The organism is Stenotrophomonas sp. RS-48 (assembly GCF_030053245.1).
In the GTDB taxonomy this organism is placed as follows: Bacteria; Pseudomonadota; Gammaproteobacteria; order Xanthomonadales; family Xanthomonadaceae; genus Stenotrophomonas; species Stenotrophomonas maltophilia_P.
The window spans coordinates 1-52705 of sequence record NZ_JASGBV010000006.1; the positions used below are offsets into that span (position 1 = coordinate 1).

The 52705-nt window shown below is 66.3% G+C and carries 59 protein-coding genes, 3 tRNA genes and 1 riboswitch; of the genes, 45 read left to right on the forward strand and 17 right to left on the reverse strand.

Annotation, left to right across the window (positions count from 1 at the left end; all coding sequences use genetic code 11):
* Positions 1–137: 137 nt before the first annotated feature.
* Positions 138–211: transfer RNA gene (locus tag QMZ25_RS01335), tRNA-Cys, on the forward strand.
* A 189-nt stretch (positions 212–400) separates the two neighbouring features.
* A complete protein-coding gene (locus QMZ25_RS01340) occupies positions 401–670 on the forward strand; it encodes a hypothetical protein (protein ID WP_053520307.1) in 270 nt (89 codons plus the stop codon).
* Here the strand turns inward: QMZ25_RS01340 and QMZ25_RS01345 are convergent.
* Together QMZ25_RS01345 and QMZ25_RS01350 are read right to left on the reverse strand one after the other, a co-directional pair.
* Positions 667–1746 carry a hypothetical protein gene (locus QMZ25_RS01345; RefSeq protein ID WP_283219008.1) on the reverse strand — a complete coding sequence of 360 codons (1080 nt, stop codon included), beginning with the start codon at positions 1744–1746 and terminating at the stop codon, positions 667–669. The two genes, QMZ25_RS01340 and QMZ25_RS01345, sit on opposite strands and share 4 nt — an antisense overlap.
* Positions 1747–1819: 73 nt before the next feature.
* Positions 1820–2314, reverse strand: a complete 495-nt coding sequence (locus tag QMZ25_RS01350) for a DUF6265 family protein (protein WP_193395548.1) — start codon at positions 2312–2314, stop codon at positions 1820–1822.
* A gap of 133 nt (positions 2315–2447) precedes the next feature.
* Here QMZ25_RS01350 and QMZ25_RS01355 point away from each other — a divergent pair, with 133 nt between their 5' ends.
* A complete protein-coding gene (locus QMZ25_RS01355; RefSeq protein ID WP_283219009.1) occupies positions 2448–3281 on the forward strand; it encodes an AraC family transcriptional regulator in 834 nt (277 codons plus the stop codon).
* 4 nt (positions 3282–3285) lie between these two features.
* Here QMZ25_RS01355 and crcB read toward each other — a convergent pair whose 3' ends face one another.
* Both crcB and QMZ25_RS01365 read right to left on the reverse strand, forming a co-directional pair.
* A complete protein-coding gene (gene crcB / locus QMZ25_RS01360; RefSeq protein ID WP_053520303.1) occupies positions 3286–3678 on the reverse strand; it encodes a fluoride efflux transporter CrcB in 393 nt (130 codons plus the stop codon).
* Positions 3679–3759: 81 nt separating this feature from the next.
* Positions 3760–3823: riboswitch (Fluoride riboswitch) on the reverse strand.
* A 22-nt stretch (positions 3824–3845) separates the two neighbouring features.
* Complete coding sequence (locus QMZ25_RS01365) at positions 3846–4247, reverse strand: hypothetical protein (RefSeq protein ID WP_053520302.1); 402 nt, start codon at positions 4245–4247, stop codon at positions 3846–3848.
* Between the two features lie 111 nt (positions 4248–4358).
* On the opposite strand from QMZ25_RS01365, the gene QMZ25_RS01370 reads away from it, so the two are divergent.
* Positions 4359–4568, forward strand: coding sequence for a hypothetical protein (locus QMZ25_RS01370; protein ID WP_053520301.1), 210 nt, complete (start codon positions 4359–4361; stop codon positions 4566–4568).
* A 349-nt stretch (positions 4569–4917) separates the two neighbouring features.
* A complete protein-coding gene (locus QMZ25_RS01375; RefSeq protein ID WP_019337197.1) occupies positions 4918–5154 on the forward strand; it encodes a hypothetical protein in 237 nt (78 codons plus the stop codon).
* A gap of 1 nt (position 5155) precedes the next feature.
* Here QMZ25_RS01375 and QMZ25_RS01380 read toward each other — a convergent pair whose 3' ends face one another.
* Complete coding sequence (locus tag QMZ25_RS01380) at positions 5156–6202, reverse strand: 4Fe-4S dicluster domain-containing protein (protein ID WP_263177901.1); 1047 nt, start codon at positions 6200–6202, stop codon at positions 5156–5158.
* On the reverse strand, positions 6199–6486 hold the full coding sequence (locus tag QMZ25_RS01385) for a hypothetical protein (protein ID WP_053520310.1): 288 nt from the start codon (positions 6484–6486) through the stop codon (positions 6199–6201). Before QMZ25_RS01385 ends, QMZ25_RS01380 begins: the two co-directional genes overlap by 4 nt.
* A gap of 180 nt (positions 6487–6666) precedes the next feature.
* Between QMZ25_RS01385 and QMZ25_RS01390 the strand changes: the two genes are divergently transcribed.
* Both QMZ25_RS01390 and hemN read left to right on the forward strand, forming a co-directional pair.
* Positions 6667–7107, forward strand: coding sequence for a group III truncated hemoglobin (locus QMZ25_RS01390; protein ID WP_065175929.1), 441 nt, complete (start codon positions 6667–6669; stop codon positions 7105–7107).
* A 44-nt stretch (positions 7108–7151) separates the two neighbouring features.
* Entirely contained in the window at positions 7152–8561 is a 1410-nt protein-coding gene (gene hemN, locus QMZ25_RS01395; RefSeq protein ID WP_283219010.1) for an oxygen-independent coproporphyrinogen III oxidase, read from the forward strand.
* A 50-nt stretch (positions 8562–8611) separates the two neighbouring features.
* Here hemN and QMZ25_RS01400 read toward each other — a convergent pair.
* Positions 8612–8698: transfer RNA gene (locus tag QMZ25_RS01400), tRNA-Leu, on the reverse strand.
* 131 nt (positions 8699–8829) lie between these two features.
* Between QMZ25_RS01400 and QMZ25_RS01405 the strand changes: the two genes are divergently transcribed.
* The 4 genes from QMZ25_RS01405 (at position 8830) to QMZ25_RS01420 (ending at position 12848) form a co-directional block, all read left to right on the forward strand.
* Positions 8830–9264, forward strand: coding sequence for a BLUF domain-containing protein (locus QMZ25_RS01405; protein WP_053519798.1), 435 nt, complete (start codon positions 8830–8832; stop codon positions 9262–9264).
* A gap of 135 nt (positions 9265–9399) precedes the next feature.
* The gene (locus QMZ25_RS01410) at positions 9400–10686 is read left to right on the forward strand and encodes a nucleotide sugar dehydrogenase (protein WP_283219024.1); all 1287 of its coding nucleotides are present in this window, start codon (positions 9400–9402) and stop codon (positions 10684–10686) included.
* A gap of 55 nt (positions 10687–10741) precedes the next feature.
* Positions 10742–12364: an FMN-binding glutamate synthase family protein gene (locus QMZ25_RS01415; protein ID WP_053519800.1), complete on the forward strand. Its 1623-nt coding sequence runs from the start codon at positions 10742–10744 to the stop codon at positions 12362–12364.
* Positions 12365–12386: 22 nt separating this feature from the next.
* Positions 12387–12848, forward strand: coding sequence for a GNAT family N-acetyltransferase (locus QMZ25_RS01420; protein WP_283219011.1), 462 nt, complete (start codon positions 12387–12389; stop codon positions 12846–12848).
* 55 nt (positions 12849–12903) lie between these two features.
* Here QMZ25_RS01420 and QMZ25_RS01425 read toward each other — a convergent pair whose 3' ends face one another.
* Together QMZ25_RS01425 and QMZ25_RS01430 are read right to left on the reverse strand one after the other, a co-directional pair.
* Positions 12904–14151 carry a TIGR03862 family flavoprotein gene (locus QMZ25_RS01425; protein WP_283219012.1) on the reverse strand — a complete coding sequence of 416 codons (1248 nt, stop codon included), beginning with the start codon at positions 14149–14151 and terminating at the stop codon, positions 12904–12906.
* Entirely contained in the window at positions 14138–14572 is a 435-nt protein-coding gene (locus tag QMZ25_RS01430) for an FKBP-type peptidyl-prolyl cis-trans isomerase (protein ID WP_053519803.1), read from the reverse strand. Before QMZ25_RS01430 ends, QMZ25_RS01425 begins: the two co-directional genes overlap by 14 nt.
* Before the next feature lie 69 nt (positions 14573–14641).
* Here QMZ25_RS01430 and QMZ25_RS01435 point away from each other — a divergent pair, with 69 nt between their 5' ends.
* The 4 genes from QMZ25_RS01435 to QMZ25_RS01450 all read left to right on the forward strand — a co-directional run bounded on the left by QMZ25_RS01435 (position 14642) and on the right by QMZ25_RS01450 (position 17553).
* Positions 14642–15007: a DUF6164 family protein gene (locus QMZ25_RS01435; protein ID WP_053519804.1), complete on the forward strand. Its 366-nt coding sequence runs from the start codon at positions 14642–14644 to the stop codon at positions 15005–15007.
* A 68-nt stretch (positions 15008–15075) separates the two neighbouring features.
* Positions 15076–15843 carry a sulfurtransferase gene (locus QMZ25_RS01440; RefSeq protein WP_053519805.1) on the forward strand — a complete coding sequence of 256 codons (768 nt, stop codon included), beginning with the start codon at positions 15076–15078 and terminating at the stop codon, positions 15841–15843.
* Positions 15844–15991: 148 nt separating this feature from the next.
* Entirely contained in the window at positions 15992–16987 is a 996-nt protein-coding gene (locus QMZ25_RS01445; RefSeq protein ID WP_065181249.1) for an LLM class flavin-dependent oxidoreductase, read from the forward strand.
* A gap of 68 nt (positions 16988–17055) precedes the next feature.
* Positions 17056–17553 carry a pyridoxamine 5'-phosphate oxidase family protein gene (locus tag QMZ25_RS01450; RefSeq protein WP_283219013.1) on the forward strand — a complete coding sequence of 166 codons (498 nt, stop codon included), beginning with the start codon at positions 17056–17058 and terminating at the stop codon, positions 17551–17553.
* A gap of 10 nt (positions 17554–17563) precedes the next feature.
* Here QMZ25_RS01450 and QMZ25_RS01455 read toward each other — a convergent pair whose 3' ends face one another.
* Positions 17564–18217 (reverse strand): exopolysaccharide biosynthesis protein, encoded by a 654-nt coding sequence (locus QMZ25_RS01455; protein WP_283219014.1) that lies wholly within the window; start codon positions 18215–18217, stop codon positions 17564–17566.
* A complete protein-coding gene (locus tag QMZ25_RS01460; RefSeq protein ID WP_065174920.1) occupies positions 18201–19505 on the reverse strand; it encodes a hemolysin family protein in 1305 nt (434 codons plus the stop codon). Before QMZ25_RS01460 ends, QMZ25_RS01455 begins: the two co-directional genes overlap by 17 nt.
* Before the next feature lie 292 nt (positions 19506–19797).
* On the opposite strand from QMZ25_RS01460, the gene QMZ25_RS01465 reads away from it, so the two are divergent.
* Together QMZ25_RS01465 and QMZ25_RS01470 are read left to right on the forward strand one after the other, a co-directional pair.
* Positions 19798–20424 (forward strand): DUF47 family protein, encoded by a 627-nt coding sequence (locus tag QMZ25_RS01465; protein ID WP_004152833.1) that lies wholly within the window; start codon positions 19798–19800, stop codon positions 20422–20424.
* 13 nt (positions 20425–20437) lie between these two features.
* The gene (locus tag QMZ25_RS01470) at positions 20438–21559 is read left to right on the forward strand and encodes an inorganic phosphate transporter (protein ID WP_053519810.1); all 1122 of its coding nucleotides are present in this window, start codon (positions 20438–20440) and stop codon (positions 21557–21559) included.
* A 239-nt stretch (positions 21560–21798) separates the two neighbouring features.
* Here the strand turns inward: QMZ25_RS01470 and QMZ25_RS01475 are convergent, their stop codons facing one another.
* The 3 genes from QMZ25_RS01475 to parE all read right to left on the reverse strand — a co-directional run bounded on the left by QMZ25_RS01475 (position 21799) and on the right by parE (position 26025).
* Positions 21799–23295 (reverse strand): S10 family peptidase, encoded by a 1497-nt coding sequence (locus tag QMZ25_RS01475; protein WP_283219015.1) that lies wholly within the window; start codon positions 23293–23295, stop codon positions 21799–21801.
* A gap of 110 nt (positions 23296–23405) precedes the next feature.
* Positions 23406–23984 (reverse strand): GNAT family N-acetyltransferase, encoded by a 579-nt coding sequence (locus tag QMZ25_RS01480; protein WP_283219016.1) that lies wholly within the window; start codon positions 23982–23984, stop codon positions 23406–23408.
* 151 nt (positions 23985–24135) lie between these two features.
* Positions 24136–26025, reverse strand: a complete 1890-nt coding sequence (parE, locus tag QMZ25_RS01485) for a DNA topoisomerase IV subunit B (RefSeq protein ID WP_053519719.1) — start codon at positions 26023–26025, stop codon at positions 24136–24138.
* Between the two features lie 160 nt (positions 26026–26185).
* On the opposite strand from parE, the gene QMZ25_RS01490 reads away from it, so the two are divergent.
* The 8 genes from QMZ25_RS01490 (at position 26186) to truD (ending at position 32922) form a co-directional block, all read left to right on the forward strand.
* Positions 26186–26419: a hypothetical protein gene (locus QMZ25_RS01490; RefSeq protein WP_053519720.1), complete on the forward strand. Its 234-nt coding sequence runs from the start codon at positions 26186–26188 to the stop codon at positions 26417–26419.
* A 413-nt stretch (positions 26420–26832) separates the two neighbouring features.
* Complete coding sequence (locus QMZ25_RS01495; protein ID WP_065174923.1) at positions 26833–28497, forward strand: CTP synthase; 1665 nt, start codon at positions 26833–26835, stop codon at positions 28495–28497.
* An 85-nt stretch (positions 28498–28582) separates the two neighbouring features.
* Positions 28583–28963, forward strand: coding sequence for a hypothetical protein (locus QMZ25_RS01500; protein WP_283219017.1), 381 nt, complete (start codon positions 28583–28585; stop codon positions 28961–28963).
* Between the two features lie 53 nt (positions 28964–29016).
* Positions 29017–30309, forward strand: coding sequence for a phosphopyruvate hydratase (eno, locus tag QMZ25_RS01505; protein WP_053519724.1), 1293 nt, complete (start codon positions 29017–29019; stop codon positions 30307–30309).
* A gap of 4 nt (positions 30310–30313) precedes the next feature.
* Positions 30314–30667: a cell division protein FtsB gene (gene ftsB, locus QMZ25_RS01510; RefSeq protein WP_283219018.1), complete on the forward strand. Its 354-nt coding sequence runs from the start codon at positions 30314–30316 to the stop codon at positions 30665–30667.
* The gene (gene ispD / locus QMZ25_RS01515) at positions 30664–31362 is read left to right on the forward strand and encodes a 2-C-methyl-D-erythritol 4-phosphate cytidylyltransferase (protein ID WP_053519726.1); all 699 of its coding nucleotides are present in this window, start codon (positions 30664–30666) and stop codon (positions 31360–31362) included. The genes ftsB and ispD overlap by 4 nt, the downstream gene beginning before the upstream one ends.
* Positions 31363–31396: 34 nt before the next feature.
* Positions 31397–31894, forward strand: coding sequence for a 2-C-methyl-D-erythritol 2,4-cyclodiphosphate synthase (gene ispF, locus QMZ25_RS01520; RefSeq protein ID WP_164152231.1), 498 nt, complete (start codon positions 31397–31399; stop codon positions 31892–31894).
* Positions 31891–32922, forward strand: a complete 1032-nt coding sequence (truD, locus tag QMZ25_RS01525; protein ID WP_283219019.1) for a tRNA pseudouridine(13) synthase TruD — start codon at positions 31891–31893, stop codon at positions 32920–32922. The genes ispF and truD overlap by 4 nt, the downstream gene beginning before the upstream one ends.
* A gap of 10 nt (positions 32923–32932) precedes the next feature.
* Here the strand turns inward: truD and QMZ25_RS01530 are convergent, their stop codons facing one another.
* Entirely contained in the window at positions 32933–33472 is a 540-nt protein-coding gene (locus tag QMZ25_RS01530) for a Smr/MutS family protein (RefSeq protein WP_065181254.1), read from the reverse strand.
* A 209-nt stretch (positions 33473–33681) separates the two neighbouring features.
* On the opposite strand from QMZ25_RS01530, the gene surE reads away from it, so the two are divergent.
* From surE to QMZ25_RS01550, 4 genes are read left to right on the forward strand one after another with little or no spacing between them, the layout of a single operon-like run.
* Entirely contained in the window at positions 33682–34461 is a 780-nt protein-coding gene (surE, locus tag QMZ25_RS01535) for a 5'/3'-nucleotidase SurE (RefSeq protein ID WP_053519730.1), read from the forward strand.
* Positions 34458–35135 (forward strand): protein-L-isoaspartate(D-aspartate) O-methyltransferase, encoded by a 678-nt coding sequence (locus QMZ25_RS01540; protein WP_053519731.1) that lies wholly within the window; start codon positions 34458–34460, stop codon positions 35133–35135. Before surE ends, QMZ25_RS01540 begins: the two co-directional genes overlap by 4 nt.
* 19 nt (positions 35136–35154) lie before the next feature.
* Entirely contained in the window at positions 35155–35769 is a 615-nt protein-coding gene (locus tag QMZ25_RS01545) for a YqaA family protein (protein WP_053519732.1), read from the forward strand.
* Positions 35766–36539: a peptidoglycan DD-metalloendopeptidase family protein gene (locus QMZ25_RS01550; RefSeq protein WP_053519733.1), complete on the forward strand. Its 774-nt coding sequence runs from the start codon at positions 35766–35768 to the stop codon at positions 36537–36539. Before QMZ25_RS01545 ends, QMZ25_RS01550 begins: the two co-directional genes overlap by 4 nt.
* A gap of 44 nt (positions 36540–36583) precedes the next feature.
* Here the strand turns inward: QMZ25_RS01550 and QMZ25_RS01555 are convergent, their stop codons facing one another.
* Together QMZ25_RS01555 and yhbY are read right to left on the reverse strand one after the other, a co-directional pair.
* A complete protein-coding gene (locus QMZ25_RS01555; protein WP_053519734.1) occupies positions 36584–36958 on the reverse strand; it encodes an Mth938-like domain-containing protein in 375 nt (124 codons plus the stop codon).
* A gap of 13 nt (positions 36959–36971) precedes the next feature.
* On the reverse strand, positions 36972–37277 hold the full coding sequence (gene yhbY, locus QMZ25_RS01560) for a ribosome assembly RNA-binding protein YhbY (protein WP_053519735.1): 306 nt from the start codon (positions 37275–37277) through the stop codon (positions 36972–36974).
* A gap of 65 nt (positions 37278–37342) precedes the next feature.
* On the opposite strand from yhbY, the gene rlmE reads away from it, so the two are divergent.
* The 16 genes from rlmE to QMZ25_RS01640 all read left to right on the forward strand — a co-directional run bounded on the left by rlmE (position 37343) and on the right by QMZ25_RS01640 (position 52626).
* Positions 37343–37975 carry a 23S rRNA (uridine(2552)-2'-O)-methyltransferase RlmE gene (rlmE, locus tag QMZ25_RS01565; RefSeq protein ID WP_053519736.1) on the forward strand — a complete coding sequence of 211 codons (633 nt, stop codon included), beginning with the start codon at positions 37343–37345 and terminating at the stop codon, positions 37973–37975.
* A gap of 66 nt (positions 37976–38041) precedes the next feature.
* The gene (gene ftsH / locus QMZ25_RS01570) at positions 38042–39979 is read left to right on the forward strand and encodes an ATP-dependent zinc metalloprotease FtsH (RefSeq protein ID WP_053519737.1); all 1938 of its coding nucleotides are present in this window, start codon (positions 38042–38044) and stop codon (positions 39977–39979) included.
* A 103-nt stretch (positions 39980–40082) separates the two neighbouring features.
* Positions 40083–40268: a hypothetical protein gene (locus QMZ25_RS01575; RefSeq protein ID WP_283219020.1), complete on the forward strand. Its 186-nt coding sequence runs from the start codon at positions 40083–40085 to the stop codon at positions 40266–40268.
* Between the two features lie 159 nt (positions 40269–40427).
* A complete protein-coding gene (gene folP, locus QMZ25_RS01580) occupies positions 40428–41324 on the forward strand; it encodes a dihydropteroate synthase (protein WP_283219021.1) in 897 nt (298 codons plus the stop codon).
* Positions 41324–42277, forward strand: coding sequence for a tRNA (adenosine(37)-N6)-dimethylallyltransferase MiaA (gene miaA, locus QMZ25_RS01585; RefSeq protein ID WP_065174931.1), 954 nt, complete (start codon positions 41324–41326; stop codon positions 42275–42277). Before folP ends, miaA begins: the two co-directional genes overlap by 1 nt.
* Positions 42278–42373: 96 nt before the next feature.
* Positions 42374–42649: an RNA chaperone Hfq gene (hfq, locus tag QMZ25_RS01590; protein WP_004152891.1), complete on the forward strand. Its 276-nt coding sequence runs from the start codon at positions 42374–42376 to the stop codon at positions 42647–42649.
* A gap of 14 nt (positions 42650–42663) precedes the next feature.
* Positions 42664–43974, forward strand: a complete 1311-nt coding sequence (gene hflX, locus QMZ25_RS01595; protein WP_065174932.1) for a ribosome rescue GTPase HflX — start codon at positions 42664–42666, stop codon at positions 43972–43974.
* A 120-nt stretch (positions 43975–44094) separates the two neighbouring features.
* Positions 44095–44589, forward strand: coding sequence for a CinA family protein (locus QMZ25_RS01600; protein ID WP_053520002.1), 495 nt, complete (start codon positions 44095–44097; stop codon positions 44587–44589).
* Positions 44590–44623: 34 nt separating this feature from the next.
* Entirely contained in the window at positions 44624–46306 is a 1683-nt protein-coding gene (ubiB, locus tag QMZ25_RS01605) for a 2-polyprenylphenol 6-hydroxylase (protein ID WP_065181390.1), read from the forward strand.
* Positions 46307–46395: 89 nt separating this feature from the next.
* Entirely contained in the window at positions 46396–47031 is a 636-nt protein-coding gene (lexA, locus tag QMZ25_RS01610) for a transcriptional repressor LexA (RefSeq protein WP_074901220.1), read from the forward strand.
* A 204-nt stretch (positions 47032–47235) separates the two neighbouring features.
* The gene (gene recA, locus QMZ25_RS01615; protein WP_074901222.1) at positions 47236–48273 is read left to right on the forward strand and encodes a recombinase RecA; all 1038 of its coding nucleotides are present in this window, start codon (positions 47236–47238) and stop codon (positions 48271–48273) included.
* Between the two features lie 110 nt (positions 48274–48383).
* Positions 48384–48878, forward strand: a complete 495-nt coding sequence (gene recX / locus QMZ25_RS01620; RefSeq protein ID WP_111186069.1) for a recombination regulator RecX — start codon at positions 48384–48386, stop codon at positions 48876–48878.
* A gap of 109 nt (positions 48879–48987) precedes the next feature.
* Entirely contained in the window at positions 48988–51636 is a 2649-nt protein-coding gene (gene alaS / locus QMZ25_RS01625; RefSeq protein WP_283219022.1) for an alanine--tRNA ligase, read from the forward strand.
* A gap of 147 nt (positions 51637–51783) precedes the next feature.
* The gene (gene csrA / locus QMZ25_RS01630) at positions 51784–51987 is read left to right on the forward strand and encodes a carbon storage regulator CsrA (protein ID WP_053520007.1); all 204 of its coding nucleotides are present in this window, start codon (positions 51784–51786) and stop codon (positions 51985–51987) included.
* Positions 51988–52064: 77 nt separating this feature from the next.
* Positions 52065–52157 (forward strand) — tRNA-Ser (locus tag QMZ25_RS01635).
* 283 nt (positions 52158–52440) lie between these two features.
* On the forward strand, positions 52441–52626 hold the full coding sequence (locus QMZ25_RS01640; protein WP_146256229.1) for a hypothetical protein: 186 nt from the start codon (positions 52441–52443) through the stop codon (positions 52624–52626).
* Positions 52627–52705: the final 79 nt, after the last annotated feature.

The following is a 52705-nucleotide window of genomic DNA, read 5'->3' on the forward strand; positions in this document are numbered from 1 at the left end:
ATAGCTCAGTTGGTAGAGCGCAACCTTGCCAAGGTTGAGGTCGCGAGTTCGAGTCTCGTTTCCCGCTCCATGTTCCGACAGGCCCCATCGCGGGGTTTTGTCATGTCAGGGGCTCCATTCCTGGCGCGCAGTACGTTGGCCTCATGGCAGAGTGGCTATGCACCGGATTGCAAATCCGTTTACAGCGGTTCGATTCCGCTTGAGGCCTCCAATTGAAAAGCCCTGACTTCGGTCAGGGCTTTTTTTTTGCGCCGTCATCCTGCGCTGCCAAACGTGCCTGACGTCCCAGTCTCAGCCGCCTACGACATGGGAAGGGGGTATGGTCAGTGCAGAGGCCTTCGGGCGCGGCAATGGCAGGCAGGGAGACTATGGCGCGTGGCGGACAGGCGGTGGATCGGCAATGAGCAAACCCACAACGGAAGTACGCTGGCTGACATTCCGGCTGATGAACGGACAATCGATCGGACCGGAGCGCCTGCGCGATGGCTGGAGCACCGCTTCGGAAACCCGCCACTGCGGGGTCCGGCGCGAGGCCATCGAGGGGGCAGGTGTGGTCTACGCGCTGTACGGGCCTGCCAACCTGGCATCGCCGCGTCGTGCCGAGATGCGCATGCGTGAGTTCCTGATGAGCAGCGGCTACACCTTCACCATGGGCACGCTGGGCGGCTAGCGCATCGCGGCGGCCTTCAGGGCCGCGACCACCTGTTCTCCGGAGAAGCCACAGTGGCCCGTGCCTGCTGCGGGCAGTACGCGCGGCAACGGCGTCGCACCCGCGTGCGCGGCCAGTTGCGGGTAGCGCTCCTGCATGCGCGGTGCGATGGTGGGATCGTCGTTGTTGAACTGGATCACCAGCGGCCGCTTCAGCGCCCCGGTCAATCCGAGTGTTTCGCGCACACGCGCGTGTGCTGCGGGAACGGCAGCGATGCGCTGCACCCCTGCATTGAACGCGACGTCATCGCCGAATCCACGATAGACGACGCCGATGTTGCCGACTGGCATGCCTCCACTGCGCGTGGCCAGTTCGTGCAGGACCAGCGCGTGCAGGCTGATCGTTCCGGGCAGCGCATCGGATGCGACCTGCAGTTGTGCGGCCAGCAGTGCAGCGGAGTGCGGCGCGCGTTGCAGGGCGTTGACGATGCCTTGGTACAGCTCGCCCTGTTGTACCGAAGCGGCTTCGCTGGATGCCAGGCCTGCAGCAGGCAGTCCTTCGGCATGCGGGAAGAAGTAGTCGAACGCGACCACGGTGGTGAGCAGGTCGCCTGCCAGCTGCTCGCCTGACAGGTTGGCGCCGCATAGCGAAACACCACCGGCGTAGTGGGCCGGATGCCGTTCGAGACTGGCCACGGTCACCGCACCGCCCATCGAAAAACCGAGCAGCCAGGTATTGCGCACGCCCTTCAAACCGGCCAGCGTGTGCTCACGCAGGCGTTCCACATCGTTGATGGCATCGGCCACCGCCCACCCCTGGCTCGCGTAGGCGCTCTGTGCGACCGCGTAGCCGGCCGCCAGCAGAGGTGCGGTTGCCTCGTTGGCGGCCATCGGCGATTCGCGTGGCGTGCCCACCGGCTCGTAACCGTGCGCCAGCATCACCAGATCGCCGTTCCAGTCCGCAGGGATGTCCAGGCGCCACGGCGCACCCTGCAGCTCGCCACTGAGCATGCGTGGCGGGGCGGGCGGCGCCGCCAGCAGCGGAACGGAAGGCAACGCCAGGGCCAGTGCCAGGGCCAGTCGGAGAAGGGCGCGCATCGTGTTCATCCGGGCAGGTGATACGCCGAGCATAGAACCGGCCGCGGTGCCGTGCCCGCTGCAATGCGTCAGGTCAGGGGGCCATCACCGGCCCGCCGCAGGCGACGCGGTGCATCGGAAAATCCATGGCCTGTGCCGGATCGTCCTGTGCGATCTCGATACGTGCGTGCAGGCGCTGCCCAGTGACGCGGCGATAGGTGATCCGTTGCGGGAAATCATTGGCCGGATTCTCGAAGACGACCTCGTCGGCCTCCACCCGGACGGCACTGAAATCAGTAGCGTTGCGACCGGAGGGCAGCGCGGTGAACACCAGCCGCCCATCGTCGTGCTGGCGCAGCTGCATGAACTCGAAACCCACGGTGCGCCCGTCGCGCAGGCTGCGGCTGCTGCCGAACATCGTTCCGCCGGCCACGGTGGACCACTGCTCACCGGCTCCAGGTGGCTGCCCGTCCAGCTGCCAGCAGCCGGAGAGCCAGCCGAGCTGTTCAATGTCTGCGGTTGCAGCGGCGTGCGCATGGGCGGCGAAAAGCAGCAGAGGCAAAACGGCGCGGGCGATCCGGTTCGACATCGTGGGCTCCATGCGCGGGACGGTGGCCCCTGTATAGCGCCGCGCAGCGCCGGCGGCCAGCGCCGCACGCAATGACGTCGAATTCGATACGATCTGCGGGTTCCTCCCCCTTCTGCTTGCCCTGGAGTCCGACATGGTGGATCGCCTCGCCGTCCTGCTTGAGCGTTTCGCGGTCACTGCGTCGGTCTTCCACGCCGGTGCACTGTGCGGCATCAACAGCCTGGAAGGGGAGGACGAAGCCGGCCAGCTGCATCTGGTACGGCGTGGACCGGTGCAGGTCAGCCATGCACAACAGACCGTGCAGGTCGAGGTGCCCAGCCTGCTGCTGTACCCGAGGCCGATGCCCCACCGTTTCCAGACCGACCCGCACCTCGGCGCCGACATGGCCTGCGCCAACCTGCATTTCGAAGGCGGCCGGCTCAATCCGATCAGTGCCGCATTGCCTGATTTCATCTGCCTGCCACTGGCGGACCTGCACGGCAGCGATGCGGTGCTGGAATTGCTGTTCGAGGAGGCGTTCGAGCAGCGTTGTGGCCGTGCGGCAATGGTCAATCGTCTGTTCGAGGTGGTGATGATCCAGGTGCTGCGGCAGCTGATGGAAGGCGGTGAGATGCGCGGCGGTCTGTTTGCTGGCCTCGGTCATCCGCGCCTGCGTCTGGCATTGGTCGCGATGCACGAGGCGCCGTCGCAGGCATGGACGCTGGAAGACCTTGCCGACGTCGCAGGAATGTCGCGCAGCGTATTCGCGGCGAGCTTCCGTGAGGCGATGGGCACCACCCCCGGCCAGTACCTGCAGGGCTGGCGCGTAGGCCTGGCGCAGCAGGCCCTGCGCCAGGGCCGACCGCTGAAGCGGATTGCCGACGAGGTGGGCTACGGCAGTGAAGCGGCGCTTTCGCGTGCGTTCAAGGCGCACACCGGGCAATCGCCCCGGCAGTGGCGGGGGCAGGTGCGGACCTCCGCGGCCTGAGCGTTCAGCCCAGCGCGAGGCGGGCCAGCTTCATGCCCACGAACAGGCCGGCCAGTCCCAGTGCGATCGATCCCCCTGCATACAGCGCGGCCAGTCCGTGCTGCCCCCGTTGCAGCAGCAGGCCGATCTCCAGCGAATAGGTGGAGAAGGTGGTGTAGCCGCCCAGGATGCCCGTGGTCAGCAGCAGCCGCAGCTGCGGCGATGCGCCGTTGCGCAGGGCGAAGGCCTCGACGACCGCCCCCATCAGCAGGGCGCCGCTGATGTTGACCAGGAAGGTGGACCAGGGCCATGGACTGCCGACGGCGAACCGCGTGCCGATCAGGTTGCAGGCATGACGCAGGCAGGCGCCGGCGCCGCCTCCCAGGAAGACCAGGACGTAATTGTTCAGTGCTTGCATGGCGGGCCTCGAGTACGTGTTCGCAGATGCGGAGGCGAACGCGATGGCGGGCACGGCCTGCCATCGACGAACGCCCGGTTCGTCACAGCAGGAGCCATCAGCCATGCCTGGCGGTTATCGGGGGAGCCCCATCCCCATCGGTCCCCATGCTACCAGCGCCGACCCGGTCAGGGCAGGGAGGTCATCACCACGCGCGCCACCCTGCTGCGGCTGACGCCATCCATCAACAGTTCGAATGCCAGCAGATCCAGTGCCGCGTGGCGCCGGTGGTCGATCTCCAGGCCCTTCTCGGCGACCAGCACGCTCACCAGTTCATAGGCATCCTGCCAGACATCCAGGTGTGCTTCGCTGGGCATGTAATAGCTGGTGCGTTCGCCGACGCCCCGCCCATGGATGCCGTACAGCAGTTCGCGTGCATCCAGCTTGGCTGCGTCGGCGATCCGGAACAGCTGTTCGGCCTTCACATGTGAGGGGCTGACGTGGTCGTTGAGCCAGTTGCTGATGGTCGCCGTCGTTGAAGCGGCGGCGCGGGCCAGATCGGCCGGGCGTGGGTGCCCGGCTTTCTTCATGGCAATGGCGAGTCGTTGGCCGAGAGTATTCATCTATGCAAGCCAGCTTAACGCGTGGAAGCGAAAGAATCCTTGCCGCAAGAATAAGTCTGGTTAACGACAGGACCGACCATGACCGATTTCTGGAGCAAACGGCAGGTGCGCACGCGCCTGGGATTCCAGACCGACGCCGAGCTGGCGCAGTTCTTTGGCATAACGCGATCCGCTGTGTCGCAATGGCCCCAGGAAGCGCCCATTCCTCCATTGCGACAGTTCATCCTCCACCAGCGCCATCCCGACCTGTTCCCTTGGGCTGAGGCCTCTGAAGACGAATCAAGCTAGGTTGCGTCTGTAAATGTCGTATTTAGCATGCTTTGCGGTATGTGTTAAGCATGCTTATCAATATAGGGAAAATTGATCGAAACCCGCGTTGCGATTGATCGCGCCACGAAGCTGCCCTGGCGACGGAGGCACCACGGCGTCGGGATCGGCCCCTTCTTTTGCCTGTGCCGATCACAGACCGTTATGTGAACGATTAATAATTTCAATCGAAAAAGTCGCCGCATGTAATTGACCTGTCGTGAAATCTGTGACTAATTGAGGTCAACCGGTCGTGAAGCCCGGGAGTCTTTCAGCACGCAAGTGAGTCGGTAGACCGTCAACGATGCAGGACAAGTCCAACGGAGGTCGTATGGAATACGGCATGCATGGCTTGGCTGAACGGGTACGCCGCGAACTGGAAGCCAGCTATCACAAACACGGATGCGGCCCTGCCTTCTGGGACACGTACCAGCAGGTGCTGGACCGGCTTGTCCCGCAGGGGACCGAGCGCACGGAAGTGACCAATGAAATGGCGCTGATCATCGAGCAGCTCGGAATCGTACGGCGTGCCCAGCTGGTGCCTCCGCACGCCAACGGGTCGCGCTGATTCAGAGCAGGTGCCAGGCGCCAGCGCTCAGCAGCACCAGCAGCAACGATGCCAGAACCACGGTCCGCGGTCGCCACCCGCGCCGCGGCTGCCCTGCCATCGTCTGCGGGCTGCAGTAGCGGATCAGTCCCGGACCGAAACCGGCCCGGGACTGTTGCTGCTCGCAGGCATCCAGGCAGGCGCCGCAGGCCAGGCAGTCGGCCTGCGGGCCCTGGCGGATGTCGAGCTGCATCGGGCAGGCGTGGAGACAGGCCGCGCAATCGGTGCAGTCGCCGAGGCGGTCGGCGCTGAAGGTGGGCATGGGACCGGCCAGCCATGGGTGCGCGGCGCGGAACACGTAGTCCTGCGCGGAGGTCGGATCGAGCAGGCCGCGACCGCGGCCGATCACGCCGCCAAGGCCAGCGGGCCGGGGCCCGCGGGGTTCGCCGCGGCGCGCGTCATACAGCATCCGGGGGGTCTGGGGGTCGACCAGCAATGGCTGCGCGCGCGCGAAGGGGCACAGCGAACGGCAGACCTGCTCCCGCAGGAAGCCGGCGTTGCCCCATGTGGCTGCCGCGTAGAACAGCACCCAGAAGGTTTCCCAGCCACTCCAGCCGCCCTGGACACTGGCGGTGACGAGGCCGGTGATCGGGCTGAACAATCCCACGAAGGTGATGCCGGTCCATAGCGACAGCAGTAACCATGCGGCCTGCGTGGCAGGACGCGCCAGGGCGCGTGGCAGGCGTTGGGCAAGAAAGCTGTCGATCAGGCTGAAGGCGTAGCTCCACACCGTCTGCGGGCAGGCATGGCCACACCAGATGCGGCCGGCGAGGTGGGTCAACAGCGCCAGTGCCATCGCCAGCGCCAGCAGCAGGCCCAGCAGCAGGCCAACGTCGTCGGGCCACAGGGTCCAGCCGAACAGGTCGAAGCGACGTGCGTCCAGGTCCAGCAGCAGCGCCTGGCGGCCGTCCCAGCGCAACCAGGGCAGCCCAAGGAAGCCAACCAGCACACCGAGCCGCAGTGCGCCACGCCATCGCCACGGTGGGGAAGGGGGCCGTAGTGCGTTCATCCCAGAGGCAGCTCATCATCTGCGTCTGCCGGCATCGGCCGCAGCAGATATCCGGTGATCGCGCTGGACAGCGCCGTCACCGCCCAGAACATGAAGAAGCCGACCGTGTAGCCGAGTTCGCGACTGATCGCCGTGCCCGGAAAACTGATGGCCTGAAGGCGCAACGGGTCGACGAAAGCGAAGAACACCACGCTGGCCAGCCCGGCGGCGATGAAACTGGGCCAGAGGATGGCGCCCCAATGCTGGATCAGGCGCTGACGCGGGGACGAAGTGGGTGTATTCATGCGGTCGCGGGTCGGGAAGGGGGCGGCGCGTATACTCCGCCATGGCTGGCGCAGCATCCGCAGGGCATGTTTCCTGCAGGCATGTCAGCCTAGGCGCGCCCACGCGCGCCGACATTGATCTGGATCAACGGCGGTGCCGGCCGGTTGGCGCACCCTGCCGGCAATCGCCTGGTGCCTCTGATGAACGCTACGCCATCACTCGTCCCTCCTGTCGCCTCGCCCGCGCTGTGTACCGAAGAGGACGTGACCCGTCTGGTCCACGACTTCTATGCACGCGTGCGTGAGGAGGAGCGTCTGGGCCCCGTGTTCGACGCGCATGTGCACGATTGGCCCGGGCATCTGGCGCAACTGGTGGATTTCTGGTCCGCAATGCTCAGGGGAACGCGTCGCTTCAAGGGATCGCCCATGTCCAAGCACATGGCCATCGCCCTGGACAAGGACCTGTTCGACCGCTGGCTCGCGCTGTTCCGGCGCACCACCGCCGAATGCGGCAATCCACCGATGCAGGCGTTGGCCGATGATGTGGCCGCGCGCATTGCGGAAACGTTCTGGCGCCGGTACCAGATGCTGCGCTGGCCGCAGGTGGCGCTGCCGGTGCTGGGCGTTCCTGCGCGGGATTGATCTGGGTCAAGGCGGCACTGACTGTCCGGCGCGATGCTGGCGGCATGGACACGTTCTCTCCCGCTGCCGGCGGCCTGGCCTGGACCTTCGACCCCGATCTGCTGCGCCGGCATGACCGGCCCGGACCGCGCTACACCTCGTATCCGACCGCTCCGCACTTCCACGATGGTTTCGGCGCGCCCGCACTGCGCCAGGCGATCGCGGACAGCGACGTGCTGGCACGCGCGCTGTCGCTGTACGTGCATGTCCCGTTCTGCGCCAGCCCGTGCTTCTACTGCGGCTGCAACCGTGTGATCACCCGTGATCGAAGCCGTGGCCACAGCTATGTCTCACGGGTCCTGGCCGAGGCCGATCTGCTGGCGCCGCAGTTCCAGAAGGGCCGTGAGGTGATCCAGCTGCACCTGGGGGGCGGAACGCCGAATTTCCTGGATGCCGAGGCAATGACCACGCTGATCGACGGCCTTCGCCGGCGTTTTGACTTCAGCTGCTCGTCCGAGCGCGATTTCTCGATCGAGCTTGATCCACGCTTCATCGAAACGCGTGACGTGGCGATGCTGGCACGGCTGGGCTTCAATCGCGCCAGCCTGGGCGTGCAGGACTTCGATCCCTCGGTCCAGGCGTCGATCAACCGTGTGCAGGGTGTGCAGCAGACCCTGGACATCCTGCATGCCTGTCGTGACAGCGGCATGCGCTCGGTCAACGTGGATCTCATCTACGGGCTGCCGGGACAAAGCCAGGAAGGATTCGGCCGCACCCTCGAGCAGGTGCTGGCGCTGCGGCCGGACCGACTGGCGGTGTATGGCTACGCGCACCTTCCGCATCTGTTCCGCGCGCAGCGGCAGATAGACGAGCGCGCGCTGCCCTCGCCGGAGGACAAGCTTGCGCTGCTGGGACTTGCCGTGCAGCAGCTGTCCGCAGCGGGCTACCAGTACATCGGCATGGATCATTTCGCGCTGCCGGAAGAGGATCTTTCGCGCGCCCAGCGCGCTGGCCAGCTGCATCGCAACTTCATGGGCTACACCACCCATGCCGATACCGACCTGCTGGGCCTCGGCGTCAGCGCGATCAGTCATATCGGTGCGACCTACAGCCAGAACCCACGCGACCTGCCGTCCTGGGAGAGTGCGGTCGATCAGGGCCAGCTGCCGGTCTGGCGTGGCGTGGCGCTCAGCGCCGACGATCAGCTGCGCGCAGACCTGATCCAGCAGCTGATGTGCCAGGGAGAGGTCGATGGACGCGCGCTCGGCGATCGCCACGGCATCGTGTTCGACGACTACTTCGCCGAGGACCTGTGCGCCGTTCGACGGCTGCAGGACGATGGCCTGGTCGAGTATCGCGATGGCGTGGTCCGTGCCAGCGAACGCGGCCGGCCGCTTCTGCGCCTGCTGGCGATGTGCTTCGATCCCCATCTGCGTGCAGCGCACGAGCAGCCGCGCTATTCGCGCGCGATCTGAAGTGGTTGGGAGGTTCACGCCACTGCGTGTCGCAAACAGCCCGAAAGCCCTGGTGCCCGGAGCCGGAATCGAACCGGCATGACCTTGCGGTCGGCGGATTTTAAGTCCGATGCGTCTACCAGTTTCGCCATCCGGGCCTGCAGTGCGGCGCCGATTGTAGCCCAGCGGGGGCTCCAGCACCGGCGGCCGGGCATCGCACGGCGCGCTTAACTGTAGCGCCCATTCATGCCATAGTCCCGACCATCGTTCCCAGGGGGGGAGCCACCTGATGTCGCTCTACGCGATCGCCTACGTCAGCGATGCCCGCGCCGATCTGCGGACATCCGATCTTGACCGCCTGCTGGCCGATGCCACGGCGTTCAATCGCGTGGCTGGCGTCACCGGGGTGCTGATGTTCGACGGTGCGCGCTTCCTGCAGTATCTCGAAGGTCCGCAGGATGGTATCGATTCGGTGTTCCCGCGCATCCTCAATGCCCGCAGCCATACCCAGTTGAAGGTGCTGTGCCGGGCGCCCGTGCCGCAGCGGGCGTTCCCCCGCTGGAACATGGGGACGCGACGCATCGAGGCGGAGCTGCTGGCACAGATCGTCGGTGAGGCGTGGCCGGGGTTGACGCTGGGCAGCGTGGGGTTCGAGCACCTGCTGCAGGCCTGGACCGGGGCCGATGGCGAGCTGGAGCCTGCCGCGGTCGCACTGGGCTCCTGACCTTGGCGACAAGGTCCTGACACCGTTACGCTGTAGCCCTCTTGCGAAGACTTCCCGGAGTGGGCAGCGAATGAGCGTGATGGCCGAAGCGGCGGCAGTGGGCGATCCGCCGCTGCCGGCATGGCGGGTGCATTGATGAGCGTGCCGGTGTCGGCGGCGGAAGCGCCCCGGTTCGCGGTGATCGGTCTGGGTTACGTGGGCCTGCCACTGGCCGTGGCATTCGGCCGGGAACAGCCGACGCTCGGCTTCGACATCGACCCCGAACGCATCGCCGATCTGCGCGTGGGCCAGGACCACACGCTGGAGGTGGAGGCCGGGGAACTCGCCGCTGCACGCCAGCTGGAGTACAGCAGCGACCCTGCGCGGCTGGACGAGTGCAACGTGTATATCGTCACCGTGCCGACGCCCATCGATGCCTACGAGCAGCCCGATCTGGAACCCCTGCGCTCGGCGACGCGGTTGATCGCCAGCCATCTGCGCGCCGGCGATCTGGTGATCTACGAGTCCACGGTCTATCCCGGCACGACCGAGGAAGTCTGCGTGCCCTTGCTGGAGCAGGGTTCGGGCCTGCGATTCAACGAAGATTTCTATTGCGGCTACAGTCCGGAGCGGGTCAGCCCGGGGGACCGCCAGCGCCGTCTGGCGGACATCCGCAAGATCACGTCGGGTTCGACACCGGAGGTGGCGTCGGTGGTCGATGGGCTGTACCGCCGCATCATCGACGCAGGCACCTTCCCGGCGCCATCGATGCGCGTTGCCGAAGCGGCCAAGGTGGTCGAGAACATCCAGCGCGACGTCAACATCGCCCTGGTCAACGAGCTGGCGCTGATTTTCGACCGTCTCGGCATCGATACCCAGGACGTGCTGGACGCCGCGGGCAGCAAGTGGAATTTCCTGCCGTTCCGTCCCGGTCTGGTCGGTGGCCACTGCATCGGCGTGGATCCCTACTACCTGCTGCACAAGTCGGAAAGTGTGGGTTACCACCCGGACCTCATCCACACCGCGCGGCAGGTCAACAACCGTGTCGGCGAGCACGTGGCCATGCGCGTCCTGGCCATGTTGGCCGAGCGCGGGCGGACCGCGGCCCAGGCGCGCGTGCTGGTGCTGGGCGTGACCTTCAAGGAAGACTGCCCCGATCTGCGCAACAGTCGTGCGCTGGAGCTGGCGCAGCGCCTGGCAGACGCAGGCGCCCAGGTCGATGTCAGCGATCCATGGGTGGGCCCGGCGGCCTTGGCCGATGCCGGTGTGCGGTGGCTGGCCGAGCCGAAGGCCGGCTGTTACGACGCGGTCGTATTGGCAGTGGCGCATGCCAGTTTCAAGGCGATGGATGAAGCCCGCATCCGCGGCCTGCTGGCGCCCGGCGGCCTGGTGTATGACGTGAAATCGGCCTGGCCGCGCAGCGTGGTCGACGATCGCCTGTAGGCGTTGATGATGGCGGGCGCGGTAGACTCGGCTGCAGTTGCAACCAAGGAACGCCATGCACCGGTATATCGTCTACCTGCTCGCCATCCTGATGTTCCCCGTCTGCCTGTGGCTGGCCACGATATGGCCTGCCTGGTACTGGGGCGTCGGTCTGACCGCCGCGATGGTGGCGCTGGGGACCTGGGATCTGCTGCAGAAGCGCAGCACCCTGCGCCGCAACTATCCGGTGATGGCGCACTTCAGATACGGGCTGGAATCGATCGGCCCGGAGATCCGCCAGTATTTCGTGCAGAGTGATCTGGAAGACGTGCCCTTCTCGCGCCAGCAGCGTGCACTGATCTACCAGCGTGCCAAGAACGAGATGGATACGGTGCCGTTCGGCACGCTGCGTAGTGCATATGCGGTGGACTACGAATGGATCAACCATTCGCTGGCACCGACCACCATCGCCCGGCACGATTTCCGTGTGCTGATCGGCGCAGGCTGCGCCAAGCCCTATTCGGCCAGTGTGTTCAACATCTCGGCGATGAGCTTCGGCTCGCTGTCGGCCAACGCGATCCGCGCGCTCAACGAAGGCGCACGCCGTGGCGGCTTCTATCACGATACGGGCGAAGGCTCGATCTCGCCCTACCACCGTGAGATGGGCGGCGATCTGGTCTGGGAAATCGGTTCGGGCTACTTCGGTTGCCGCGACGAGAAGGGCGGTTTCAGCGAAGAGCGGTTCGTCGCCAACGCCACCCATGACCAGGTGAAGATGATCGAGATCAAGCTGTCCCAGGGGGCCAAGCCCGGTCATGGCGGCGTATTGCCCGCGCCGAAGGTGACGGCCGAGATCTCCGTGACCCGGGGCGTGCCGATGGGGGTGGACTGTGTATCTCCGTCGCGGCACTCGGCGTTTTCCACGCCGGTCGAACTGCTGCAGTTCGTCGCCCGCCTGCGTGAACTGTCCGGTGGCAAACCGGTCGGCTTCAAGCTGGCCATCGGCCATCCCTGGGAGTGGTTCGGTATCGCCAAGGCGATGCAGGAGACCGGCCTGTTGCCAGACTTCATCGTTGTCGATGGCGCCGAGGGCGGCACGGGCGCGGCACCGGCCGAGTTTGTCGATCATGTCGGCGTGCCGATGCACGAGGCACTGCTGCTGGTCCACAACACCCTGGTCGGGCTGGACCTGCGCGAGCGCATCCGCATCGGTGCGGCCGGCAAGATAACCAGCGCATTCGACATTGCCCGGACCATCGCGCTCGGCGCGGACTGGTGCAATGCCGGTCGTGGCTTCATGTTCGCACTGGGGTGCATCCAGTCGTTGAGCTGCCACACCGACAAGTGCCCGACCGGCATCGCCACCCAGGACCCGGCGCGTTGGAAGCACCTCGACGCGCCTGACAAGGCCACGCGCGTGCACAGCTACCACGAGCACACGCTGCATGCCCTGAAGGAGCTGTTGTGCGCCGCAGGCCTGAACGATCCGGCCGAACTGGGGCCGGAGCACATCCTGCGCCGCGTGTCGCCGGTGGAGATCCGCTCGCTGGCGACGCTGTATCGCTATCTGGAGCCGGGAGAACTGCTGCGACGGGTGCCGGATCACGCGGTATTCCATGCGTTCTGGGCAGATGCACGCAGTGATTCATTCCAGCCGCCGGCGCGGATCCAGGCGCTGAGAGCCAGCAAGTCGCGGTGATGGGGTTCCACACGGAGGTTGCATGCAGTTCAGGACCGGTACGATTGACGATGTCTCGCCGCTGTGGGCCCTGCGCACGCGGTGCGTGCGCGAGACCTGCAGCAGTCACTATCCGCCGGAGGTGATCGCACCCTGGGCGGCGTCGCCGCCGCCGGCGCAGTATCCGCGGCTGTTGTCGCAGGGCGGCTGTGTGGTGGCCGAAGGCGGGCAGGGCGAGCTGCTCGGCTTTGGCGTGCTCGATATCGATGGCAATGAGGTGGATGCGCTGTTCGTCGATCCGGATCGTGGCGGACAGGGTATCGGCCAGGCGCTGATGCAGCGTCTGCTGGCGCTGGCAGATCCCGGGCGCGACGTGGTGCTGTCGGCCTCGCTCAATGCCGTGTCCTTCTATCAGCGGCAGGGTTTCATCCGCGAACGCGAGGAAATCTATCCCCATCCCAGCGGGGTACCACTCGCCTCGGTACGCATGCGAAGGCCGTGGTGAGGCGCTGCTTCCGGTAGCGCAGCACCGGCCCACGCCCGCTGCTACCGCAGGCGATTCAGCGTGTGGCCAACCACTGGATCACGCCTTCGGCGGCGCGCAGGCCACTGGCATAGCAGGCCGTCAGCAGGTAGCCGCCGGTCGGCGCCTCCCAGTCCAGCATTTCGCCGGCGCAGAACACGCCGGGCAGGGCACGCAGCATCAGCCCTGCATCGATCGCGTCGAGTCTTACCCCTCCGGCTGTGCTGATCACCTCGGCCATCGGCCGCGGGCGCAGCAGTTTCAGCGGCAGGCGCTTGAGCGTCGCTGCGACCGCAGCAAGATCGTTGCCCGCGTCTTTGCCGAGGTGCTCGAACACAAGTGCCGCTTTCACTGCGTCCACCCCGGCCTGGCGGCGCAGGTGCTCACCGAAGCTGCGGCCCTTGCGTGGGCGCGACAGATCGGCCAGCAGGCGTGCCTCATCGCGGCCCGGTGCCAGGTCCAGCCACAATGGCGCACAACCCTTGCGGTTGATGGTTTCGCGCAGGTCGGCCGACAGCGCGTAGATCAGGCTGCCTTCGATGCCATAGTCGCTGGCGACGCATTCGCCCTGCAGTGACCGTGGTTGGCCTGTCAGGTCGATCCAGTGCGCCACCACTGGCTTCAAGGGGGCACCGGCATTGCGCTGGGCGAACAGGGGCGTCCAGTCAACGTCGAATCCGCAGTTGGCGGCCTGCAACGGTGCGATGTCCACGCCGCGTGCCTGCAGCGGTGCCACCCAGGCACCGTCGCTGCCGAGGTGCGGCCAACTGCCGCCGCCCAGCGCCAGCACGGTGGCATCAGCGTGCACGTCGAGGTGGCCGTCTTCGGTGTTGAAGCGCAGCGCGCCGTCGCTGGCCCATCCGCACCAGCGGTGATTCACGTGCAGGCGTACGCCCTGCTCCTTCAAGCGGCGCACCCAGCCGCGCAGCAGGGGCGCAGCCTTGCGATCGACCGGGAACACGCGGCCGGAACTGCCGACATAGGTCTCCACGCCAAGATCGGCGGCCCAGTCGCGCAGTGCCTGCGCGTCGAACCCGTCCAGCCAGCGGCCGACTTCACCGGCCTGCTCGCGGTAGCGGCTGTCGAACAGCGGGCGCGCATCGGAGTGGGTCAGGTTGAGCCCGCCCTTGCCGGCGATCAGGAACTTGCGACCGGGGGAACCCTTGGCTTCATAGAGGTCCACCTCCAGGCCGGCGGCGCGCAGGCGCTCGGCAGCGAACAGCCCTGCCGGGCCGCCACCGACGACAGCCACGCGGCGCGGCGCATGTCGATCAGGGTTGGACATCGAGCAGCTCGACATCGAACACCAGCGAGGAGCCCGGCGGGATCGGGCCGGCGCGACGGCTGCCGTAGCCCAGGTCCGGGGGGATCATCAGGGTGCGCTTGCCGCCGACCTTCATGCCGGCCACGCCTTCATCCCAGCCGCGGATGACCTGGCCGGCACCGAGCACGAAGGTGAACGGCTGGCCGCGTCCGACCGAGCTGTCGAATGTCTTGCCATGCTTGCTCTCGGTGCGGTTGTCGTAGATCCAGCCGGTGTAGTGCACGGTGACCTTCCGTCCCGCCACCGCTTCGGCCCCGGTACCGGGCTGGGTGTCGATGCGCTCGAAGGTGGTCAGCGTGCCTCCCGGTGGTGGGCCGGACGGCTCCATCGAGCAGCCGGCAGCAGCAAGGGACAGCAACAGGGGAAGCAGCAGTCGGCGCATCGGGCATCTCCGTCGGGCGCAGGGCGAGGGCGGCAAGGGTAGCGCATCGGCGCCGGGTATCATGGCGCCATGGCCAAACTCCTGCTCAATCTGCGCAATGTCGGCGATGACGAATACGCCGACGTCTGCACCCTCCTGGATCGCCACGGCATCGCCTGGTACCGCACCGAGCCCAGCCCCTGGGGCATTTCCAATGGCGGGCTGTGGCTGCGCGAGGACGGTGATCATGCGCGCGCCAAGGCATTGATGGCCGAGTACCAGGCCGAGCGCGCGCCACGCATCCGGGCCGAGCGTGAGCAGGCCCTGCGTGATGGCACGGCCGAGACCTTCGGCAGCCTGCTGCGGCGCCGGCCGCTGTATGTCGTGCTGGTACTGCTGGCGATGCTGGGCGCTGCTGCCCTGGTGCTGCTGCCGTTCATGCTGCTGCGGGGGTAGGGCGCTCCAGCCGCCGATCATTGACCCCGGGGCCTGACCCGATGGCGGCCAGGCGCTAAAATGCGCGGATGATCGCCAATACCGCCGCCTATCATTTCACCGCCATCGACGCCCCCGAGGTTCTGTGCGACCAGCTGCTGGCGCGTGCCGAAGCGGCTGGGCTGCGCGGCACGATCCTGGTGGCGGGCGAGGGCCTGAATCTGTTCCTGGCGGGCGCCCCGGCCGCCATCGAGGGCTTCTACGCGGCACTGCGTGAGGATCCGCGTCTGGCCGGAATGCGGGTCAAGACCAGCTTCAGCGAGCATCAGCCCTTCGCGCGGCTCAAGGCCAGAGTGAAGCCGGAGATCATCAGTTTCCGCCGCGATGACGGCCAGCCGCTGGCCTATCCACGCGCGCCGGCGGTCGATCCGGCCACCGTGCAACGTTGGCTGCGGCAGGGCCACGACGATGCGGGAAAGCCGGTGGTGATGCTCGATACCCGCAATCTGCAGGAGGTGGAGTACGGCACGTTCAAGGACGCGCTGGTGCTGCCGATCCACAAGTTCACCGATCTGCCGGAGGCCCTGGCGCCGCACCGCGACGCATTGAAGGACAGCACCGTGGTCAGCTTCTGCACGGGTGGCATCCGCTGCGAGAAGGCCGCACTGTGGATGCTCAATGACGGCATGGACAACGTGCTGCAGCTCGACGGCGGCATTCTCGGCTACTTCGAGGAGGTGGGGGGCGAGGGCTACGACGGGCGCTGTTTCGTGTTCGACGAACGGGTGGCGCTGGATGCGGAGCTCAGGCCGCTGGTGGATGAGCCGCTGCCGGAACCACGCCCCAGCGCCTTCTGAGCGGCTGTCCCGGGCGCCGGTCGTGCACGGCTGTCCGGTCCACCTGGGGAGCTGACCCGCCCGGCAGGAATCAGCGTCCCGCCACCGGCACTGGCCGCCGTGCCGGGCCGACCCCATGCAGAGGGGATCTTTTGACGGAAACCGCCTGATGATCCCGTTGTCGATCCTCGACCTGGCCCCGGTCTGCGAGGGCAGCGATACCACCGCCGCCTTCTCCAACATGCTGGAACTGGCCCAGCATGCCGATGCGCTGGGCTACCGCCGCTACTGGCTGGCCGAACACCACAACATGCCCGGTATCGCCAGCGCGGCCACCGCCGTGCTGATCGGGCACGTTGCCGGTGGCACGCAGCGCATCCGTGTCGGTGCAGGCGGCATCATGCTGCCCAACCATGCGCCGCTGCAGGTGGCCGAGCAGTTCGGCACGCTGGCCTCGCTCTATCCGGACCGCATCGATCTGGGGCTGGGGCGGGCGCCCGGCACCGACCAGCCGACCGCCCGCGCGCTGCGGCGCTATTTCGACAGCGCTGACCAGTTCCCGCAGGATGTGCGTGAGCTGCTGCATTACTTCGAGCCGGTCCAGCCCGGTCAGGCGGTGCAGGCCGTGCCTGGCGGCGGCCTGCGGGTGCCGACGTGGATCCTGGGTTCCAGCCTGTTCGGTGCGCGCATGGCGGCATCGATGGGGCTGCCGTACGCCTTCGCCTCGCACTTCGCCCCGGACGCGATGGATGAGGCGCTGGCAGTCTACCGCCGCGAATTCCGTCCTTCGGCCACGTTGAAGCAACCGCACGCGATGCTGGCATTGAACGTGGTGGCCAGCGACAGCGAAGCCGAATCGCGCCGCCTGTTCACCAGCCAGCAGCAGAGCTTCGTCAATCTGCGCCGGGGGCGTCCCGGCAAGATCCCGGCACCGATCGACGACATCGAATCGTTCTGGGAGCCGCACGAGAAACTGGGGGTCGAGCGGGCATTGGCGTGCACGGTGCTGGGTGATCCGCAGCAGGTGGCCGAGGGTATCGCCGCGTTCGTCCAACGCCATCGACCTGACGAACTGATGCTCACCGCCAATCTGTATGACCATCGCGCGCGGCTGCGCTCGTTCGAGCTGACCATGCGGGCGTGGCACGATCGCCACGCGGGCTGAACGATTGCATCACGGCGCATTGCAGACCTTCCGCATCTGATGGGGGCTCCCTACCCCTGGAGCTCCCCATGTCGGATTCCCGCGCAGAACACATCGCCCAGCTGGCCGAACTGATCAAGGACGTGGAGGTGGCGATGTTCACCACGGTCGGTGTGGATGGTCGCCTGTACAGCCGTCCGCTCGGCACCCAGCAGGTCGCCTTCGATGGTGACCTCTGGTTCGCTACTGCAGCCGACAGCCCGAAAGTGGCGGAAATCGCGCTCAATCCGCGGGTCAACGTGGCCTACGCTTCGACGTCGAAGAACACCTATGCGTCCGTGGCGGGCAATGCGCGCATCGTCGACGATCGGGCCAAGGTGGAAGCGCTGTGGTCGCCAGCGATGAAGCTGTTCTTCCCCGGCGGCAAGGACGATCCGAACCTTCGGCTCATCCACGTGCAGGCCGAATCGGCCGAGTACTGGGATGGGCCGGGCACGCTGCTGGGCAGGGCGCTGACGTTCGTGCTGTCTGCGGTACAGGATGAGCCAGGCCAGCTTGCCGACAACGGTTTCGTCGACCTGCGTTGATGGGCCCGGTTCAGAACCAGCGCTGGAACAGTTCGACGGTGTAGCTCACCAGTTGGCCGGAACTGAAACCAAAGAACGCGATTGCCGCCAATGCTCCGATCCAGTTGACCAGCATCAGCGCGCCGTCGCGCTCGAGCAGGGCCAGGGAGAACAGCAGCAGCTGGAAGCCGAACAGATAGTTGGTGAACGGGATCGGCAGCGACAGCAGGATGCCCAGCAGGACCAGCAGTGCGCCGGTGAACGCGTGAGCCGGCAGCGGCTTGAGCAGCTGCGGCAGGCGTGGCTTGAGCATGCGGTCCATGCGCCGCAGCGGGCGGTCGATGCGGTCAAGGAAGCGGTGCATGGTGCCGCGCTTCGGCCCGCGGCGGGCAATGAAGCCTGGCAGCCAGGGGCGCCGCATGCAGCACAGCATCTGCAGGCCGATCAGGATCACCAGGGGGCCACTGACCGCACCGCCCAGCCCCGGAATGGGGATGAACGACGGCAGGATCGCCACGAACAGGAAAACGCCGAAGGCGCTCTGCTGCAGATCCTGCAGGATCTGGCCCAGCTTCATGTGCTGGGCCGGGTCACCCCAGGCGAACATCTCCAGCAGCGTGCGGATGCCTTCGTTGCGATAGGCAGGTGCTGCGTCGCGCGGGCCGGACTCAGGCGGTGAGCTCATCGGCCTGCTCGTCCGACAGCGTGCGCAGCAGCAGCTTGTCCACACGTGCACCGTCCAGGTCGACGATCTCGAAGCGCCAGCCGGCCCAGTCGAAGTACTCGCCCGCGTGCGGGATGCGGCCGAAGTAGTGGATGCACATGCCGGCCAGGGTGTAGTAGTCGCCCTCTTCGGCGTCGGGAAGCTCGTTGCTGCCGATCAGCTCGCGGAGGTCGTCCACCGGCAGCGAGCCGTCCACCAGCAGCGAGCCGTCCTCACGGGTCACCACCAGTGCGTCCTCGTCGGCATTCTCCACCGCCTGCAGGCGGCCGACCACTGCGCCCATCAGGTCGCTGATGGTGACCAGTCCCTGGATCTCGCCGTATTCGTCGACGACCAGCGCCATCGACTGCTGTTCTTCCCGGAAGATCTCCAGCAGCTTCATCGCATGGGTGGACTCGGAAACGTACAACGGCTCGCGCAGGGTCTGGAACAGCGCGTTGTCGCCGCGTGCCATGCGGGTCGCCAGCGATTTCAGTTCAAGCACACCAACCACATCCATGTCGTTGTCGCGATAGACCGGATAGCGCGAGAACTCATGCTCGGCCATGATTTCCAGGTTGCGGTCCAGGCCGGCCTGCGTGTCCAGCCAGGCGATCCGGTTGCGCGGCGTCATCAGGCTGTCGGCGGTGCGATCGCCCAGCCGCATCACGCGGTTCATCATGTCGCGCTCATGGGTATCGATCACACCTGCCTCGTGGCTTTCGGCCACCAGCATGCGGATCTCCTCTTCGGTCACCGAGGCGGCTTCGTCCTTGCCCAGGCCAAGTGCCTTCAGCACCAGCTGGGTCGTCCTGGACAGCAGCCAGACGAAGGGCAGGGCCAGTTTGGCCAGCCAGCTCATCGGCATGGCCACCAGGCTGGCAATGGCCTCGGAGCGGGTCAGGGCCAGCCGCTTGGGCACCAGCTCACCAAAGATCAGGGTCACGAAGGTGATGAGGGTCACGGCCAGCGTGGTGCCGACCTGGGAGGCGTAGGTGAAGCCGGGCATCAGGCCCTGCAGCCAGCCGGCAATGGCGTCGCCGATGGCGTCGCCGCCCAGGTAGCCGGTCAGCACGCCGATGACGGTGATGCCGATCTGGACCGTGGACAGGAAGCTCTCGGGCTTTTCGGACAGCTCCAGGGCCTTGGCGGCGCGCTTGGAGCTGCCGGCCATCTGCTTGAGACGGCTCTTGCGCGAGGTCATGACCGACATCTCGGACATGGCGAAGAAGCCGTTCAACAGAACCAGCGCGAAGACAATCAGGATCATTTCAAACACGGGCGTCGTCCCCGGTTGGTGGCAGGGAGGGCGGGTGCTTGCGATGGCGGCAGGCGCTCAGGAGCAGAGTCCGGCGCGGCGCTGGGGGATAAGGGTCGTCGTCCATAAGGTGCGCCCGAGGGCGCGCTGGCATCTTAGCAAAGGGCCGTGGCAAGGTGGCAACTGCCTGTTCAGGTTGGCGGGTTCCACCCCCGGAACGGGGGCGGGGATACCCGAGATGGTCATCTAGCCGTCATAATTCCGTCCGGTGCCGTCCTTCCCGCGACGGCTGACAGGTTTCTCAATGTTCTCTCTGCAGACCATTTTCGGTTCCGGCAAACAGTTCTACACCCTGCTCGATGAGGCTGCCGTCGCGGCCTCCGACGCCGCCAAGGCGCTGCATTCCATGCTGCGCGAGGCCGACCGCCAGCCCGCGCTGGACGCCTTCAAGCTGGCCCGCCTGCGCGAGCGCGCGGCGTCGGACAAGATCAGCCAGGCGCTGGTGGACAGCTTCATGACGCCGATCGAGCGTGAAGACATCGAAGCGCTGGGGTCGGCGCTGTACAAGATCCCCAAGCAGATCGAGAAGTTCGCCGATCGCTATTCGCTGGCCACGACCCACCTGGAGCACATCGACTTCGCGCCGCGCGCGGCGATGCTGGAGCAGGCCGCCGGCGTGGTGGTGGAGATGGTGGCCGACCTGCGCCACATGAACCTGGACCGGATGACCGCGCTCAACGAGAAGCTGCGCTCGCTGGAGAACGAGGCCGACCGGCTGATGCTGGAGCTGTACCGTGACATCTATTCCGGGCGCCTGGACAACCTGCAGATGTTCCTGCTCAAGGAATTCTTCGAGATCCTGGAAAAAGCCATCGACCGTTGCCGCGAGGCCGGCGTGGTGGCGTACCAGATCGTGCTGAAGAACAGCTGACGGACGCCGCCGCATGTTGACCCTCGTCCTGGTGGTGATCCTGGCTGCGCTCGTCTTCGAGTTCATCAACGGCTTCCACGACACCGCCAACTCCATCGCCACCGTGGTGGCGACCAAGGTGCTCTCGCCCGGCTGGGCGGTGATGCTCGCCGCCTTCATGAACCTGATCGGTGCCCTGACCGGTACCGCGGTCGCGCTGACCATTGCGTCGGGCCTGCTCAACACCAACGTGGTCGATGTCACCCCGCAGGTGATCCTGTGCGCCCTGCTGGGCGGCATCATCTGGAACCTGATCACCTGGTGGAAGGGACTGCCGTCCTCGTCCTCGCACGCCCTGATCGGTGGCCTGTGCGGCGCCGGCCTGGCGGCCGCCCACAACAACTGGGATGCGCTGATCTGGTCCGAGCGGCTCGGCAGCTGGGCGCAGAACAAGGGCCTGCTGTGGAAGGTGTTCGTGCCGATGATCACCTCGCCGATTGCCGGCTTCCTGCTGGGCATCGTGGTGATGGTGCTGTTGTGGGGCCTGATTGCGGGTCTGGCCAGGATCGGTGGTGCGATTGGCCGCCTGGCCCGTCCGCGCTGGGTCAATGCCTTCTTCGGCAAGGCGCAGATCGTCTCGGCCGCCTACATGGGCTTCGCACACGGGCACAACGACGCACAGAAGACCATGGGCATCATCGCCATGACCCTGATCGGTGCCGAAGCCACCGGTGCACTGGACAACCTGCCGTCCTGGCTGGCCTTCATGCACCCGGATGCGCAGGCCGGTGACGGCATCGCGATGTGGATCGTGCTGACCTGTGCGGTGGTGATGGCCGCCGGTACGGCTTCGGGTGGCTGGAAGATCATCAAGACGCTGGGCCACAAGATGGTCAAGCTGCATCCGATCCACGGCTTCGCGGCGGAGACCAGCTCGGCCACCATCCTGACCCTGGCCGCCCATTTCGGCATGCCGGTCTCGACCACGCACAGCATCTCCACCGCGATCATGGGCGTGGGCTTTGCCAAGAATCCGCGTTCGCTGAAGTTCGGCGTGATCGAGCGCATCGTCTGGGCCTGGATCCTGACCATCCCGGCGGCAGGCGGCTGTGCGTACCTGATCCTGAAGCTGTTCGAGCTGTTCGGCTGGACCTGATGCCAGCAACCCTGGGGTCAGAGCCCTTTCCCTGCAGATAGGGATCTGACCCCGGAAATGAAAAAGCCCGCCGGATTCCGGCGGGCTTTTTTCATGGGCAGATCGTTTTTCCGTATCCAGCGTGTCGACCAAGGTCGACACCCACCAACAGCAGCAGGAACCTCGCCAGCCCACGGAAACCCGGCTTTGCCGTTGCCGTTGCCGTCAGCGGGCGCCGGGCCGCGACCCGGCCGAACCCCTCAGTTGCGCTGGAACAGTGCCTGCACATCCTTGCGGAATGCCGCCTGGCTGTCGGCACGGCTGTAGAACATGTGCCCGCCCGGGTAGCTGCGCACCTGCACGCGGTCCGGGTTGCTGCCCATCGCCGGCATCTGGTCCACGGTCAGGATCGAGCCCATGAACGGGCATGACAGGTCATTCCAGCCGTGCGCGATCAGCACCTGCAGATTCGGATCGATCGCCACCGCCTGGCGCAGCTGGGTCACCGCACCCTGGCGCAGGTCGCCGTTGCGGTCCCACAGCCGGTTCACCTCGTAGTTCAATGCCTGGTAGCGCGCATCGACCTTCCAGCCCACCACGCGGGTGACGAAGTCGACCATCGCGGTGGTGGTCGGCGCGATGATGCTGTCGAGCAGGGGATCGTTGGCGCGCTGTTCCGGATCGTTCGGGAACGGATCAAACGCCGTCACGTTCGAGTCGTAGCGGCTGCCCAGCGTGCCCTTGTCGCGGAACACTTCGCGCAGATAGGCCTGGGTTTCCAGGCGGCCGCCGGCACGACGCACGAACTGCGGGTCCAGCCCGGTCAGCTCGGTGACCCGGCGCAGCATCGCTTCGGTGGCCTGCGGATCGCTGCGGCCCTTCATCAGGGCGGTGGCGTAATCGCCGCGGGTGTACTCGATCACCTCACGCATCGCCGCGTCGGTCAGGCGGCCCTGGCGCTCCAGGTGCGCCGCTGCGATCGACGGCAGCGTCTGCATCCACGCCATCGGCGAGACGTCGGCGTTGTCTTCCAGGGTCGGGCTCAGGTACGGCGAGACCAGCACCAGGCCGTTCATCGCGACGCCCAGCCGCGTCTGCAGGTAGTGGGTGATGCGTGGGCCGCGGTAGCCACCGTAGCTCTCACCGGTGAGATACTTGCGCGACGCCATGCGCTGGTTGCGCAGCAACCAGTCGTAGATCGATCGCGACAGGTACTCGATGTCGGCACTGGGGTTGTACAGCGCCTTCTTGGCTTCGTCATCGCCGATGCGGGCACGGCTGAAGCCGGTGCCGACCGGGTCGATGAAGACCAGGTCGGTGAAGTCCAGCCACGTTCCCGGATTATCATGCAGCGTGGCCGGCGCCGACGCGCTGTCGCCCTCCGAGCCGAAGGTCACGACCTTCGGGCCGATGGCGCCCAGATTGAGATACACCGAGGACGCGCCGGGCCCGCCGTTGAGCGCGAAGGTCACCGGCCGGTCCTTACCGGGCATCGTGTAGGCGGTGAACACTACATCGGCGATCACCTTGCCCTTCTCGTCACGTACCGGCAGGGTCCCTACGGTGGCGGTGTAGTCGAGCGTGCGGCCTGCCAGGCGGATGCTCTGGCGGGCGGAGGCGTCGGCCGGCAGCGCAGGTGCTTCGGTCCTGTCGTCCCTGGCATCGGGCTTGGACTCGGCGGCGGGCGCGGCCAGCACGCTGGCAGGAGCAATGAGCAGGCCGACGCAGAGCGCGGCAGTGTGCAGCAGGAACTTCATGGCACCGGATCGGCAGCGGAAGGGGGTTTCGATGCTAGGCCTCCAGGGTGCCGCGCCGTATGTGTCCAAAGCCATGGCCGGGCGTTGTCGTCGGTTGCGGCCAGATTGGGTCAAGTGGGCAGGGCCCTCGCGGCTTCGTCATCGGCCAGCAGCCCGTACACAGCCGAGTCGGCCAACTCGCCCTGGATGCGCCAGCGTTGGCGCAGGAGGCCCTCACGATGGAAGCCGAGGCGTTCAAGCACGTGCGCGGAGGCCGCATTGCGCGGATCGATCTCGGCTTCGACGCGATGCAGGCGCAGCGTCCGGAACAGGTAGGCCAGCACCTGCTGCAACGCCTCATGCATGTAGCCCCGGCCCTGGACCTCAGGTGCCAGCAGATAGCCGATCTCGGCACGCGCAGCATCGCGATCGACGGCAAACACCACGCAGATGCCCAGCAACGGCCCTTCCAGCGATTCGCGCACGGCCAGCTTGAGCTGGGTGCCGATGGCGTGTGCGGCGAGGTCGTCGTCGATCTGTTCGCGGGCTTCGCCTGGCCGTGTCCAGGCAGGATGGTTCCACCAGCGCATCACCGCCGGGTTGGATTGCAGCGTGAACAACGCAGCAGCGTCATCACGACGGATCGGGCTCAGGACCAGCCGCGTGCTGTGCAGCGGCAGGCCGGGGAACAGCAGCGAGTGGCTGGGCAATGCGGTGGTCCACGCGGATGAGCGCGCATTATGGACCCGCAGGGTTTGCCGATGGGGGTGTAATGCCCCGGTGGGCGGCCTGAACCGGTACTGCCAGGCCATGCAGCCAGAGCCGTTTCCCGACAGGAAACGGCCCCGGCCCGCGCTGGGGTCAGACTTCCAGCGACGCCAGATCGCCCTTGGTCTCCAGCCAGCCCTTGCGGTCAGACGCCCGCTTCTTGGCCAGCAGCATGTCCATCAGCGAACGGGTCTGCTCGCGATCGTCCACGGTCAGCTGCACCAGGCGACGGGTGTCCGGGTGGATGGTGGACTCACGCAGCTGCGACGGGTTCATTTCGCCCAGGCCCTTGAACCGGGTCACGTTGACCGCGCCCTTGATTTTCTCGCGCTCGATCTTGTCCAGCATGGAGCGCTTTTCTTCCTCGTCCAGTGCGTAGAAGACCTGCTTGCCCACGTCGATGCGGAACAGCGGTGGCATTGCCACGAACACGTGGCCAGCGTCGACCAGCGCCGGGAAGTGCTTCAGGAACAGCGCCGTCAACAGGGTGGCGATGTGCAGGCCGTCCGAGTCGGCGTCGGCCAGGATCACCACCTTGCCGTAGCGCAGGCCGCTGATGTCATCCTTGCCCGGATCGCAGCCGATGGCGATGGCCAGGTTGTGCACTTCTTCCGAGGCCAGCACGCTGTTGGAGGAGACTTCCCAGGTGTTCAGGATCTTGCCGCGCAGCGGCATGATCGCCTGGAAATCCTTGTCGCGTGCCTGCTTGGCGCTGCCGCCTGCCGAATCACCTTCCACCAGGAACAGTTCGGTACGCGACAGGTCCTGGCTGATGCAGTCGGCCAGCTTGCCCGGCAGGGCAGGGCCCTGGGTGACCTTCTTGCGGACCACCAGCTTTTCGGTCTTCAGGCGTGCGCTGGCGCGCTCAATGGCGATCTGCGCGATCTTCTCGCCCAGTTCCACGTTCTGGTTCAGCAGCAGGCTGAATGCATCGTGCGCGGCACCTTCCACGAAACCGGCGGCCTGCCGCGAGGACAGGCGTTCCTTGGTCTGCCCGCTGAACTGCGGATCGGTCATTTTCAGCGACAGCACAAACGACACGCGGTCCCACACGTCTTCCGGCGCCAGCTTCACGCCACGCGGCAGCAGGTTGCGGAAGTCGCAGAACTCTCGGAGCGCCTCGGTCAGGCCGGTGCGCAGGCCGTTGACGTGGGTACCGTGCTGGGCGGTCGGGATCAGGTTGACGTAGCTTTCCTGGACCAGCTCGCCTTCCGGCAGCCAGGCCACGGCCCAGTCCACCACTTCGGTGTCCTTCTTCAGGTTGCCGACGAACAGGTCGGCCGGCAGCATTTCGCGCTCGCCCAGCTCCAGCTTCAGGTAGTCGCGCAGGCCGTCCTCGTAGTACCAGGTGTCGACTTCGCCGGTGGCTTCGTCGGTCAGCTTCACGGTCAGGCCCGGGCACAACACCGCTTTGGCGCGCAGCAGATGCTTGAGCGCGCGCACCGCGAACTTCGGCGTATCGAAGTACTTCGGGTCGGGCCAGAAGCGCACGCGGGTACCCGTGTTCTTCTTGCCGACCGTGCCCACCACTTCCAGCGGCGTGGCGCGGTCACCGTTACGGAAGGTGATGCGGTGTTCGGCACCTTCACGCTTGATGTGCACCTCCACCAGGGTCGACAGCGCGTTGACCACGCTGACGCCGACGCCGTGCAGGCCGCCGGAGAAGGTGTAGTTGTTGTTGCTGAACTTGCCGCCCGCGTGCAGGCGGGTCAGGATCAGCTCGACACCCGGGATCTTCTCTTCCGGATGGATGTCCACCGGCATGCCACGGCCGTCATCGCTGACCTCCACGCTGCCGTCCTTGTACAGGGTGATCTCGATCGAGCGGGCGTGGCCGGCGAGGGCCTCGTCCACCGAGTTGTCGATCACTTCCTGCGCCAGGTGGTTGGGGCGCGCGGTGTCGGTATACATGCCGGGACGGCGCTTGACCGGGTCAAGGCCGGACAGGACTTCAATATCGGCGGCGTTATAGCGGGCGTTCATCTATGTTCTAAAGCGCGGAGCGACGCGCAAGTGTGCGGTCTGGGCGGCGAATTTGCACGCCTGCGGTTCAGCCTCGCCACCGGGGAGGGGGTAAAATGGCAGCCGCTGGAATCCGGACGCCAGCGTCCCCATGTCCCAGCCATACCGCGAGGAGGACTCCATGAAGAAGTTGCTGACCATTGCGATCCTGGCCGCTGCCGCCGTTGCGGTGCCGCTGGTGATGGCGCAGAACGCCGGCCAGCCGGCCCCGCAGCAGGGTGACCAGGCCGACAAGGCACAGGCCGAAGCCGACGCCAAGGCCAAGCGCCGCGCGCAGGCCAATGCGGAGCTGAAGGCCAAGGGCCAGCCGGTTCCGCAGCAGGAAGAAGAGGAAGAGGCGCGCAAGAAGCGCTGAGCGCACGCGCACCCTCCCTTTCCCGCGGAAGCCCTGTAGAAGCGGGCTTCTGGCGACGCCACGCCCCCGCAAGGGGGCGTTTTTCGTTCGGTCGGCCTGCACAAGCCTCTTGGGTTGGCGGCCATCTATCTGTAAACTATGGCTTTCCGGGAGTAGTGCGTGTCCACCATTTGCGAATGGGCTGGCACGGCCATGCGTGGCCTCCAGCAATGCGGGTCGCAGGTGACGGTCGATGTGACCGGCGCGGTTGCCCCGACCTCGCGCGATGGTTACCGTCTGGCGCCAGCCGCCGCACGGATCGGCACCTCCCTCGCTGCCCCAGCGAACCGGAAAACCCCCTTCAAGCGCCATGTCCGCCCCCAGGGCGTGCGTGGCGCTGTCGTTTTCCATTTCCAGACAGGATGCTTGCAGCCATGACTCCCTTGATTTTCGTAACCGGCGGCGTGGTGTCCTCGCTCGGCAAAGGCATTGCCGCTGCGTCGCTGGCCGCCATTCTCGAAGCCCGTGGCCTGAAGGTCACGATGATGAAGCTCGACCCCTACATCAACGTTGATCCGGGCACCATGAGCCCGTTCCAGCACGGCGAGGTCTATGTCACCGATGACGGTGCCGAGACCGATCTCGATCTGGGCCACTACGAGCGGTTCGTGCGGACGCGCCTGAGCCGCAAGAATTCGGTCACCACCGGTCGCATCTACGAGAACGTGATCCGCAAGGAGCGTCGCGGCGATTACCTTGGCGCGACCGTGCAGGTCATTCCGCACATTACCGACGAGATCCGTCGTTGCATCGACGAAGCCACCGAAGGCTATGACGTCGCCCTGGTCGAGATCGGCGGCACCGTCGGCGACATCGAATCGCTGCCGTTCCTGGAGGCGATCCGCCAGGTGCGTACCGAGCGTGGTCCGGAGAAGGCGCTGTTCATGCACCTCACCCTGGTGCCGTACATCGGCGCGGCCGGCGAACTGAAGACCAAGCCGACCCAGCACTCGGTGAAGGAGCTGCGTTCGATCGGCATCCAGCCGGATGTGCTGTTGTGCCGTTCGGAGCAGGCCGTGCCCGATTCGGAGCGTCGCAAGATCGCCCAGTTCACCAACGTTTCCGAACGCGCCGTGATCAGCGTGCCGGACGTGGATGTGCTGTATCGCATCCCTTCGGGACTGCATGCGCAGGGCCTGGATGAGATTGTCGTCAACCAGCTGAAGCTCGCTGACAAGGCCGGTCCTGTCGATCTGTCGGTGTGGGAGGACGCGGTCGACGCCACGCTGCATCCGCTCGACGAGGTGACCATCGCCGTGGTCGGCAAGTACGTCGACCACCAGGATGCATACAAGTCGGTCGGCGAAGCACTCAAGCATGGTGGCCTGCGCCAGCGCACCCGGGTCAATCTGAAGTGGCTGGAAGCGCAGGACCTGGAAGGCACGGACATGGCCGCGCTGGCCGATGTCGATGGCATCCTGGTGCCGGGCGGATTCGGCGACCGTGGTTTCGAAGGCAAGGTGCTGACCTCGAAGTTCGCCCGCGAGAACCAGGTGCCGTACTTCGGCATCTGCTACGGCATGCAGGCGGCCGTGGTCGATTACGCGCGCAACGTGGTCGGCCTCGAAGGTGCCAACAGCACCGAGAATGATCGCCAGTCGCCAAATCCGGTGATCGGCCTGATCACCGAGTGGCGCACCGCTGCCGGTGACGTCGAGAAGCGCGACGACAAGAGCGACCTGGGCGGCACCATGCGTCTGGGCCTGCAGGAGCAGCGCCTGAAGCCGGGCACGCTGGCGCGTGAGCTGTACGGCAAGGACGTGGTGGCCGAGCGCCACCGCCACCGGTATGAGTTCAACAACCGTTACCGCACCCAGCTGGAAGACGCCGGCCTGGTGATCGCCGGCAAGTCGATGGACGACACCCTGGTGGAAGTGGTCGAGCTGCCGCGCGATGCGCATCCCTGGTTCCTGGCCTGCCAGGCGCATCCGGAGTTCCTGTCCACGCCGCGTGACGGCCACCCGCTGTTCATCGGCTTCATCCGCGCCGCACGCGAGCGCAAGGCCGGTGGCCAGTTGTTGCAGGAAGCGCGCGCCTGACCTGGGCGGGAGCAGGGTCCCGCGCGGGCTGCGCGGGACCCAAGGCGGGCTGCAACTCGAGGCACGTGGGCTCGAAGGTGCTGCGATGAACAGGCCTCCGCACTGGCACCGATGGCCGCTGGGGGCGATCTCGCTGGTATTGGCCGTGCTTGCCTGGGGCGGGATGGCGGTTGGCCTGCTGGTGTTTCTGTCGGCCTCCGGATCCCCTGGTGATGGGGACCAGACCCTGCGTGAGGCACAGCCCGCGCTGTTCTTGGCGATAGGCATGCTGGCCCTGTCCGGCCTGGGCAGCGGCGTGGCTTCGGTGCTGGCCTGGCGACTGCAGCGAGGCCGGGGAATGGCGGCAATTGCGGCGCTGCTGCTCGCTCTGCTGGGGCTGGTGATCAGCCTGCCGGTGCTGGCATCCGTCCGCGATCCGCTGCTGGCCAGCAACGCCATTTGGCAACGGGCGGGCAGCCGGGGATAATCACGCGGCATTCGTTTTGTCGCCCCCTCTCCATACAGGTAACCGGCCCGACCATGAGTACGATCCGCAGCATCCACGCCCGTGAAATCCTCGACAGCCGTGGCAACCCCACGCTGGAAGCCGAAGTCACCCTGGAGGACGGTTCGTTCGGTCGTGCCGCGGTTCCCTCCGGCGCCTCGACCGGCACCAAGGAAGCGGTCGAGCTGCGTGACGGCGACAAGACCCGCTACCTGGGCAAGGGCGTGCGCAAGGCCGTCGACAACGTCAACACGACCATCGCTGCCGCGCTGAAGGGCTTCGAGGCCACCGACCAGTCCGGCCTGGACCGCCGCCTGATCGACCTTGATGGCACCGAGAACAAGGGCCGTCTGGGCGCCAACGCGCTGCTCGGTGTCTCGATGGCGGCCGCGCACGCCGCCGCAGCATCCAGCAAGCAGGCGCTGTGGCAGTACCTGGCCGGCAGGACCGGCGTGACCCCGTCGCTGCCGGTGCCGATGATGAACATCATCAACGGCGGCGCGCATGCCGACAACAACGTCGATTTCCAGGAATTCATGGTGCTGCCGGTCGGCTTCACCTCGTTCTCCGAAGCGCTGCGCGCCGGCACCGAGATCTTCCACTCGCTGAAGTCGGTGCTGAAGGGGCATGGCCTGAGCACCGCGGTCGGTGACGAAGGCGGCTTCGCACCGGACTTCCGCAGCAACGTCGAGGCGCTGGACACCATTCTCGAAGCGATCGGCAAGGCCGGCTACACCGCCGGCGAGGACGTGCTGCTGGGTCTGGACGTGGCCTCCAGCGAGTTCTTCGAGAACGGCAAGTACAACCTGGTCGGCGAGAACAAGCGCCTGACCTCCGAGCAGTTCGTCGACTTCCTTGCCGACTGGGCCGCGCAGTACCCGATCATCACCATCGAGGATGGCCTGGCCGAGAACGACTGGGCGGGCTGGAAGCTGCTGACCGATCGCATCGGCAAGAAGGTGCAGCTGGTGGGCGATGACCTGTTCGTGACCAATCCGAAGATCTTCCAGGAGGGCATCGACTCCGGTACTGCCAATGCCATCCTGATCAAGGTCAACCAGATCGGCACCCTGAGTGAAACCCTGGAAGCGATTGCCATGGCTGACCGCGCAGGTTACGCCGCTGTCGTGTCGCACCGTTCGGGTGAAACCGAAGACACCACCATCGCCGACATCGCCGTGGCGACCACTGCCACCCAGATCAAGACCGGCTCGCTGTGCCGCAGCGATCGCGTGGCCAAGTACAACCAGCTGCTGCGCATCGAGGAAGCCCTCGGTGCCGGCGCGCGTTACGCCGGTCGTGACGCGTTCGTTTCGCTGAAGCGCTGAGGCCATGCGCGATTGGCGCTGGCTGCTGCTGGTGCTGGCCCTGCTGCTGGCATGGCTGCAGTACCGTTTCTGGTTCGGCCCGGGCAATTCGGGGGAAGTGATGATGCTCGAAGCCCAGGTTGCCGGCCAGGAACGGGACAACGAAGGTCTGCAGCAGCGCAATGATGCGCTGGCTGCCGAAGTGAAGGACCTCAAGGAAGGCCAGTCCGCCATCGAAGAGCGCGCACGCAGTGAGCTGGGCATGATCAAGCCCGGCGAGAAGTTCTACCGGGTGGTCGACGACGCGCCGGTTCGTCCGGCGCAGCCGCCGGTGCCGATGCCCGAACATGCGGGCGACCACCCGGCGGACGTGCCATGAGCGCGGCGATCTGGGTGGTCGTTCCCGCTGCCGGTCGTGGCGCCCGCTTCGGTGCGCCACTGCCCAAGCAGTATCTGCAGGCGGGCGGGCAGATGCTGCTGGCCCACACCCTGCAGGCACTGCTGGCCCACCCGGCCGTTGCCGGCGCGATGGTGGTGATCGGCGAGGATGACGCGGATTGGCCGGGCTGGAGCGAATGGGCCGGCAAGCCGGTGCTGACCTGCACGGGGGGGGCGACCCGCGCCGCCTCCGTGCTGGCCGGCCTGCTTGCGCTGCCGGAGAGCGTCCGCGCCGATGAGTTCGTGCTGGTGCACGATGCCGCGCGGCCCAATCTGTCGCTGGCCGACCTGGGCCGCCTGCTGGAGGTTGGCCGTACCGATCCGGTCGGGGCCATTCTTGCCGCGCCGGTACGCGACACCCTGAAGCGGGCCGGTGACGATGGTGGCATCGACGGCACCGAGCCCCGCGAGCGCCTGTGGCGCGCGCTGACCCCGCAGCTGTTCCGCCGCCATCAGTTGATCCGCGCGCTGACCGACGCCGCTGCGTCCGGCGTGGACGTCACCGACGAAGCCATGGCCATGGAACGCCAGGGCCAGCGCCCGCTGCTGGTTGAAGGCAGCGAGGACAACTTCAAGGTCACCACGCCCGCCGACCTGGACCGCTTCGAATTCGTACTTTCCCGCCGCGCCGGCTGAACGCCCGCGCGGCCCTGCTGCAAGGGTTGCATCCATGAGCACTGCTCCGTTCCCGCCCGTCCGCATCGGCCAGGGCTACGACGTCCACGCCTTTGGTGAGGGTGACCACATCATGCTGGGAGGCGTGCGCGTGCCGCACAGCCACGGTGTGCTCGCGCACAGCGATGGCGACGTGATCCTGCACGCGCTGTGTGACGCCATGCTCGGCGCGCTGGCGCTGGGCGACATCGGCCAGCACTTTCCGCCCAGCGATGATCGCTGGAAGGGGGCCGACAGCAGCGACTTCGTCCGCCACTGCGACGCTCTCCTGCGTGAGCGTGGCTGGTGCGTCGGCAACTCTGATGTCACCGTGATCTGTGAACGACCGAAGGTCGGGCCGCATGCGCTGGCAATGCGTGAATGCATCGCGGCACTGTTGCAGCTGCCACTGGATGCGGTCAGCGTAAAGGCCACCACGTCGGAGAAGCTTGGCTTCACCGGTCGCGGTGAAGGCATCGCGGCACAGGCTGTGGTCCTGCTGGTGGCGGTATGATTCCGCTGCCGCTCGCCTTCGGTGCGCCGCTGCTGCAGGCGCGCATCCGCACCACGCCGGAGGATTTCCAGGTCGACGAGCTGCCGGCCTTTGAGGCCACGGGCGAGGGCGAGCATCTGCTGCTGCATGTCCGCAAGCGCGGTGCCAACACCGTGCATGTGGCCAAGGTGCTGGCCAAGTGGGCTGGTCTGCCGGAGATGGCGGTCAGCTATGCCGGGATGAAGGATCGCCACGCGGTCACCACCCAGCGCTTCAGTGTGCATCTGCCCAAGCGCGTCGCGCCGGATCTGGCGCTGCTGGCCAGCGATGATATCGAAGTGCTCGATGCAACCTGGCACAACCGCAAGCTGCAGCGTGGCGCGCTGGCCGGCAATCGTTTCAGGCTGGTGCTGCGCCAGGTACGCGGCGATGCGGTCGCAATCAGCGAACGCCTGCGGCAGATTGCCGATCGTGGTTTGCCGAACTGGTTCGGCGAGCAGCGTTTCGGCCGCGATGGCGGCAACGTTCCGGCAGCGCTGGCGATGTTCGGTGGCCGCCGCATGCGCAAGGACCAGCGCTCGCTGCTGCTGTCGGCTGCGCGTTCAGCACTGTTCAATCGCGTGCTTGCCGCACGCGTGGAGCAGGGTGTCTGGGACCAGCCGCTGGACGGTGAGGTGTGGATGCTGGATGGCAGCCGCAGCGTGTTTGGTCCGGAGCCTTACACCGATGCACTGGCAGCGCGGCTGGCCGGGTTCGATATCCATCCCAGCGCGCCGTTGTGGGGAGAGGGCGAGCTGCGCAGTACCGGCGCAGCCCGCGAGCTCGAACTGCGCGCGCTCGACGACGAGGAATCGAAGGCGCTGCGTGCCGGACTGGAAGAGGCACGGCTGAAGCAGGAGCGCCGCGCGTTGCGCCTGCGTCCTGCGCTGCTGCAGCACCAGTGGCTGGCGGAAGATGTGCTTGAGCTGTCGTTCGCGCTGCCGCCGGGCTGCTACGCCACCGCGGTCCTGCACGAGCTCGGACCGGTCGAGGACGCCGCGCAGTCCTGAGCGGATTGCATCAGCGCCGGGACAGCAGCACCAGTACGGCACCGGTTCCGCCCTGGCTGGTCGGCGCCGAATGGAAGGCAAGCACATCGTTGCGCAGGCGCAGCAGCCGGTCGACCAGATTCTTCAGGACCGGCGCACCACCGTCGGACTGCAGTCCCTTGCCGTGGATGATGCGCACGCAGCCATACTCATGTGCGTGCGCCTCCAGCAGGAACTGGCGCAGCATGGCCTCGGCCTGCGCTGCGGTCGCGCCATGCAGATCCAGCTCGTCCTGCACCGAGTACTGGCCGCGCTTGAGACGCTGGAACAGCCGCGGCGGAAGGGCGTCGCGCCGGTAGCTGGCCACATCCCCGGCTTCCAGCGGTGCGCTGTCGCGCAACAGCCGGGCGAACTCGCCGGCGGCCTCGGCCTCGTCGCGTTCGGCCATGCGCGCGCGCGGCTTCGGCCGGGCAGCGGCCGGCGCGGGTTCGGCCTCTTTGCGCAGCGGCGTCACTTCGCCGATGGCCGCGCGGAAGAGCGCGGCGGGGTCTTCGTCTTCTGGATGCGACATGCGCACAGGGTAAACCGGTGACGCGGGCCTGCCTATCGCAATGCGAGGCCAGTCGTGACCGCCGGCAGGGTAGGACCTGCGGCTCGCATGCGGCACAATAGACGATGCCCCTGCAGGGTCGTCGGCTTCCGCAGGGAAGCACGACGGTCCCGCCAACACCGCACGGTGACGGAATCGAATTCTTGGAAAATCAAGCGGTTAAATCGAAGATGCGAATTCTGGTCAGTAACGACGATGGCGTCGACGCCGCAGGTATCCGGATGCTTGCCTCGGTACTGCGTGACGCCGGCCACGAAGTGACGGTGGTCGCACCCGACCGCGATCGCTCAGGCGCCAGCAATTCACTGACCCTGGACCTGCCCATCCGGCTCAAGCGCATCGATCACTACACCGTGTCGGTGGCCGGCACGCCCACCGACTGCGTGCATCTGGCGCTGACCGGCCTGCTGGAGTTCGAACCCGACATTGTCGTGTCGGGCATCAACAACGCCGCCAACCTGGGTGACGACGTGATCTATTCCGGAACCGTCTCGGCGGCGATGGAGGGGCGCTTCCTCGGCCTGCCCGCGGTGGCGGTGTCCCTGGTGACCCGCAATCACGATCCCCGTCACTTCGAGACCGCGGCGCGTGCCGCCGTGGAAATCGTCGCCCGCCTCAAGGCCGACCCGCTGCCGGCGGACACCATCCTCAACGTCAACGTGCCCGACCTGCCGTGGACCGAGGTCAAGGGTTTCGAAGTCACCCGGCTGGGCAACCGCCATCGCGCCGAAGGCTGCATCCCGCAGAAGGATCCACGCGGCAACGAGGTGTACTGGATCGGTCCGGCGGGCCGCGAGCAGGACTCCGGCCCCGGCACCGACTTCCACGCGGTGCGTACCGGGCATATCTCGATCACCCCGATCCAGGTGGATCTGACCCGCTATCAGGCGCTTGAGAAAGTGGCCAGCTGGGTCGGCGGTCTCAGCGCCGCGCTGGACCAGCCGGCATGAGCCCACGCCTGCGCCTGCAACCGGAAGCCGTCGGCATCGGCATGACGTCACAGCGCGTCCGCGATCGTCTGGTCGATCGCCTGCGCGAAGCCGGCATCGTCGACGAATCCACGCTGAACGCGATCCGGGTGGTGCCCCGCCATCTGTTCATCGACGAGGCCCTGGCCTCGCGGGCCTATGAAGACACCGCGCTGCCGATCGGCCACGGCCAGACCATCTCGCAACCCTGGGTGGTGGCGCGGATGACCGAAGCGGTCGTGCAGGTGGCGCCCAAGCGGGTGCTGGAGGTGGGGACGGGCTCCGGCTACCAGGCCGCCGTGCTTGGTGCACTGGGCCTGGAGGTCTACACCGTGGAGCGCATCGGCGACCTGCTGCGGCAGGCCCGCAAGCGGTTCCGCGCACTCGGCATGAACATCCGCACCAAGCACGATGACGGCCGTGTCGGCTGGGCCGAGCACGGCCCGTTTGATGCCATCGTCGTCACAGCTGCGGCCCCGGCGCTGGTCGACGCACTGATCGAGCAGCTGGCCGAAGGTGGCCGGCTGGTGGCGCCGGTCGGCGGTGCCAGTGCACAGTCGCTGGTGCAGCTGGACCGCAGGGCCGACGGCAGCGTCGAACAGCGCGTGCTGGCACCGGTCACCTTCGTGCCGCTGCTGTCTGGCATGCTGGATTGAATCCACGGAGCAGGGTTGCATGAAGATTTTCGGACCGCTGTACGAGCGGGCGATGAAGTGGGCGGCGCACGAACGCGCGCCGACCTACCTGACGGTGCTGAGTTTTTTCGAGGCGATCATCTTTCCGGTGATGCCGGAAGTGATGCTGGCCCCGATGTGCGTGGCTCAACCCCGGCGCGGCTGGTGGTTCGCGACCCTCAGCCTGGCCGGTTCGATGGTCGGTGCCGTGGTCGGCTATGCGCTGGGTCACTTCGCATTCGAGGCGATCAAGCCGTTGTTCGAAGTGCTGGGCATGTTGCCGGCAATCGAACAGGGCATCACCACCGTGCAGGAGAAGATGGCCGAATCGCCGTGGGCGGTGTTCACGTTCCTGGTCCTGGGCGGCTTCATGCCGATCCCGATGAAGGTCTTCACGTGGGCATCGGGTATCGTCGGCGTACCGATGCCGCAGTACCTGCTGAGCATGCTGATCGGACGCGGCAAGCGCGTGTATGTGCTCGCTGCCGTGATCCGCATCGGTGGAGCGCGCGCCGAAGCGGCGCTGCGTCGCTGGATTGAACCGCTGGGCTGGATCGCCACCGCGTTGGTGGTGGTGCTGATCGCCTGGCTTGTATGGAGGTCGAAGTTCGCATGAGTGCTGATCGTCTGAGCAAGGGAGTGCGCGTCGGCGCGCTGGTGCTGCTGGTTTCCGGCCTGGCTGCCTGTGGCACTGCCACGGTGGTGCGGCCCAATGGCAGTGGTGGCGGGGCGGCGGTCACTACGCCCAAGACTTCGGTGGCCAAGCCGGGGCAGACCGTGGTCGTGCGCAAGGGCGACACGATCTACGCGCTGGCCCGCATCCACGACATCACCCCGGCCGATCTGATCGCGTGGAACAGCCTGGACAACCCGTCGACGATCTATCCGGGGCAGGTCATCCGCCTGTATCCGCCGGGGGCCAGCAGCGGCCGCGCACCGACCACCGTGGTCACCGCGCCGCGCAGCGGCGGCAGCACGGCACCGGCCACGGCACCGGCCGGTCCGGTGAAGAGCAACATCGCCTGGCGCTGGCCAGCCGATGGCGCGATCGTGGGCCGCTACGTGGCAGGCGACGCAACCAAGCAGGGCGTCGACATTGCCGGCACCAGCGGGCAGGCCGTCAAGGCCACCGCCAACGGTGTGGTGGTGTACTCGGGCGCCGGACTGGTCGGCTATGGCGAGCTGATCATCATCAAGCACAGCGACCAGTGGCTGTCGGCCTACGGCCACAACCGCAAGCGCCTGGTCAATGAGGGACAGAGCGTGAAGGCGGGTGAGCAGATTGCCGAGATGGGGCGCACCGGCGCGAATCGCGACATGCTGCACTTTGAGATCCGCTACAACGGCAAGCCGGTCGATCCGCAGCAGTACCTGCCAGCGCGCTAGCGCAGGCAGGTACGGTAGCGCCGGGCCATGCCCGGCGGTGGTCCTCAACCTTCCAGGATGAACGCGGCCGCCACCTTGCGGCCTTCGCCGGCAAGGATGTTGAAGGTGCGCGCCGCGGCAGGGTTGTTCATCACTTCCAGGCCGATCCCGCGCGACAGGCAGGCGGCCATGACCGCAGCCGACGGAAACACCTGCCGCTCGCCGGTTCCCAGCACGATCAATGCAGGACTCAGTGCCAGCACCGGTTCCAGGTCGGCCACCGTCAGCGCCGCCGCATCGGCGACAGGCCAATGTTCGACCAGCTGGTCCGGCGTCAGCAGAAAGCTGCTGGCCAGCACCGTGTCATTGACCTTGGCCGAGCGGCCATCGGCAGCGCGCAGGCTGTAGGCGTAATCGGGCGGCTCGTGGTTCAGCTGCATGGCGGTAGCGCGATCAGCCGCGCGGCAGCACGATCTGGCGCTGCTCCCTGCTCGGGCGATACAGCACGGCAACGTGACCGATGCGCTGCACCAGCGCACTGTCGGTGGCTTCGACGATCTCGCCGATCATCGCGTCCCGGGCCTCGCGGTCCTCGGCTGCGACCTTGACCTTGACCAGCTCGTGGCGCTCCAGCACTTCGTTCAGCTCCGCGATGAAGGCCGGGGTCACTCCCTTGCCGCCGGTCTGCAGCAGGGCCTTCAGGTCGTGGGCTTGGCCGCGCAGGAAACGGGTCTGGGAGGCGGTCAGGGCGATGGACATGCAGGAAAAGACGGTTGAATGGGGGGATCAGGGTATCATGACGGCCCCATCAGCCCCTATTTCCAATGGCAACCCGCAGCAAAAGCAGCCAGCGCTGGCTCAAGGAACACTTCTCCGACCCCTTCGTGAAGAAGGCGCAGGCCGAAGGCATGCGCTCGCGGGCGGCCTACAAGCTTGAAGAGTTGCTTGAACGTGACCGCCTGCTGAAGCGGAACATGGTCGTGGTGGACCTCGGTGCCGCCCCTGGCGGATGGTCTCAGCAGGTTCGGAGACAGATGGGCGATACCGGCCGCGTGCTGGCGCTGGACATCCTGGACATGCCGCCGCTGGCGGGCGTGGAGTTCCTTCACGGTGACTTCAGGGAAGAAGCCGTCCTATCTCAGTTCGAAGCCATGCTCGGGGACGAGCCGGTGGACCTTGTGCTGTCGGACATGGCCCCCAATAAAAGTGGCATGGACGCGGTCGACCAGCCGCGGATGATGCATCTGGCGGAGCTGGCGCTGGACTTCGCCGACAACCACCTGAAGACCGGCGGGGCGTTCCTGATCAAGCTGTTCCAGGGTGTGGGCTTTGACGACTACGTGCGTGAAATGCGCCGTCGCTACGACAAGGTCTCCATCCGCAAGCCGGAAGCGTCGCGCAAACGCTCTCCCGAGGTGTACGCCTTGGGTCAGGGCAAACGCGCCCACATGAAGTAAGCTCGCAACGTAAGTTTCAACCCCAACGCAACGCCCGCACTGAGAGGAACACCGGAGCCAATGAGGATGAACGACTTGACCAAGAACCTCCTGCTATGGGTGGTCGTCGCCGTCGTGCTGATGGTGGTCTTCCAGAGCTTCTCGCCCAAGTCCTCCGGGGCCGGTGCGCAGGGTGCGTCCTATTCGCAGTTCCTGGACCAGGTGGACAGCGGCAACGTGCAGAAGGTCGCCTTCGGCGGCGACATGCGCGGCGGCACCAGCCAGATCACCTACACCACCCGGGGTGGACAGTCGTCCACCATCACCGCGCCGTTCGATCGCGACCTGATCAACGTGCTGCGCACCAAGAACGTCGAGATCGTGCAGGAGGAGCCCTCCAGCGGCATCTCCCTGGGCGCGATCCTGATGAATTTCCTGCCGGTCATCCTGATCATCGGCTTCTGGCTGTTCATCATGCGCCAGATGCAGGGCGGCGGCGGCGGCGCCAAGGGCGCGATGTCCTTCGGCAAATCGCGCGCCAAGCTGCAGGGCGAGGACCAGATCAAGGTCACCTTCGCCGATGTCGCCGGCTGCGACGAGGCCAAGGAGGAAGTGGGCGAACTGGTCGACTTCCTGCGCGACCCGTCCAAGTTCACCAAGCTGGGCGGCAAGATTCCGCGTGGCGTGCTGATGGTCGGCCCGCCGGGTACCGGCAAGACGCTGCTGGCCAAGGCCATCGCCGGTGAGGCGAAGGTGCCGTTCTTCTCGATCTCCGGTTCGGACTTCGTGGAAATGTTCGTCGGTGTCGGCGCCAGCCGCGTGCGTGACATGTTCGAGCAGGCCAAGAAGCACGCCCCGTGCATCATCTTCATCGACGAGATCGATGCCGTCGGCCGCCACCGTGGTGCCGGCCTGGGCGGCGGTCACGACGAGCGCGAGCAGACCCTGAACCAGCTGCTGGTCGAGATGGATGGCTTCGAGGGTGGCGAAGGCGTGATCGTGATCGCCGCGACCAACCGCCCGGACGTGCTGGACCCGGCGCTGCTGCGCCCGGGTCGCTTCGATCGCCAGGTGGTGGTCGGCCTGCCCGACGTGAAGGGCCGCGAGCACATCCTGAAGGTGCACATGCGCAAGCTGCCGCTGGCCGACGACGTCGAGCCGCTGGTGATCGCGCGCGGTACCCCGGGCTTCTCCGGCGCGGACCTGGCCAACCTCTGCAACGAGGCAGCCCTGTTTGCTGCGCGTGGCAACGAGAAGGAAGTCCGCATGGACCACTTCGACCGTGCCCGCGACAAGATCCTGATGGGTGCCGAGCGCCGTTCGATGGCCATGAGCGAGGAGGAGAAGACCCTCACCGCCTACCACGAAGCCGGCCATGCCATCGTCGGCCGCCTGGTGCCCGAGCACGACCCGGTCTACAAGGTCACGATCATTCCGCGCGGCCGCGCCCTGGGTGTGACCATGTACCTGCCTGAGGGCGACAAGTACTCGATGAACCGCGTGGCGATCCAGTCGCAGCTGTGCTCGCTGTACGGCGGCCGCGTCGCCGAAGAGCTGATCTTCGGCACCGACAAGGTCACCACGGGTGCGTCCAACGACATCGAGCGCGCCACCAAGATGGCCCGCAACATGGTCACCAAGTGGGGCCTGTCCGAAGAACTCGGTCCGATCGCCTATGGCGAGGAGGACGACGAAGTCTTCCTGGGCCGCTCGGTGACGCAGCACAAGAGCGTGTCCAACGACACCGCGCGCCGCATTGACGAGGAAGTGCGCAACATCCTTGACAAGGCCTACGCCCGCACCACCCAGCTGCTGACCGACAACATCGACAAGCTGCACACGATGTCGCAGCTGCTGCTGCAGTACGAGACCATCGACGCGCCGCAGATCGACGCCATCATGGAAGGTCGCGAGCCGCCGCCGCCGGCGGGCTGGAACAAGTCGAACAAGGACGGTGGCAGCAACGACAAGGGCGGTGATGCCCGTCCGCTGCCGCCGATCGCCGGTCCGGCCGAATCGCACTGACGGCCCCGCCGCACGTGACATCAGACGAGGCCGGGGCAACCCGGCTTCGTCGTTTCCGGGCCATCGGCCCACCCTGAAGAACCGATCTGACGCTGGAGCCCGCATGTCCGCCCCGAAGCTCGAACCGATTTCCCACACCGTCGAGATGGTCATCGCCACCGTGGTCGGCGTGGGTGTGGGCCTGGGGGCCGACAATCTGCTGCTGGGCTGCGTGGTGGGTATTGCGGTCGGCATCGTCCTGAGCATTGCCAGGACCCTGTACGTGGACCGCAAGCGCCGCCGCCGTTGAGGGGTGTCGGCAGGGCTGACGCCCTGCAACCGGACCGGCCCCGCCTTTCATCAGCAAACCAGCTGTTGCTCTGGCTGTTGTCGTCGCCCTGGCCTCTGCGGGTGCAGGGCGCAGCCCTGCCGAACTAAACTATCCGCCGTTGTCCCTGCAGGATTGCCCATGTTCGATACCTCGCCCCAGCTCGACTGCGCCGGTCGCATCCTGCGCCTGGACCGTGCCCGGGTCATGGGCATCGTCAACGTCACCCCGGATTCGTTCTCTGACGGGGGGCACCATGACACCACGGAGGCCGCAGTCGCGCATGGCCTGAAGCTGGTGGAAGAGGGCGCCGACCTGCTCGACATCGGGGGTGAATCGACCCGTCCCGGCGCTGTACCGGTATCGGTGGAGGAAGAGCTCCGCCGCATCGTTCCGGTCATCGAGCAGCTTGCGGCGCGTACCTCCGTGCCGATCAGCATCGATACCTTCAAGCCTGAGGTGATGCGCGCGGCGGTGGCCGCCGGCGCCGGCATGATCAACGACATCTTCGGCCTGCGTCAGGACGGCGCGCTGGAAGCGGCCGCTGCGGCCAACGTGCCGGTGGTGCTGATGCACATGCAGGGCGAGCCGGGCAACATGCAGGCCGATCCGCACTACGACGACGTCGTTGCCGAGGTCCACGGGTTTCTCGTGCAGCGCCTGTTCGCCGCCGAGATGGCCGGCATCGCGAAGAAGCATCTGGTCATCGATCCGGGTTTCGGCTTCGGCAAGAACACCGCGCATAACATGACCCTGTTGGCGCGTTCGGAGCGTTTTCTGGAACTGGGTGTGCCGATGCTGGCGGGCCTGTCGCGCAAGCGCAGCCTTGGCGAGCTGACCGGGCGTGACGCGCCGGCCGAGCGGGTGGCGGCGTCGGTGTCCGCGCACCTGATTGCCGTGCAGCGCGGTGCGCGCATCGTGCGTGTACATGACGTCGCCGCCACCGTCGATGCACTGAAGATCTGGCAGGCGGTGGACGCCGTGCCGGCGCCACGCGATGACACCCGGCCGACGATCAGCTGGCCGGACGAAGACTGATGGGGGTTGACCGGCGGCCGCTGGCGATTGCCGTGATGGGGCCGACCGCCAGTGGCAAGACGGCCACCGCAATCGCCCTGGCCCGGCAGCTGGATGGCGAGATCGTCAGCGTTGACTCGGCGCTGGTCTATCGCCATCTGGATATCGGTTCGGCCAAGCCCGACGTTTCCGAGCGCGCACAGGCGCGGCATCATCTGCTGGACCTGCGTGATCCGTGGCAGACCTACTCAGCGGCGGAGTTCGCCGCCGACGCCGGCCGCGTCGTCGCCGACATCGTTGCGCGTGGACGGATGCCGATCCTGGCCGGGGGCACCGGCCTGTACTTCCGCGCCCTGCTGCAGGGACTGTCGCCCATGCCGGAGGCGGACCCGGCCCTGCGCGCCACGCTGGCAGCCGAGGCCGCCGAGCGCGGTTGGGCCGCGTTGCATGCCGAACTGGCGAAGGTGGACCCCGCCGCTGCTGCCCGCATCCATGCGACAGACCCACAGCGGATCCAGCGGGCGCTGGAGGTCTATCGGCTGACGGGAACGCCGATCAGCGAGTGGCAGCGCCGGCCCGGCGTGGCGCCGCTGCCGGTACGCACCCTGAAGCTGGTCCTGGCGCCGCACGACCGGGCAATCCTGCACCGGCGGATCGAGGCCCGCTTCGATGCCATGCTGGCCCAGGGCTTCCTCGACGAAGTGCGCGATCTGCGCGCGATGCCGGAAATGGCCGCTGTCGCGGCACCGCTGGACCTGCCGGCGGTGCGTGCGGTCGGGTACCGCCAGGCTTGGGAGCATCTGGACGGCCGGATCGATGCCGGCGGCTTCCGCGACAAGGCGATCTTCGCCACCCGCCAGCTGGCCAAGCGGCAGCTGACCTGGCTGCGGGGTGAGCTTGACGCGCGCTGGTTCGACCCCCATATCGACCACGAGCGGCTGGCCGACGCGGTGTCGACCTTCGTCGCACGCTGAACCGCCGCCAGCCGTGTAACATCACTGTCCGGCGGGCGGCTCGGGGGCCGCGGCGGCCGCCGGCAACCCAATAAGAACAATAATCAGGAGTGAGCAATGTCCAAGGGGCAATCGCTGCAGGATCCTTTCTTGAATGCACTGCGGCGCGAGCGCGTGCCGGTTTCGGTGTACCTGGTCAACGGCATCAAGCTGCAGGGCACGATCGAGTCGTTCGATCAGTTCGTGGTCCTGCTGCGCAATACGGTCAGCCAGATGGTCTACAAGCATGCGATCTCCACCGTGGTGCCGGCACGCAATGTGAAGGTTGGGCCGGGCGGTGGTTATGTGCAGTCGGGTGAAGGTGGTCAGGCAGGTGATGAAGCAGACGAGTAAGACCGGAGCGGTGAATGTTTGACCGCTCGAAAAAGGGTGAACATGCCCTGTTGATCCAGCCGCACTTCGGCAAGCTGGAAGACGACGTGCTGGAAGAGTTCGGTGATCTGGCCCGCTCGGCAGGGGCCAGCATCGCTGCCACGATCACCGCGCGCCTGGACCGTCCCAATCCCTCGACCCTGATCGGCAGCGGCAAGCTGGATGAGATCAAGGCAGCAGCCGACGCCACCGGCGCCGATCTGGTGCTGGTCAACCATGCGCTGAGCCCCGGCCAGGAACGCAACCTGGAACGCTTTTTGGAGCGCCGGGTGATCGACCGTACCGGCTTGATCCTGGACATCTTCGCGCAGCGCGCTCACAGCCACGAAGGCAAGCTGCAGGTCGAGCTGGCGCAGCTGCGTCACCTTGCGACGCGGCTGGTGCGCGGCTGGACCCATCTGGAGCGCCAGCGCGGTGGTTCGATCGGCCTGCGCGGCCCGGGTGAAACCCAGCTGGAAACCGACCGCCGTCTGCTGCAGAAGCGGGTGGAGCAGTTGCAGAAGCGGCTGGAGAAGGTCGAAGTCCAGCGCACCCAGATGCGCCGTGCGCGCGTGCGCAGCGAACTGCCGCGTGTGGCCCTGGTCGGTTACACCAATGCCGGCAAGTCGACCCTGTTCAACGCGATGACCGGCGCCGAGGCCTATGCGGCCGACCAGCTGTTCGCGACCCTGGACCCGACGGTGCGCCGCATCGCTGTGCCGGGTGGCAACGTCGTGCTGGCCGACACCGTCGGCTTCGTCCGCGACCTGCCGCACGACCTGGTGGCCGCGTTCCGTTCGACCCTGTCCGAGGCCCGCGAGGCCGATTTCCTGCTGCACGTGGTCGATGCGGCCGATCCGCACCGCGAGGAGCGCATCGCCCAGGTCGACGAGGTGCTGGCTGCGGTCGGTGCGGGTGATCTGCCGCAGCTGCTGGTGTTCAACAAGATCGACCGTATCGAGGGCGCCGAAGTGCGCCACGATGGTCAGGATGGCGTGCCGGACGAGTCGCGCCGCGAGCGGGTCTGGATCTCCGCGCGTGACGGGCAGGGCCTGGAGCTGTTGCAGGCGGTGCTGGGCAAGCGCCTGGGGTTGCAGCATGTGACCGGGGAGCTGCGCCTGCCGCCGGATGCGGGCCGCCTGCGCGCGCGCCTGCATCAGCTGGAAGTGATCCGCAGCGAGCAGGCAGACGAGGAGGGCTGGCTGCTGCAGGTCGATCTTCCGATTGCCGAAGCCGAAAAACTCGCGGCGGGCATTGATGGCGGGCCGATCCGTGCCCTGCTGCCGGAAAAGCTGCCGGAATGGTGAGATAGCGCCGCACAATCCCGGTGCGCGCCGCTGCGTAGTCGGGCGCGTACCGGCCGGGACGCGACACGCGCCTGCCTTCTGCGGTACAACGGGCGGGTTCTTCACCCCACTGTCATCTCGATGTCCATCCCTACCGACGCCGACCTCAACGCCCAGGCTGCCGCACTCGGGCAGCGCCTGCAGCAGGCCTCGCTGCAGCTTGTGACGGCTGAAAGCTGCAGTGGCGGCTGGATCGCCAAGACCATGACCGACATCGCCGGTTCCTCGGCGTTCTTCGACTGCGGCATGGTGGTCTACAGCTACGAAGCCAAGCAGCGCCTGCTGGGGGTACGTGCGCAGACGCTGGAGCAGTTCGGTGCGGTGAGCCGCGAAACGGTGCTGGAGATGGTGTCCGGCGCCCTGATCAACTCCGGTGCCGGCATCGCGGTGGCGGTTACCGGCATTGCCGGTCCTGGTGGCGGCAGCCCGGACAAGCCGGTCGGCAGCGTCTGGATCGGCTGGAAGCGCCGCGGCGGATACGCCCGGGCGGAACTGTTCCAGTTCGATGGCGACCGCGAAGCCATCCGCAGGCAAACCGTCGCTGCGGCATTGCACGGTATCGACGCCCAGCTGTGACATGCTGCTGCGGTAATCGTCCGGAGCACGCATGATGTGGGAAACGCTGGGCACCGTCCGTGACCTGGGGAGGCTGCAGGAAATTGCAGCGGTCCTGATCCGTTATGGCTTCGGCGACGTGGTGCGCCGGATCGGCCTGGCCACGGTGCTGGAGCGTGCCGGGCGCCTGCTGCACTGGAACGAGGACCGCCAGCATCTGCTGCGGATGACCGCGCCGGTGCGGGTGCGCAGCGCCCTGCAGGACCTCGGTCCGACGTTCGTCAAACTCGGACAGGTGCTGGCGACCCGTGTCGATCTGCTGCCGCCGGAGTGGATCGCCGAGCTTTCCGAACTCCAGAATGCGGTACCGGCCCTTCCGTATGCGCAGATCCGCGCGCAGCTGGAGGCCGATCTGGGCGCGCCTCCGCAGCAGGTATTCGCCTTCCTCGACGAAACACCGATGGCGGCGGCCTCGCTGGCGCAGGCCCATCGCGCGCGCCTGCTGGACGGCCGCGAAGTGGTGCTGAAGGTGCGTCGTCCCGGCATCCGTGACGTGGTCGAAGCCGACCTGCGCCTGCTGGCACGGCTGGCCGAAATCGTCGAGGCGCGTCTTCCGGATCTGCGCCGTTACCGGCCGGCAGAGGTGGTGCAGCAGTTCACCGTATCGCTGCGGCGCGAACTCGATTTCGCGGCCGAATGCCGCAACGCGGAGCGCATCGCACGCAACTTTGAAGGTCGCGACGACATCCTTGTTCCCGGCGTGCATTGGCAGTGGACCTGCGAAAGCCTGAACGTGCAGGACTTCGTGGACGGCATTCCGGGCCGCGATCTTGCCGGCGTGGACGCAGCAGGGCTGGACCGTCGCGAACTGGCGCGGCGCGGTGCCAACATCGTATTGAAGATGGTGCTCGAGGACGGCAGCTTCCACGCCGATCCACACCCGGGCAACATCATCTATCTGCGTGACGGCCGCATCGGCGTGATCGACTTCGGCATGGTCGGGGCACTGTCCGAAGTGCGTCGCTTCCAGGTTGCGCAACTGCTGCACGGGCTGGTCGAACAGGACCCGCAGGGGGTGGCCGACGTCCTGCTGGACTGGGCCGGGGGCGTGGAGGTGGATGAGAACCGGCTGCAGCACGACATCAGCCAGTTCGTTGACCAGTACCGTGGCGTGCCGCTGAAGGATCTGCGCATCGGCCTGATGCTGGGCGACATCACCCAGTTGCTGCGCAGCTACAGCCTGACCCTGCCGGCCGACCTCGCACTGATGATCAAGGCGTTCCTCACCCTGGAAGGCATGGGCCGGCAGCTCGACCCGGACTTCGACATGGCCAGTGCCGCACGCCCTTTCCTGGAGCGGGTGGTACTGCAGCGCTACGCGCCGCGGGCATTGCTCAAACGCGGCCGGCGCAGCCTGTTGGGAATGATCGACTTCGCCGGCGATCTGCCGCGCGATCTGCGCAAGCTGGTGCAGGCGGCGCGCCGTGGGCGCCTGCAGCTGAAGGTCGAGACCAGTGCGCTGCAGGGCTTTGGCGAGCAGGTGAACCGTGCGGCCAATCGCATGGTGATGGGCATCGTGACTGCAGCGCTGATCATCGGCTCATCGATCGTCATGCACAGCGTCGGTGGGGTCTCCAGCCGCTGGCTGCTGGCGCTCGGGGTTTCCGGATTCGTCGGGGCCGGTATCTGCGGCGTCTGGATCCTGTTCTCCATCTGGAGAAGTGGCAGGCACGACTGAGTGTCGTTCGCTGCGGCATCGCCCGGCACGCTTCGCCCTGTCGTGTCCGGCACTTGCAGTTCCTGTAGTTAGTAGTAATACTACTAACCATGGACCTGACCGACACCCAGCAGGCGATCCTGCAGTTGATCGCCGAGCGTATCGAGAGCGAAGGCGCGCCGCCGTCGCAGACTGAAATCGCACGTGCGTTCGGCTTCAAGGGCGTACGCGCGGCCCAGTACCACCTGGAGGCGCTGGAGCAGGCGGGAGCAATCCGCCGCATTCCCGGCCAGGCCCGGGGCATCCGCCTGGTGCAGGCTCCCCCCGTGGAGACCCTGGCCGAGCCCGGGCTGCCCGACAGCGTGCTGCGGCTGCCAGTACTGGGGCGGGTCGCCGCCGGCCTCCCTATCGGCGCGGATATCGGCTCGGACGATTTCGTGGTGCTGGACCGGGTGTTCTTTTCGCCCGCGCCGGATTACCTGCTGAAGGTGCAGGGTGACTCGATGATCGACGAAGGCATCTTCGATGGTGACCTGATCGGCGTGCACCGCACCCGCGACGCCCATTCGGGGCAGATCGTGGTGGCGCGCATCGATGATGAGATCACCGTCAAGCTGCTGAAGATCGCGAAGGACCGTATCCGGCTGTTGCCCCGGAACCCCGATTACAAGCCGATCGAAGTGCTTCCCGACCAGGACTTTTCGATCGAAGGCCTGTACTGCGGCCTGTTGCGGCCGAATCGCTGAAGCGTTCGAAGGTGCGTTACCCCGCGGTCTTTTGTGGCGATTCTCTGGTTCCACCGAGGTTGGTACGGATGTCCGATAATTCTTTTCAGAGCGCCGGGCAGAATCTCAGCCTGTGCGATACGTCCGCCTTAAAGTGAACCCATGGCAAAGAAGACCCCCAAAGACAGCACCCCCAACGAAATGACCTCTGCAAGGACCAATACGATGGACGAGAACAAGAAGCGCGCATTGGCTGCTGCTCTGGGCCAGATCGAAAAGCAGTTCGGCAAGGGCTCGGTGATGCGCATGGGCGACCGTGTGGTCGAGCCCGTCGAAGCCATCCCGACCGGTTCGCTGATGCTCGACATCGCATTGGGCATCGGGGGTCTGCCGAAGGGCCGCGTGGTGGAAATCTATGGACCGGAGTCCTCGGGCAAGACCACGCTGACGCTGCAGGCCATCGCCGAATGCCAGAAGATGGGAGGCACCGCTGCCTTCATCGATGCCGAGCACGCTCTCGACCCGATCTATGCCGCCAAGCTTGGCGTGAACGTGGACGACCTGCTGCTGTCGCAGCCCGATACCGGTGAACAGGCATTGGAAATCGCCGACATGCTGGTCCGTTCCGGCTCGGTGGACATCCTGGTGATCGACTCGGTCGCGGCATTGACCCCGAAGGCCGAAATCGAAGGCGAGATGGGCGACCAGTTGCCGGGTCTGCAGGCCCGCCTGATGAGCCAGGCGCTGCGTAAGCTGACCGGCAACATCAAGCGCTCGAACACGCTGGTGATCTTCATCAACCAGCTGCGCATGAAGATCGGCGTGATGATGCCGGGCCAGAGCCCGGAGACCACCACGGGTGGCAACGCGCTGAAGTTCTATGCCTCGGTCCGCCTGGACATCCGCCGCATCGGTGCCATCAAGAAGGGCGATGAGATCATCGGTAACCAGACCAAGATCAAGGTCGTCAAGAACAAGCTGGCCCCGCCGTTCAAGCAGGTAATCACCGAGATCCTGTATGGCGAAGGCATCAGCCGTGAAGGTGAACTGATCGACATGGGCGTGGATGCCAAGCTGGTCGAGAAGGCCGGTGCCTGGTACAGCTATGGCGAAGAACGCATCGGCCAGGGCAAGGACAACGCCCGCGGTTATCTGCGTGACAACCCGACCGTCGCCGCCAAGCTCGAAGCCGAGCTGCGCGAGAAATTCCAGCCGTCCGAGGCCGCCCGCGAGGAAGGCGACGACGAAGGCGACGACGAGTAAGTCTTGCTGTGGGGTAGGGTGACGCCGTCAGTGACGTCGCTCTACCCCGCAGGTTCGAACCGCCCAGGATGGGCAGGGTGCCAGGGACGGCGCCACCCCTGGAGGGATTGATGTCCGACAGCGACGAACCTACCTCGACAGGCCGAAAGCGCCGGCCTCGCGAGCAGACTCCGGTGCAGCGGGCACTGGGCCTGCTGGTCCGCCGGGAGCATTCACGCAAGGAATTGACCCGCAAACTGACTGCGCGGGGTATCGAAGACGAAGCCGCGCAGGCAGCGGTCGCCAAGCTGACCGAGGCGGGGTGGCAGGACGACACCCGGTTTGCCGAGAACCTGGTACGCATGCGGGCCAACACCGGTTACGGCCCCATCCATGTGCGTGCCGAACTGGGGACCCATGGGCTGGACAGTGCCGCGATTGCCGCAGCGATGGACAGCTACGAGGGCGACTGGCAGGAGAACGCCCGTGATCTGGTCCGCCGCCGCTTTGGCGAGGCCGGCCCACAGGACCTGGCGCAGCGCCGCAAAGCGGCAGATCTGCTGGCGCGGCGGGGCTTCGACGGTGACAGCATCCGCCGTGCGACCCGCTACGACCCTGACGATTGAGACTGGCGGCGCCGGGCCTGATACCCTTTAGGTTTTCGGCGGTCCGTCGCGACCCTGGCCCAGGCGGCCGGTGGTCCGGGTCCGCCGGCCCGCAGACTGCCAGCCCCCAATGAACGCACCCGCCAAATTCACCACCTCCCAGATCCGCAGCGATTTCCTTGAATTCTTCAAGGGCAAAGGCCATACCATCGTGCCGTCGGCACCGCTGGTGCCTGGCAACGATCCGACCCTGCTGTTCACCAACTCCGGCATGGTGCAGTTCAAGGACGTGTTCCTCGGTGCCGAGAAGCGCAGCTACGTGCGCGCGGCCGATGTCCAGCGCTGCCTGCGCGCGGGTGGCAAGCACAACGATCTTGACCAGGTTGGCTACACCGCCCGCCATCACACCTTCTTTGAAATGCTGGGCAACTGGTCGTTTGGTGACTACTTCAAGAAGGACGCGATTGCGTGGGCGTGGGAGCTGCTGACCCAGGTCTGGAAGCTGCCTGCCGATCGCCTGCTGGTGACCGTCTACCAGACCGACGACGAAGCCTACGAACTGTGGCGCGACATGGTGGGGGTGCCGGAAGAGCGCATCGTGCGGATCGGCGACAACAAGGGCGCGCCGTTCGCTTCGGACAACTTCTGGCAGATGGCCGACACCGGCCCGTGTGGTCCGTGCACCGAGATTTTCTACGACCACGGCGACCACATTGCCGGCGGTCCTCCGGGGTCGCCGGATGAGGATGGCGACCGCTTCATCGAGATCTGGAATCTGGTGTTCATGCAGTTCGACCGCCAGCCGGACGGCACTCTGGTGCCGCTGCCGGCGCCTTGCGTGGATACCGGCATGGGCCTGGAGCGTCTTGCGGCGATCCTGCAGCATGTCCACACCAATTACGAGATCGACCTGTTCCAGGCTCTGATCCGCAAGGCCTCCGAGCTGACCGGCACCTCCGATCTGGAAAACAAGTCGCTGCGCGTGATTGCCGACCACATCCGCGCCTGCTCGTTCCTGATCGTCGATGGCGTCCTGCCTTCCAACGAGGGACGTGGCTATGTGCTGCGCCGTATCATCCGCCGCGCCCTGCGTCATGGTTGGATGCTGGGTGTGCGCCAGCCGTTCTTCAGCAAGCTGGTGCCGACGCTGGTTGCACAGATGGGCGAGGCCTATCCGGAGCTGCCGGCGGCAGCGGACACCGTGACCCGCGCGCTGCAGGCTGAGGAGGAGCGGTTCGCCGAGACGCTCGACGCCGGCATGAAAATCTTCGAAGACGTTGCGGCAAGGGCCGGCAATGGCGTGATCCCGGGTGGTGACGCCTTCCGCCTTTACGACACCTATGGCTTCCCCCTGGACCTGACCCAGGACATCGCCCGCGAGCGTGACCTGACGGTCGATATCGCCGGGTTCGATGCGGCGATGGAACAGCAGCGCGAGACCGCGCGTGCCGCGGGCAAGTTCGGCGGTGGCGTGACCCTGCCGGCCGAGCTGGTGGCGACGCTCACCCCGACCGCGTTCCTGGGCTACGACCGCCTGCAGGCCGGTGACCTGACCGTGCTGGCGCTGCTCAAGGAGGGGCGTCCGGTACAGTCGGCCAGTGCCGGCGATGCCGTCATCGTCATCACCAACCAGACGCCGTTCTATGCCGAGTCCGGCGGCCAGGTCGGCGATACCGGCGTAATGACCGGCAACGGCGTGCGCCTGGCGGTGGAAGACACCCAGAAGTTCGCGGGCCAGTTCCACGGCCATGTCGGTACCCTGACCGAAGGCGACCTGAAGGTGGGCGATGTGCTGGCTGGCGAGGTCGACGGTGAGCGCCGCGGCGCCACCATCCTCAACCACTCGGCCACCCATCTGCTGCACGCGGCCCTGCGCGAGGTGCTGGGCACGCACGTGCAGCAGAAGGGCTCGCTGGTGGCGCCGGACCGCCTGCGTTTCGATTTCTCGCATTTCCAGCCGATCAGTGCCGAAGAACTGGCCGTGATCGAGCGCAAGGTCAATCAGCAGGTGCGTGCCAACAATGTTGCCGAAGTGCACTCCATGGGCATGCAGGAAGCACTCGATTTCGGCGCCATGGCACTGTTCGGAGAGAAGTACGGCGAACAGGTCCGGGTACTGAAAATGGGCGACTATTCCACCGAACTGTGTGGTGGCACCCACGTCAAGCGCACCGGTGATATCGGCCTGTTCAAGATCACCTCGGAAGGCGGTGTCTCCGCGGGCGTGCGTCGCATCGAAGCGGTCACCGGTCAGGGCGCCCTGGATTACGTCGATGCCGAAGAGGCGCGGTTGTCCGAGGCGGCCGAGCTGCTGGGTGGCAGTGCTGCCGACGTGGTCGAGAAGATCCGGGCGCTTGGCCAGCGCCAGAAGCAGCTGGAACGTGAACTGGAAGCGGTGAAGGCCAAGGTTGCCGCGGGTGCGACCGCCGACCTTTCCAGCCAGGCGGTCGAGGTCGCGGGCGTGAAGGTGCTGGCGGCCCGCCTGGAGGGCTTCGACGCCAAGGCGCTGCGCGATGCCGTGGACCGCCTGAAGCAGCAGCTGGGAGACGCGGTGATCGTGCTGGCAGGTGCCCAGGACGGCAAGGCCGCCCTGGTCGCCGGCGTGAACGGCAGTGCAACGGGCCGGGTCAAGGCCGGGGAACTGTTGTCGCATATCGCCGGTCAGATCGGGGGCAAGGGCGGCGGACGCCCGGACCTCGCCCAGGGTGGTGGCGAGGACGGGCCCGCCCTTGCCACTGCACTGGCTGCCGTCGTCGAATGGGTCAGCCCCCGCCTGTGATGAAGCCTGCCGTCCCCCTTCTTGTAGGAGCGGGACGGCTGACGGTACCATTGCGAATCTTTTCCCTTTGTCGTGGTAGCGCTTCTTGACGAAGCGTCAAGCCGGTGGGGGATACCCTTCCACACGGTTCCATGGAGACTTACAAAAATGTTGATCCTGACTCGCCGCGTCGGCGAAACCTTGATGATCGGTGACTCGGTGAGCGTCACCGTGCTCGGCGTCAAGGGTAACCAGGTACGTATCGGCATCACTGCGCCGAAGGACGTCGCTGTGCATCGCGAAGAGATCTACCAGCGCATCCAGCGTGGTGACGAAGCCGGCAGCGCCGGTGGTGAAAATTCTGCGGAATAAGGCTTTACCTTCGCGCGTGATTAACGTTATGATTCACGCCCCGCTGAGGTGCGACGCACCCCCGCGGTGAAATCCCCGGAGTGATGCCCGAGTGGCCGAAGGGGCTCCCCTGCTAAGGGAGTATAGGGTCAAAAGCTCTATCGAGGGTTCGAATCCCTCTCACTCCGCCAGATACAAAGAAGCGCTTGCAGATCCTCGATCTGCGGGCGTTTTTCTTTTTGCGGCCTTGGACACTTGCTTGGACACCCTGTCATGCGAATAGCGCACTACCTGGGCCGTGGTACCACCTTCCGCTTCTACATTCGGCCGAATGTGCCGAGCGATCTTCAATCTCTGCTGGCTGCAAGGTCATCAAGCGCGCCACGGCACAACCCGCACGCGTGTCGCCACCGCCTGTGCGCTGGTGTTGCAGGCAGGCTATGCTCAAGTCTTCTGGTGCTAAGGAGAGCTATCATGAGACAGGGCGAAACAGCTGAGTCCGAAGACTCCAAGAATGCAGTGTCCGAGGCTTATTACGTCTTCCGAGTAAAGAAGCGCGATGTGCATGGTGTTTCATTGGTCGCTGCGATTTGGTTCATTTGGAGTCAGGGCGGTGAAGTTGTAAATCTGTTCAAGAATTTGTTCGAAGCTCTCGCTTGATTGCCTGGCCTCATAAGGCGTTCAAAGCCCTCGCCTGCGAGGGCTTTGCTATTTCTGCTCCAGCAGTTCGCGTGCACTT

What these genes read in the sequence shown, in the direction of transcription:
- QMZ25_RS01340 (WP_053520307.1), top strand. Translation starts at nt 401, where the DNA reads ATGAGCAAACCCACAACGGAAGTACGCTGGCTGACATTCCGGCTGATG.
- QMZ25_RS01345 (WP_283219008.1), bottom strand. Translation starts at nt 1,746, where the DNA reads ATGCGCGCCCTTCTCCGACTGGCCCTGGCACTGGCCCTGGCGTTGCCT.
- QMZ25_RS01350 (WP_193395548.1), bottom strand. Translation starts at nt 2,314, where the DNA reads ATGTCGAACCGGATCGCCCGCGCCGTTTTGCCTCTGCTGCTTTTCGCC.
- QMZ25_RS01355 (WP_283219009.1), top strand. Translation starts at nt 2,448, where the DNA reads ATGGTGGATCGCCTCGCCGTCCTGCTTGAGCGTTTCGCGGTCACTGCG.
- crcB (WP_053520303.1), bottom strand. Translation starts at nt 3,678, where the DNA reads ATGCAAGCACTGAACAATTACGTCCTGGTCTTCCTGGGAGGCGGCGCC.
- QMZ25_RS01365 (WP_053520302.1), bottom strand. Translation starts at nt 4,247, where the DNA reads ATGAAGAAAGCCGGGCACCCACGCCCGGCCGATCTGGCCCGCGCCGCC.
- QMZ25_RS01370 (WP_053520301.1), top strand. Translation starts at nt 4,359, where the DNA reads ATGACCGATTTCTGGAGCAAACGGCAGGTGCGCACGCGCCTGGGATTC.
- QMZ25_RS01375 (WP_019337197.1), top strand. Translation starts at nt 4,918, where the DNA reads ATGGAATACGGCATGCATGGCTTGGCTGAACGGGTACGCCGCGAACTG.
- QMZ25_RS01380 (WP_263177901.1), bottom strand. Translation starts at nt 6,202, where the DNA reads ATGAACGCACTACGGCCCCCTTCCCCACCGTGGCGATGGCGTGGCGCA.
- QMZ25_RS01385 (WP_053520310.1), bottom strand. Translation starts at nt 6,486, where the DNA reads ATGAATACACCCACTTCGTCCCCGCGTCAGCGCCTGATCCAGCATTGG.
- QMZ25_RS01390 (WP_065175929.1), top strand. Translation starts at nt 6,667, where the DNA reads ATGAACGCTACGCCATCACTCGTCCCTCCTGTCGCCTCGCCCGCGCTG.
- hemN (WP_283219010.1), top strand. Translation starts at nt 7,152, where the DNA reads ATGGACACGTTCTCTCCCGCTGCCGGCGGCCTGGCCTGGACCTTCGAC.
- QMZ25_RS01405 (WP_053519798.1), top strand. Translation starts at nt 8,830, where the DNA reads ATGTCGCTCTACGCGATCGCCTACGTCAGCGATGCCCGCGCCGATCTG.
- QMZ25_RS01410 (WP_283219024.1), top strand. Translation starts at nt 9,400, where the DNA reads ATGAGCGTGCCGGTGTCGGCGGCGGAAGCGCCCCGGTTCGCGGTGATC.
- QMZ25_RS01415 (WP_053519800.1), top strand. Translation starts at nt 10,742, where the DNA reads ATGCACCGGTATATCGTCTACCTGCTCGCCATCCTGATGTTCCCCGTC.
- QMZ25_RS01420 (WP_283219011.1), top strand. Translation starts at nt 12,387, where the DNA reads ATGCAGTTCAGGACCGGTACGATTGACGATGTCTCGCCGCTGTGGGCC.
- QMZ25_RS01425 (WP_283219012.1), bottom strand. Translation starts at nt 14,151, where the DNA reads ATGTCCAACCCTGATCGACATGCGCCGCGCCGCGTGGCTGTCGTCGGT.
- QMZ25_RS01430 (WP_053519803.1), bottom strand. Translation starts at nt 14,572, where the DNA reads ATGCGCCGACTGCTGCTTCCCCTGTTGCTGTCCCTTGCTGCTGCCGGC.
- QMZ25_RS01435 (WP_053519804.1), top strand. Translation starts at nt 14,642, where the DNA reads ATGGCCAAACTCCTGCTCAATCTGCGCAATGTCGGCGATGACGAATAC.
- QMZ25_RS01440 (WP_053519805.1), top strand. Translation starts at nt 15,076, where the DNA reads ATGATCGCCAATACCGCCGCCTATCATTTCACCGCCATCGACGCCCCC.
- QMZ25_RS01445 (WP_065181249.1), top strand. Translation starts at nt 15,992, where the DNA reads ATGATCCCGTTGTCGATCCTCGACCTGGCCCCGGTCTGCGAGGGCAGC.
- QMZ25_RS01450 (WP_283219013.1), top strand. Translation starts at nt 17,056, where the DNA reads ATGTCGGATTCCCGCGCAGAACACATCGCCCAGCTGGCCGAACTGATC.
- QMZ25_RS01455 (WP_283219014.1), bottom strand. Translation starts at nt 18,217, where the DNA reads ATGAGCTCACCGCCTGAGTCCGGCCCGCGCGACGCAGCACCTGCCTAT.
- QMZ25_RS01460 (WP_065174920.1), bottom strand. Translation starts at nt 19,505, where the DNA reads ATGATCCTGATTGTCTTCGCGCTGGTTCTGTTGAACGGCTTCTTCGCC.
- QMZ25_RS01465 (WP_004152833.1), top strand. Translation starts at nt 19,798, where the DNA reads ATGTTCTCTCTGCAGACCATTTTCGGTTCCGGCAAACAGTTCTACACC.
- QMZ25_RS01470 (WP_053519810.1), top strand. Translation starts at nt 20,438, where the DNA reads ATGTTGACCCTCGTCCTGGTGGTGATCCTGGCTGCGCTCGTCTTCGAG.
- QMZ25_RS01475 (WP_283219015.1), bottom strand. Translation starts at nt 23,295, where the DNA reads ATGAAGTTCCTGCTGCACACTGCCGCGCTCTGCGTCGGCCTGCTCATT.
- parE (WP_053519719.1), bottom strand. Translation starts at nt 26,025, where the DNA reads ATGAACGCCCGCTATAACGCCGCCGATATTGAAGTCCTGTCCGGCCTT.
- QMZ25_RS01490 (WP_053519720.1), top strand. Translation starts at nt 26,186, where the DNA reads ATGAAGAAGTTGCTGACCATTGCGATCCTGGCCGCTGCCGCCGTTGCG.
- QMZ25_RS01495 (WP_065174923.1), top strand. Translation starts at nt 26,833, where the DNA reads ATGACTCCCTTGATTTTCGTAACCGGCGGCGTGGTGTCCTCGCTCGGC.
- QMZ25_RS01500 (WP_283219017.1), top strand. Translation starts at nt 28,583, where the DNA reads ATGAACAGGCCTCCGCACTGGCACCGATGGCCGCTGGGGGCGATCTCG.
- eno (WP_053519724.1), top strand. Translation starts at nt 29,017, where the DNA reads ATGAGTACGATCCGCAGCATCCACGCCCGTGAAATCCTCGACAGCCGT.
- ftsB (WP_283219018.1), top strand. Translation starts at nt 30,314, where the DNA reads ATGCGCGATTGGCGCTGGCTGCTGCTGGTGCTGGCCCTGCTGCTGGCA.
- ispD (WP_053519726.1), top strand. Translation starts at nt 30,664, where the DNA reads ATGAGCGCGGCGATCTGGGTGGTCGTTCCCGCTGCCGGTCGTGGCGCC.
- ispF (WP_164152231.1), top strand. Translation starts at nt 31,397, where the DNA reads ATGAGCACTGCTCCGTTCCCGCCCGTCCGCATCGGCCAGGGCTACGAC.
- truD (WP_283219019.1), top strand. Translation starts at nt 31,891, where the DNA reads ATGATTCCGCTGCCGCTCGCCTTCGGTGCGCCGCTGCTGCAGGCGCGC.
- QMZ25_RS01530 (WP_065181254.1), bottom strand. Translation starts at nt 33,472, where the DNA reads ATGTCGCATCCAGAAGACGAAGACCCCGCCGCGCTCTTCCGCGCGGCC.
- surE (WP_053519730.1), top strand. Translation starts at nt 33,682, where the DNA reads ATGCGAATTCTGGTCAGTAACGACGATGGCGTCGACGCCGCAGGTATC.
- QMZ25_RS01540 (WP_053519731.1), top strand. Translation starts at nt 34,458, where the DNA reads ATGAGCCCACGCCTGCGCCTGCAACCGGAAGCCGTCGGCATCGGCATG.
- QMZ25_RS01545 (WP_053519732.1), top strand. Translation starts at nt 35,155, where the DNA reads ATGAAGATTTTCGGACCGCTGTACGAGCGGGCGATGAAGTGGGCGGCG.
- QMZ25_RS01550 (WP_053519733.1), top strand. Translation starts at nt 35,766, where the DNA reads ATGAGTGCTGATCGTCTGAGCAAGGGAGTGCGCGTCGGCGCGCTGGTG.
- QMZ25_RS01555 (WP_053519734.1), bottom strand. Translation starts at nt 36,958, where the DNA reads ATGCAGCTGAACCACGAGCCGCCCGATTACGCCTACAGCCTGCGCGCT.
- yhbY (WP_053519735.1), bottom strand. Translation starts at nt 37,277, where the DNA reads ATGTCCATCGCCCTGACCGCCTCCCAGACCCGTTTCCTGCGCGGCCAA.
- rlmE (WP_053519736.1), top strand. Translation starts at nt 37,343, where the DNA reads ATGGCAACCCGCAGCAAAAGCAGCCAGCGCTGGCTCAAGGAACACTTC.
- ftsH (WP_053519737.1), top strand. Translation starts at nt 38,042, where the DNA reads ATGAACGACTTGACCAAGAACCTCCTGCTATGGGTGGTCGTCGCCGTC.
- QMZ25_RS01575 (WP_283219020.1), top strand. Translation starts at nt 40,083, where the DNA reads ATGTCCGCCCCGAAGCTCGAACCGATTTCCCACACCGTCGAGATGGTC.
- folP (WP_283219021.1), top strand. Translation starts at nt 40,428, where the DNA reads ATGTTCGATACCTCGCCCCAGCTCGACTGCGCCGGTCGCATCCTGCGC.
- miaA (WP_065174931.1), top strand. Translation starts at nt 41,324, where the DNA reads ATGGGGGTTGACCGGCGGCCGCTGGCGATTGCCGTGATGGGGCCGACC.
- hfq (WP_004152891.1), top strand. Translation starts at nt 42,374, where the DNA reads ATGTCCAAGGGGCAATCGCTGCAGGATCCTTTCTTGAATGCACTGCGG.
- hflX (WP_065174932.1), top strand. Translation starts at nt 42,664, where the DNA reads ATGTTTGACCGCTCGAAAAAGGGTGAACATGCCCTGTTGATCCAGCCG.
- QMZ25_RS01600 (WP_053520002.1), top strand. Translation starts at nt 44,095, where the DNA reads ATGTCCATCCCTACCGACGCCGACCTCAACGCCCAGGCTGCCGCACTC.
- ubiB (WP_065181390.1), top strand. Translation starts at nt 44,624, where the DNA reads ATGTGGGAAACGCTGGGCACCGTCCGTGACCTGGGGAGGCTGCAGGAA.
- lexA (WP_074901220.1), top strand. Translation starts at nt 46,396, where the DNA reads ATGGACCTGACCGACACCCAGCAGGCGATCCTGCAGTTGATCGCCGAG.
- recA (WP_074901222.1), top strand. Translation starts at nt 47,236, where the DNA reads ATGGACGAGAACAAGAAGCGCGCATTGGCTGCTGCTCTGGGCCAGATC.
- recX (WP_111186069.1), top strand. Translation starts at nt 48,384, where the DNA reads ATGTCCGACAGCGACGAACCTACCTCGACAGGCCGAAAGCGCCGGCCT.
- alaS (WP_283219022.1), top strand. Translation starts at nt 48,988, where the DNA reads ATGAACGCACCCGCCAAATTCACCACCTCCCAGATCCGCAGCGATTTC.
- csrA (WP_053520007.1), top strand. Translation starts at nt 51,784, where the DNA reads ATGTTGATCCTGACTCGCCGCGTCGGCGAAACCTTGATGATCGGTGAC.
- QMZ25_RS01640 (WP_146256229.1), top strand. Translation starts at nt 52,441, where the DNA reads ATGAGACAGGGCGAAACAGCTGAGTCCGAAGACTCCAAGAATGCAGTG.